The sequence below is a fragment of the Paenibacillus catalpae genome, assembly GCF_900112695.1.
GTDB lineage: Bacteria > Bacillota > Bacilli > Paenibacillales > Paenibacillaceae > Pristimantibacillus > Pristimantibacillus catalpae.
The window spans coordinates 1,004,208-1,061,878 of sequence record NZ_FOMT01000002.1; the positions used below are offsets into that span (position 1 = coordinate 1,004,208).

General features: G+C 52.4%; 42 protein-coding genes (2 of these 42 cut by a window edge). 39 read left to right on the top strand and 3 right to left on the bottom strand.

Going from position 1 to position 57,671, the window contains the following annotated elements; genetic code table 11:
* From BM200_RS12185 to BM200_RS12290, 22 genes are all read left to right on the top strand, one after another.
* A protein-coding gene (locus tag BM200_RS12185; protein WP_091185543.1) for a hypothetical protein crosses the window boundary here: on the top strand, positions 1 to 1,303 show its 3' portion. 728 nt of this gene lie to the left of the window's left edge; the window shows 1,303 of its 2,031 coding nt (coding positions 729-2,031); its start codon lies off the left edge, out of view; the stop codon is at positions 1,301 to 1,303.
* A gap of 78 nt (positions 1,304 to 1,381) precedes the next feature.
* The gene (locus BM200_RS12190; RefSeq protein WP_245773018.1) at positions 1,382 to 2,746 is read left to right on the top strand and encodes a sedoheptulokinase; all 1,365 of its coding nucleotides are present in this window, start codon (positions 1,382 to 1,384) and stop codon (positions 2,744 to 2,746) included.
* 7 nt (positions 2,747 to 2,753) lie between these two features.
* Positions 2,754 to 3,461: an aspartate/glutamate racemase family protein gene (locus BM200_RS12195; RefSeq protein ID WP_091185548.1), complete on the top strand. Its 708-nt coding sequence runs from the start codon at positions 2,754 to 2,756 to the stop codon at positions 3,459 to 3,461.
* Positions 3,462 to 3,539: 78 nt separating this feature from the next.
* Complete coding sequence (locus BM200_RS12200) at positions 3,540 to 4,460, top strand: class II fructose-bisphosphate aldolase (RefSeq protein ID WP_091185549.1); 921 nt, start codon at positions 3,540 to 3,542, stop codon at positions 4,458 to 4,460.
* A gap of 66 nt (positions 4,461 to 4,526) precedes the next feature.
* On the top strand, positions 4,527 to 6,959 hold the full coding sequence (locus tag BM200_RS12205; protein ID WP_091185552.1) for an alpha-mannosidase: 2,433 nt from the start codon (positions 4,527 to 4,529) through the stop codon (positions 6,957 to 6,959).
* A gap of 1 nt (position 6,960) precedes the next feature.
* Positions 6,961 to 7,638 carry a class II aldolase/adducin family protein gene (locus tag BM200_RS12210; protein WP_091185555.1) on the top strand — a complete coding sequence of 226 codons (678 nt, stop codon included), beginning with the start codon at positions 6,961 to 6,963 and terminating at the stop codon, positions 7,636 to 7,638.
* Between the two features lie 5 nt (positions 7,639 to 7,643).
* Positions 7,644 to 9,002 (top strand): four-carbon acid sugar kinase family protein, encoded by a 1,359-nt coding sequence (locus tag BM200_RS12215; RefSeq protein WP_245773019.1) that lies wholly within the window; start codon positions 7,644 to 7,646, stop codon positions 9,000 to 9,002.
* 27 nt (positions 9,003 to 9,029) lie between these two features.
* Entirely contained in the window at positions 9,030 to 9,659 is a 630-nt protein-coding gene (locus tag BM200_RS12220; protein ID WP_245772988.1) for a D-sedoheptulose-7-phosphate isomerase, read from the top strand.
* Entirely contained in the window at positions 9,656 to 10,639 is a 984-nt protein-coding gene (locus BM200_RS12225; protein ID WP_245772989.1) for an ROK family protein, read from the top strand. The genes BM200_RS12220 and BM200_RS12225 overlap by 4 nt, the downstream gene beginning before the upstream one ends.
* Positions 10,640 to 10,665: 26 nt before the next feature.
* On the top strand, positions 10,666 to 12,789 hold the full coding sequence (locus BM200_RS12230) for a Sip1-related alpha-galactosidase (RefSeq protein WP_175532841.1): 2,124 nt from the start codon (positions 10,666 to 10,668) through the stop codon (positions 12,787 to 12,789).
* Between the two features lie 56 nt (positions 12,790 to 12,845).
* The gene (locus tag BM200_RS12235; RefSeq protein WP_175532842.1) at positions 12,846 to 16,082 is read left to right on the top strand and encodes an FAD-dependent oxidoreductase; all 3,237 of its coding nucleotides are present in this window, start codon (positions 12,846 to 12,848) and stop codon (positions 16,080 to 16,082) included.
* A 188-nt stretch (positions 16,083 to 16,270) separates the two neighbouring features.
* Positions 16,271 to 17,767, top strand: a complete 1,497-nt coding sequence (locus BM200_RS12240) for an FGGY-family carbohydrate kinase (RefSeq protein ID WP_091185564.1) — start codon at positions 16,271 to 16,273, stop codon at positions 17,765 to 17,767.
* Between the two features lie 345 nt (positions 17,768 to 18,112).
* Positions 18,113 to 18,916, top strand: coding sequence for an ABC transporter ATP-binding protein (locus BM200_RS12245; protein ID WP_245772990.1), 804 nt, complete (start codon positions 18,113 to 18,115; stop codon positions 18,914 to 18,916).
* 164 nt (positions 18,917 to 19,080) lie between these two features.
* Entirely contained in the window at positions 19,081 to 19,902 is an 822-nt protein-coding gene (locus BM200_RS12250; RefSeq protein ID WP_342716330.1) for an ABC transporter permease, read from the top strand.
* Positions 19,899 to 20,795, top strand: a complete 897-nt coding sequence (locus tag BM200_RS12255; RefSeq protein ID WP_091185567.1) for an ABC transporter permease — start codon at positions 19,899 to 19,901, stop codon at positions 20,793 to 20,795. The genes BM200_RS12250 and BM200_RS12255 overlap by 4 nt, the downstream gene beginning before the upstream one ends.
* Before the next feature lie 71 nt (positions 20,796 to 20,866).
* The gene (locus BM200_RS12260; RefSeq protein ID WP_091185568.1) at positions 20,867 to 21,922 is read left to right on the top strand and encodes an ABC transporter substrate-binding protein; all 1,056 of its coding nucleotides are present in this window, start codon (positions 20,867 to 20,869) and stop codon (positions 21,920 to 21,922) included.
* A gap of 720 nt (positions 21,923 to 22,642) precedes the next feature.
* Positions 22,643 to 23,923, top strand: a complete 1,281-nt coding sequence (locus tag BM200_RS12265; protein WP_091185571.1) for a M20 family metallo-hydrolase — start codon at positions 22,643 to 22,645, stop codon at positions 23,921 to 23,923.
* A complete protein-coding gene (locus BM200_RS12270) occupies positions 23,916 to 24,797 on the top strand; it encodes a nitrilase-related carbon-nitrogen hydrolase (RefSeq protein WP_091185573.1) in 882 nt (293 codons plus the stop codon). Before BM200_RS12265 ends, BM200_RS12270 begins: the two co-directional genes overlap by 8 nt.
* 29 nt (positions 24,798 to 24,826) lie before the next feature.
* Positions 24,827 to 26,182, top strand: a complete 1,356-nt coding sequence (locus BM200_RS12275; RefSeq protein ID WP_091185575.1) for an NAD(P)-dependent oxidoreductase — start codon at positions 24,827 to 24,829, stop codon at positions 26,180 to 26,182.
* 148 nt (positions 26,183 to 26,330) lie between these two features.
* Positions 26,331 to 27,635, top strand: a complete 1,305-nt coding sequence (gene preA / locus BM200_RS12280) for an NAD-dependent dihydropyrimidine dehydrogenase subunit PreA (RefSeq protein WP_091185578.1) — start codon at positions 26,331 to 26,333, stop codon at positions 27,633 to 27,635.
* A 3-nt stretch (positions 27,636 to 27,638) separates the two neighbouring features.
* The gene (gene hydA, locus BM200_RS12285) at positions 27,639 to 29,069 is read left to right on the top strand and encodes a dihydropyrimidinase (protein WP_091185580.1); all 1,431 of its coding nucleotides are present in this window, start codon (positions 27,639 to 27,641) and stop codon (positions 29,067 to 29,069) included.
* Between the two features lie 52 nt (positions 29,070 to 29,121).
* Positions 29,122 to 29,352, top strand: coding sequence for a hypothetical protein (locus tag BM200_RS12290; protein WP_091185582.1), 231 nt, complete (start codon positions 29,122 to 29,124; stop codon positions 29,350 to 29,352).
* A 22-nt stretch (positions 29,353 to 29,374) separates the two neighbouring features.
* Here the strand turns inward: BM200_RS12290 and BM200_RS12295 are convergent, their stop codons facing one another.
* Positions 29,375 to 30,988, bottom strand: a complete 1,614-nt coding sequence (locus BM200_RS12295; RefSeq protein WP_091185584.1) for a PucR family transcriptional regulator — start codon at positions 30,986 to 30,988, stop codon at positions 29,375 to 29,377.
* A gap of 131 nt (positions 30,989 to 31,119) precedes the next feature.
* On the opposite strand from BM200_RS12295, the gene ald reads away from it, so the two are divergent.
* The 6 genes from ald to BM200_RS12325 all read left to right on the top strand — a co-directional run bounded on the left by ald (position 31,120) and on the right by BM200_RS12325 (position 42,867).
* Positions 31,120 to 32,250 (top strand): alanine dehydrogenase, encoded by a 1,131-nt coding sequence (ald, locus tag BM200_RS12300; RefSeq protein ID WP_091185586.1) that lies wholly within the window; start codon positions 31,120 to 31,122, stop codon positions 32,248 to 32,250.
* Between the two features lie 250 nt (positions 32,251 to 32,500).
* Positions 32,501 to 33,688 carry a HupE/UreJ family protein gene (locus BM200_RS12305; protein WP_091185588.1) on the top strand — a complete coding sequence of 396 codons (1,188 nt, stop codon included), beginning with the start codon at positions 32,501 to 32,503 and terminating at the stop codon, positions 33,686 to 33,688.
* Between the two features lie 46 nt (positions 33,689 to 33,734).
* Complete coding sequence (locus BM200_RS12310; RefSeq protein ID WP_091185591.1) at positions 33,735 to 40,523, top strand: S-layer homology domain-containing protein; 6,789 nt, start codon at positions 33,735 to 33,737, stop codon at positions 40,521 to 40,523.
* A gap of 74 nt (positions 40,524 to 40,597) precedes the next feature.
* Positions 40,598 to 41,242 (top strand): XAC2610-related protein, encoded by a 645-nt coding sequence (locus BM200_RS12315; protein WP_091185594.1) that lies wholly within the window; start codon positions 40,598 to 40,600, stop codon positions 41,240 to 41,242.
* Between the two features lie 67 nt (positions 41,243 to 41,309).
* Positions 41,310 to 41,846, top strand: a complete 537-nt coding sequence (locus BM200_RS12320) for a DUF402 domain-containing protein (protein ID WP_091186307.1) — start codon at positions 41,310 to 41,312, stop codon at positions 41,844 to 41,846.
* Positions 41,847 to 41,925: 79 nt separating this feature from the next.
* The gene (locus tag BM200_RS12325; protein ID WP_091185597.1) at positions 41,926 to 42,867 is read left to right on the top strand and encodes a methylenetetrahydrofolate reductase; all 942 of its coding nucleotides are present in this window, start codon (positions 41,926 to 41,928) and stop codon (positions 42,865 to 42,867) included.
* 64 nt (positions 42,868 to 42,931) lie between these two features.
* Here BM200_RS12325 and BM200_RS12330 read toward each other — a convergent pair whose 3' ends face one another.
* Together BM200_RS12330 and tlp are read right to left on the bottom strand one after the other, a co-directional pair.
* On the bottom strand, positions 42,932 to 44,509 hold the full coding sequence (locus BM200_RS12330) for an acetate--CoA ligase (protein WP_091186309.1): 1,578 nt from the start codon (positions 44,507 to 44,509) through the stop codon (positions 42,932 to 42,934).
* 114 nt (positions 44,510 to 44,623) lie between these two features.
* Entirely contained in the window at positions 44,624 to 44,836 is a 213-nt protein-coding gene (gene tlp / locus BM200_RS12335) for a small acid-soluble spore protein Tlp (protein WP_091185599.1), read from the bottom strand.
* Positions 44,837 to 45,060: 224 nt separating this feature from the next.
* On the opposite strand from tlp, the gene BM200_RS12340 reads away from it, so the two are divergent.
* From BM200_RS12340 to BM200_RS12395, 11 genes are all read left to right on the top strand, one after another.
* The gene (locus BM200_RS12340; RefSeq protein WP_091185602.1) at positions 45,061 to 45,600 is read left to right on the top strand and encodes a YkvA family protein; all 540 of its coding nucleotides are present in this window, start codon (positions 45,061 to 45,063) and stop codon (positions 45,598 to 45,600) included.
* Between the two features lie 32 nt (positions 45,601 to 45,632).
* A complete protein-coding gene (locus BM200_RS12345) occupies positions 45,633 to 46,139 on the top strand; it encodes a hypothetical protein (RefSeq protein WP_091185604.1) in 507 nt (168 codons plus the stop codon).
* Between the two features lie 83 nt (positions 46,140 to 46,222).
* Entirely contained in the window at positions 46,223 to 47,152 is a 930-nt protein-coding gene (locus BM200_RS12350; protein ID WP_175532843.1) for an AraC family transcriptional regulator, read from the top strand.
* 99 nt (positions 47,153 to 47,251) lie between these two features.
* Positions 47,252 to 48,760, top strand: a complete 1,509-nt coding sequence (gene melA / locus BM200_RS12355; protein WP_091185609.1) for an alpha-glucosidase/alpha-galactosidase — start codon at positions 47,252 to 47,254, stop codon at positions 48,758 to 48,760.
* Positions 48,761 to 50,425: 1,665 nt separating this feature from the next.
* Positions 50,426 to 51,007, top strand: a complete 582-nt coding sequence (locus tag BM200_RS12365) for a recombinase family protein (protein ID WP_091185613.1) — start codon at positions 50,426 to 50,428, stop codon at positions 51,005 to 51,007.
* A gap of 280 nt (positions 51,008 to 51,287) precedes the next feature.
* A complete protein-coding gene (locus BM200_RS12370; RefSeq protein ID WP_091185614.1) occupies positions 51,288 to 52,283 on the top strand; it encodes a XamI family restriction endonuclease in 996 nt (331 codons plus the stop codon).
* 2 nt (positions 52,284 to 52,285) lie between these two features.
* Entirely contained in the window at positions 52,286 to 53,842 is a 1,557-nt protein-coding gene (locus tag BM200_RS12375) for an Eco57I restriction-modification methylase domain-containing protein (RefSeq protein WP_091185617.1), read from the top strand.
* 468 nt (positions 53,843 to 54,310) lie between these two features.
* Positions 54,311 to 55,609, top strand: coding sequence for a kynureninase (kynU, locus tag BM200_RS12380; RefSeq protein WP_091185618.1), 1,299 nt, complete (start codon positions 54,311 to 54,313; stop codon positions 55,607 to 55,609).
* Positions 55,610 to 55,630: 21 nt separating this feature from the next.
* Positions 55,631 to 56,257: an arylformamidase gene (gene kynB, locus BM200_RS12385; RefSeq protein WP_091185619.1), complete on the top strand. Its 627-nt coding sequence runs from the start codon at positions 55,631 to 55,633 to the stop codon at positions 56,255 to 56,257.
* 17 nt (positions 56,258 to 56,274) lie between these two features.
* Positions 56,275 to 57,108, top strand: a complete 834-nt coding sequence (kynA, locus tag BM200_RS12390) for a tryptophan 2,3-dioxygenase (protein WP_245772992.1) — start codon at positions 56,275 to 56,277, stop codon at positions 57,106 to 57,108.
* A gap of 200 nt (positions 57,109 to 57,308) precedes the next feature.
* Positions 57,309 to 57,671, top strand: partial view of an RtcB family protein gene (locus tag BM200_RS12395; RefSeq protein WP_091185624.1) — the 5' end (the start) only. Its footprint extends 864 nt past the window's final position; 363 of the gene's 1,227 nt are visible here — the first part of the coding sequence; it begins with the start codon at positions 57,309 to 57,311; the stop codon falls past the right edge of the window.

Sequence of the window (57,671 nt, forward strand, 5' to 3'; positions counted from 1 at the left end):
TGCGGCGGGATCCGATCCGCATGCCTACGACCCCTTCGTGCGCCGAATGTACCGGCTGCATGGCGCCGAGCATGGATTAAACCCTTGGATGGGCCTTAAAGAGGCAGCGGAATTGACCGCTCACGGTCTATACACGTGGCATTACAATTCCGAAGAAGGCATTCTTAACGAGACGGCGGCGTTCGACCGCGAATTCAACAACAACGTGAAAGGAATGGGCGACCGTCCCCATATGCATGTGGGCTGGGTCAGCGGAGCGCCTTATGCCTACGCGCTGCTGGCTTACGGGAGGAAGCAAGGCATTGCGGCTTATACGGAAGCAGGTGCCGCGGTTCTTGATAAAATCGCGGGCGGCGTCTCGCCGAGCGGCATTTTCTGGGCTTCCTGGGTAGCCGGCAAAGGCTGGACCGCCGGATGGAACCCGAAGTCAGACTGGCTGCAGGCGCGAACGATTGCCGAGGCAACCCTGTTCATGACAAAGGCGCTCGCGTTCGAGCGGGAACAAGGCGCAACGCATCCCGATTGGGAAGAGGCGGTGTTGTCCAACCTGAACTTTGCGGCTTCCCATCAACGGGAGGACGGTAATTTCGGCTCCTATTACAACTGCCAGAGCGGCACGGTCGAGGAATGGGATGGTGCCGGAGGCATGCTCTGGATCTCCGCGCTGCTTGCCGGAGCAGCCTATTTCGGAGAAGACCGTTTCTCGGAATCGGCTGTACGGGCAGGCAGCTATTACGAGAAATTCATCAAAGACGAATATATTTACGGCGCGCCGGAGGACGTGCATCTCACGCCGACATCCGAGGATGCATACAACGCGGTTGCCTCGTACGTGCATTTATACGAATTCGACCGCAATCCCAAATGGCTGGGGCTCGCCTCCAGCGCGGCGGACTGGATGATGACCTTCCGTTGGACGTACAATTTGCAATTCCCGCGGCATTCGATGCTCGCGCAGTACGATTTTCGATCGCGCGGCGCGGATCAGGCGTCGACCTCCAACCAGCATCTGCATAATTACGGCTTGTTCTGCGTGCCGGAAATGCTGCGGTTGTGGACCTATACGAAGGATGACTACTATCTTAACCGCACCAGGGACCACATCGCCTGCTTCCTGCAGTTTATCGCAAGGGAAGATGGGGATTTCAATGCGTACAAGGGCATGGTTACCGAACGTTTCTATAACACGAACTGCTTCCAGCCGAAGGGCATGATGCTTACGTTGTCCCATTCTTGGTGCATCGGACTTATCTTGTATGCCTCGCAGGAAGCGGAAGCTTACGCTGGAGTCTTGCGGCTGTAGTCGATTCAGCCGTCTCCTGCTCCAGGCGCTCTGGCGAATACGATTTATCCATCGAAGGGGGCTTGCGAGAACGTGTACATGGCTGGTATTGATATTGGCACGACTTCTATCGGCGTGGTTATTGCTTCGGCATCCGGCGAGACGGTCAGCATCGTAACGAAAGCGAACGATTCCGATCTTCGGAGCAAGCGAAGCTGGGAACGGATTCAGGAGCCGGAGCGCATCGTGGCAATTGTTCGCGAGTTGATCGCAGGCTGCGAGCCCTATTGGAAAGACGTGTCCGCAATCGGCATTTCCTGCCAGATGCACGGCATGCTATACGTCAACCGGGCCGGTCGCAGCGTCAGTCCGCTTTACACGTGGCAGGATGGGCGCGGCGATTTGCCGTTGAAGCAGGGTGAGGAATCCTACGTTGAGCGCCTCGGCAAATTAACCGGTTATTCAATGAGCAGCGGATTTGGTCTCACGACGCATTATTACAACGCGCTGAACGGTGAAGTGCCGGAGGAAGCAGCATTCCTCTGCACAATCGGCGATTATGTCGCCATGAAGCTGACGGGGGCGGCGGTTCCCGTCATGGATCCTTCCAATGCAGCCAGCCTCGGCATGTTCTCGAACCGGCTTACGGCGTTCGATGCGGCTGCAGTCGCTCGGGCAGGGATAGACGCAGCCATTCTGCCTCCGATTTGCAAGGAGAACGGCATCGCGGGCACAACGCCGGACGGCAAAGTGGTTGCCTGCGCCATCGGCGACAATCAGGCAAGCTTCATCGGCGCCGTACCGAAGCTGCAAGGGACGCTGCTCGTCAACATCGGCACAGGATCGCAAATATCCTTGTTCTCGGAAAGCCACGAGGAAGTTGCCGGACTGGAGATGCGTCCGTTTCCGGGCGGCGGCTGCCTGCTCGTCGGGGCGCCGCTCAGCGGGGGCAAGTCGTACGCGCTGCTGGAGCAGTTCTTCAAAGCGGTCTGCCTCTCGTTTTGCGATGCCGAGATGGACGATGCTCTGATTTTCGAGCGGATGAACGAGATGGCCGGGCAGGCGCTTGACAACGGTCTTGGCCAGCTCCGTTTCGACACGCAGTTTTACGGTACGCGGAACGACCCGAATGGATTAGGACATGCCGCAGGGATTGGTCCGGACAATTTTACGCCAGGGCATTTTGCGGCAGCTGTTCTGACGGGGATCGTCGACGAGCTGATGGGTTTCGTACATGTTATACCGGAACGACTTTTGGCCACCGTTACCGGCGCCGCGGGCTCCGGCAACGGCATTCGCCGCAATCCCGTCATGCAAAGGCTGCTTCGCGAGCGTTTGAACCTGCCGTTGCATTTGGCGGAGGCGAAGGAGGAGGCGGCCTTCGGCGCCGCCGTGCACGCGGCGGCAGTGACGGGTGCATACCCGGATTTGAATGCGGCGATGGCCGCAATGAAGAAAGGATGATTGTTTTATGGGAGATAGCAGAACGGATTGGTCCGGCAGCAAACTAGCCATTATCCATACGACGCCGCTGACGGTGGAGCCGCTTAAAGCACTTGCATTGGCGCAGATGCCGGGCATTGAAATCGTCAATCTGGTCGACGACTCCATCTTGCCTCAGCTGGCGGCAAATGGCGGCTGCATCCAGGAGGTTTACGGGCGCTGGAGCGAATATGCCCGAATCGCCGAGCGCCTTGGCGCCGACTGCATCCTGAACGCTTGCTCGTCAATCGGCGAGCTTTGCGCCCAGGTGCAACCCGAGCTTGAGGTGCCGATCGTCCGCATTGACGAAGCAGTGGCGGAGTTTGCCGTAGGCGCGGCCTCCAGAATTGGCGTCGCCGCTACGCTTGCGACGACGCTTGCGCCAACGCAGCGACAGCTGCGCGCCAAAGCGGAGCAAGCCGGCAAGACGGTCGAGCTTGTCCCGGTCGTTGCTTCGACGGCCTATCGGATGCTGCTCGCCGGCGACAAGGACGGCCATGATAACGAGTTGGCCGAAACGCTGCGCCGCTTGGTTTCCGAAACGGACGTTGTTGTGCTGGCGCAGGCGTCGATGGCCCGGGTCGCGGAACGATTCTCTCCGCAAGAGCGGCAACGGTTCCTGACAAGCCCGGAGCTTGGCATGAAGCGCGTGATGGAAACGATCACCGCAGCTGCGGCAACAAAACAAACGAAATAAACGGAATAATTAAAATAATCGAAATAATCCAAATAAATGAACTAAACGGACAGAGATATAGATAAGGAGAGAAATAATATGAATAACCAAACCAAACCACGCAACGTCATTACGCTGAAAAAGGCGCTGGAATTCGCGGAGGCGGGGCGATTCGCAATCGGTTCGTTCTCGCCGCGCTACACACCTATGATCGCGGCTGTGCTTCAAGCCGGCCAGGAGGCGAATTCGCCTCTTATCGTGCAAATCTCGCATAAGGAGCTGGTTCGTTACGGCATTACACCGGCGGAATTCGGCGATGAATTTTACAGCCAGGTCGCCAAGCAGAACATAACGGTGCCAGTCGTCCTGCATCTTGACCATACAAAGGAGCTGGCTACAATCGCGGAAGCGATCGATGCCGGTTTCACGTCGGTCATGATCGACGCGTCCGAGAAGCCGTTCGACGGCAACGTCAAGGACAGCAAGGAAGTCGTCGAGTATGCTCACGCGAAAGGCGTATCGGTCGAAGCCGAGCTCGGCATGATCGGCACGACGGACTTCGTCGAGACAGACAAGGACGAGGAGCTTTATACCGATCCGCGGGAAGCGGAGGAATTCGTCCGTTTGACCGGCGTCGACGCGTTGGCCGTTTCCTGCGGTACGGCACATGGCGTCTATAACGTGAAGCAGCCGAAGATCGACTATGCGCGCCTGACGGAAATCCGCGCATTAACGCCGGTTCATCTCGTATTGCACGGCGGATCGGGCGTTCCGGCCGAAATGATGCAGCAAGCGTTCCGTCTGCCTGGCGGCGGCGTGAGCAAAGTCAATATCGCTACTGATCTGGAGTTGTCTTTGCTGGCGGCTCTGGGCCGCGAGGAGCGGATGTCGAACTTGGAATGCCTGTCGCTATCCCCGGAACGATTGGTAATTGGCCGCGAAGCGGTCAAACGCACCGTCATTGGCAAAATAGAAAGCTTCGTATGCAGCGCGGGCGAAGCGGGCAGGTTCGTCCTTTAACGGCGGCCGAATCTACTGGCGTTCTTTAATCCAATCCAACTTGTTTAATAGGAGATGAAATCATAGATGAAAAACAAGAAGCTTTATATGATCGGCAACGCGCATCTGGACCCGGTATGGTTGTGGCAATGGCAGGAAGGCTTCCAGGAAGCGAAGGCGACGTTCCGCTCCGCGCTCGACCGGATGAAGGAATCGGAAGATTTCATTTTCACGTCGAGCTCGGCCGCCATGTACGAATGGATCGAGAACAATGACCCTGACATGTTCAAGGAGATTCAGGCGCGCGTATCCGAAGGACGCTGGAACATCGTCGGCGGCTGGTGGATTCAGCCCGACTGCAACATTCCGAGCGGCGAATCCTTCGTCCGTCAAGGCTTGTACGGCCAGCGCTACTTCAAGGAGAAGTTTGGCGTAACGGCAAGGGTCGGTTATAACGTAGACAGCTTCGGGCATAACGGCATGCTGCCTCAGATTTTGAAGAAAAGCGGCATGGATTACTATGTCATGATGCGACCGATGCCTAACGAGAAAGGGCTTCCCGGCCGGACATTCTGGTGGCAGTCCGACGATGGCTCGAAGGTTTTGACTTTCCGCATTATGTACGAATATTTGTCGTGGGGCAAGGACTTGGAAAATCACGTGCGCCGCTGCCTCGGGGAATTCAAGGAACCGCTGAACGACCTGATGCTGTTCTATGGCGTCGGCAATCACGGCGGCGGACCGACGAAGGAGAATATCGCCAGCATTCGCAGAATGAACGGAGAGGCCGACCTGCCGAAGCTTGAGTTCGCTACTCCGGACCAATATTTCGACGATATGGTCAAGTCGGGACTGTCGTTCCCGGTCGTGCACGACGATCTGCAGCATCACGCGAGCGGCTGCTACGCGGCGCATTCAGGCATTAAGCAGTGGAACCGCCAGGCGGAGAACCGCCTAATCGCCGCGGAGAAGTTCTCCGCGCTCGCCTCTTGGGTCACGGGCCAGCCGTATCCGCTCGCCGATCTCAGCCGGGCATGGAAGAACGTGTTGTTCAACCAGTTCCATGATATTTTGGCCGGCACGAGCTTGGAAGCGGCATACGAAGACGCCCGTTACCTGTTTGGCGAAGCGATGGCAATCGCCGACCGCTCTCTGAACTATGCCGTCCAGTCGCTGTCGTGGAATATCGGCATCGAGCAGGACGAGTCCATGCATCCGATCGTCGTCTTCAATCCTCATGCGTGGCAGAGCCGGGTCGACGTGGAGCTGGAGGTCGGCGGCATGAAGGATTCCAGCGTGCTGCTCGATGATGCCGGCAACCCGGTGCCATTCCAAACGGTGAAGTCGCAGGCTGCGGCGCGCGGCCGATACCGGCTGAGCTTCATGGCGGATTTGCCGCCGCTTGGCTATCGCGTCTACAAGCTTGTGAAGGAATCGGCTTCTATCAAGCCGGTCGGAGAGCCGATCACGGCCAGCGACCTTGTGCTGGAGAACGATCTGATGCGTCTTGAATTTGACAAGAGCACGGGCTTCATCAAGAGCTTGAAGGACAAAGCGTTGAATTTCGAGGTGATGAAGGACGGCGCGAGACCGGTCGTCATCGAGGATACGTCTGATACGTGGAGCCATGACGTGCTTCATTTCAACGGGCCGTCCGAAACGTTCAAGGCAACGAAGGTGCTGCGCATCGAGCACGGACCTGTCAAATCCGTTATCCGCGTCGTCAGCGAATACGGCAGCTCGAAGCTGGTACAGGATTTCGCGATGTATCCAGGCAGCAAGCAGATTGACGTCAGCGTATCGGTAGACTGGCGAGAGAAGTTCAAGATGCTCAAGCTCGTTTTTCCGGTCAACGTCATTTTCAGCAAGCAAACCTATGAGATTCCTTACGGCACGATCGAACGGGAGCATAACGGCGAAGAAGAGCCGGGACAAAATTGGGTCGATTACACGGGCATCGTGCAAGCAACGAATGATGTTTACGGCCTCAGCCTGATGAATGACGCCAAATACAGCTACAGCATGCATGCCAAGGAAATGGCGCTGACGGTGCTGCGCAGTCCGATCTACGCGCATCATGACCCTTACGTGCCGGATGCGGACGGGGAATATTCGTTTATCGACCAAGGCATCCAGCATTTCAATTATTCGCTGCTTCCTCATGAAGGCACGTGGGAACAAGCAGGCACAGTGCGTCGCGCTTCGGAGCTGAATTGCAAGCCGGTCGCGGTCATCGAGACTTTCCACGAAGGCAAGCTGCCGCAAACCGATTCGTTCGTCTCGGTAGACAAGGACAATATTATCGTGAGCGCAATCAAGAAGGCGGAGGACAACGATGACTTGATCTTACGCTGCTACGAGACGGACAAACGGGCGACTTCGGCCGAGATCAAGCTGCCGAAGTGGAACCGTGTCATCCGCGCCGACTTTAATCCGTCGGACATCAAGACGTTCCGCGTCCCGATGAATGCCGACCTTCCGGTGACGGAAACGAGCATGCTCGAATGGGAGCTTGAATAGGATGACGCGTCGGGAGAAGACGGTTGCCGAGCTTCGTGCGGCAGGCAAGTACATGATGGACCAAGGGCTGGCTTGGGGAAATGCCGGCAATATCAGCGCGCGCCTTGATGACGGCAATTTCCTTATCACGGCGACGGGCACGTTTCTGGGAGAACTCGGCGAAGAGGATTTCGCCGAGTGTTCCTTGGCAATTGGCGGCAATTCTCCGGTTGCGTCCGAGGGTACGGGCAAGAAGCCTTCGAAGGAGGTGCCGATGCATGCGGCGATCTACGAGGAGCGGCCCGAGATCGGAGCCGTCCTGCACGCTTCCCCGTTCTACAGCACGATGCTGGCCTGCGCGGGCGAGACAATTCCGTCCGGCTTGTTCGTCGAGACGATGTACTACCTCGAGCGGATCGGCCGGGTCGGCTATCATCACCCCGGATCGGCGGCGCTCGGCGAGGCGGTTAGGGAGAAAGCGAAGTCGGCGAACGTGCTGCTGCTGGATAATCACGGCGTGCTCGTTTACGACGTCAACGTGAAGGAAGCGCGAATGGCTCTTCAGACTCTGGAAATGGCGTGCAGGATGGTTGTCGAAGCATCGGGAGCGGGTATCTCGCTGAACCGGCTGCCGAAGACGGCGGAGCTTGATTTCTTGGAGCGATCCGGCTATCGGCCTAGAAGGAAGTGGGAGCTGTGAAAGCGATGATCGGCATTGTTGCGGACGATATTACCGGCGCGAACGACATAGGCATCATGTATGCGAAAGCGGGCCTTCGTACGGATGTATATACGCTCGAATCCTGGAATCCGGCAGCGGCCGCGGCCGACAGACCGGACGTGCTCATCATTGACACGAACTCCCGGCTCGACAGCCCGGAGGAAGCCTACAACAAGGCGGCTGCGGCGACTCGCGCGCTCCGGGAGGCCGGCTGCGACCATTTCGTCAATAAAACCTGCTCGGTGTTCCGGGGCAATATCGGGCCGGAATTCGATGCCATGCTGGATGAGCTCTGCGCCTCGTTCGCCGTTGTTGTGCTTGGCTTTCCCAAGAACGGAAGAACGACGCTAGGCGGCGTGCACTACGTCCACGGCAAGCTGCTCGAGGAATCGGAATTCCGGCGGGATCCCGTTCATCCTATGACGGAATCGAGCCTCGTATCCATTCTGCAGAAGCAAACGGAGCGCCCCGTTGCTCTGGTTCCAATCGGGGTTATCGATCGGGGGCCTGACGCGTTGCGCGCGGAGATCGACAGGCAGCGTTCGGCATGCTCCTATTTGATCCTCGACGTGCGCGATCAACATTCGCTGCGGATTATCGCCGAAGCGACGCGGAATGAACCGATCCTGTGCGGGAGTTCCGCGTTGTCGGAGGAAGCCGCGGCACTTCTTACTGAGAAAATCTTGGACGGGGACGCCGAGACTGGCAGCGGCGCGGCAAGAAACGGTGCGCAGGGTGTAGGATTTGGAGAAATGAATCATAGCGGCGAAGCCTTGCAGCCGGCGGCAGAATGCGGCGTCTTGTGCGCGGCCGGCAGCCTGATGCCGCAGACGGCGTCGCAAATCGCCTATGCGAGAAGCAAAGGCATCGCTGCCTTCGAGCTTGATTCGCTCTTATTGCTGCAGCCTGGGGAGAAAGAACCGCACCTGGAGCGGCTGGCCGAGCTGTCGAGCGCGGAGCTGCGGGCGGGACGGGATGTTCTGCTGCATGCCTCCAACGAACCGGAGAAGGTCGCGGAAACGAAACGGATTGCGAAGGAGCATGGCAGCGGCAATACGGATATCTCGCGCGTCGTATCCGAGGCGCTGTCGTCCGTCGTGGCGGAAGTGGCCGAGCGGACCGGCACGCGAAAGCTGCTAATCGCCGGCGGCGAGACGTCGTCGGCGGTCTGCGCGGCGCTAAGCGTCTCAGGCTTGCGGCTGCTGCGGGAAATCGAACCGGGACTGCCTTCCTGCTTGGCGCTGGGCGGAGTGCCTTACCGGCTCGTGCTCAAATCGGGCAGCTTTGGCAGCGAGTCGTTTATCGTTAAAGCGATCGATCATTTGAAAGAAATGGCCGAATAAACTTGTTAATGGAAGGAAGGGATTGCAGTGAGCGGAACATTTAACGGACTTTTCGTGAAATATCCTGATCTTGAGCCTTGCAGGGAGCAGATACGGCAGGCGTTCGAGGCGATGGAAGACTCCTTTCGCAAAGGCGGCAAAATGCTGCTTGCCGGCAACGGCGGCAGCGCCGCGGACTGCGAGCACGTCGTTGGCGAGCTGATGAAGGGCTTTATGTCGCAGCGGCGGCTGCCGGCTTCCGAGCGAGATAAAATGCTCGTTCACGGAGAAGAAGGCGCATATATCGCCGATCGGCTGCAGGGCGCGCTGCCTGCGATTTCGCTGGTCAGCCAGAGCGCGCTCGCGACCGCGTATATTAATGACGTGGCCGCGGACATGGTATTCGCGCAGCAGGTGTACGGCTACGGAAGACCGGAAGATACGCTTGTCGTGTTCAGCACGTCGGGCAACTCGGCCAATGTCGTCCGCGCCGTTCAAGTGGCTCAATCGCTCGGCATGACGACAATCGGCCTGACGGGCAAAGGCGGCGGCCGGCTGAAGGAGCTGTGCGACGTGACGGTCTGCGTGCCTTATGAAGGCACGCCGGACATTCAAGAGCGGCATCTTCCCATCTATCATGCGCTCTGCATGATGCTCGAGGAGGCCTTCTTCTCATGAGCATGCTGCTTGGAGGGTTTGATATCGGCGGAACGAAATGCGCCGCGGTGCTCGGCATCGCCGAGGACGGCAAGATTGACGTCCTGGCGAAGCGCGCCTTCCCGACTCCGAATTCGCCGGCCGAGGCAATCCGGCAGTTCGGGGAGGCGATGGAGGAGCTGCTGGCCAAGACGTTGGAAACGGGGTCTCTTCAGGCGATTGGCATCAGCTGCGGAGGGCCGCTCGACAGCCGCCGCGGCCTCGTTCTGTCTCCGCCGAACCTGCCGGGCTGGGACGGCATCGACGTAGTGACGCCGCTGCGCCAGCGCTTTGGCGTGCCCGTCGCGCTGCAGAACGACGCCAACGCCTGCGCGCTGGCCGAATGGCGGTGGGGCGCGGGACAAGGCGTATCGAACATGGTCTTTCTGACGTTCGGGACGGGCATGGGCGCGGGTCTGATTTTGGACGGCAGGCTGTACGCGGGCATCTCAGACATGGCGGGGGAAGCGGGCCACATCAGGCTTGAGAACGACGGTCCCGTCGGGTATGGGAAAGCGGGATCCTTCGAGGGGTTCTGCAGCGGCGGCGGCATCGCGCGGCTCGGACACGCCATGGCCGAGAAGCGCATTCAGGAGGGCGGAACGACCGCGATTTGCCAGGACGTTGCCGAGCTGGACGGCATTACGGCCAAGGCGGTGTTTGACGCCGCAAACGATGGAGATGCGCTGGCGCTTGAGGTCGTCGGCATCGTAGGACGTAAGCTCGGCAGGGGCCTGGCGCTTCTAATCGATCTGCTCAATCCCGAGCGCATCGTCATCGGCAGCATTTACGCGAGACAGGAAGCCTTGCTGCGTCCAATTGTCATGGAGGAGCTTGCACGCGAGGCTTTACCCTTGTCGCTCGCGGCATGCGGGATCGTGCCTGCCGGGCTTGGCGAGCATGTCGGCGACGCGGCGAGTTTATCGGTGGCATTGTACGCGCTGGAACAGGCGAGAAGATAGAAACAAAGGCAGAGGAGCTGAAAACAATGTTTGAATTCAACGAGAAATTTCGTCTTTCCTCGAGATCGTCGCTGGCCGTGTTCGGACCGTTTGAAGTAGCGGTAAAGCTGGACGGTCAGGGGCAGCCGGAGGCGCTGACGCCGCGGAGTACCGAACAAGGACAGCAGGGAACGGTTGTACATCGCTTCGGCAACGATGCGGATACGGTCCGCGCGGAGCTTCGATTGTCCATAGCCGATAACGGCACCTTGCTGGCGAGCGTAAGCGCGGAGACGGTGAACGACAACGATTTCGGCAAGCAGCGCGCGTTCGCGGCGGAGCATGCCATTATCGTGAAGATCCGTCCGCAGGAAAGGATCGAAGGACTGATGGCCAACTATCAGCATAAAGACTGGTGGACGCGCCCTCATTTCGATACGGATCCGGCTCGTCTGCCGGAGCGCACGCAGTCCGTCGTTTGGCGAACGGCCGGCGGCTTCTATCATCTGCTTCCGGTCGTCGGCGCGGTCTGGCGCACGGATGCAGCCGGCACGGAGGACGGTTTTGCGCTTCGATTGTCGGCCTACGAGAGCGGCCGCCGAAAGTGCGAGACATTGGCGTTCGCAATCTCGGCTGGCGACGAACCTTATCGGCTCGTGCAGTCGAACGTCGACGCCGCGCTGAAGGCGCTCGATTATCCGACGCTCCCGCGCGAAAGCAAAACATACCCTGAATTGCTCGACCGTCTCGGCTGGTGCAGCTGGGATGCCTTCTACCATAAGGTAGACGAAGCCGGGCTGCTCGCGAAAGCGGAGGAACTGCAAAAGCTCGGACTTCCGGTCGGCTGGGTGATGATCGACGACGGATGGTCCGAAGTCAAGGACGGCAAGCTCGTTGCTTTCGAAGCCGACCCGGTCAAATTCCCGGGCGGCTTGAAGCGGACCGTCTCCGCCCTTAAGGAGCGCTACGGCATCCGCCACGTAGGGGTCTGGCATACGATTGCCGGCTACTGGGGCGGCATTCACGAGGACAGCACCATTGCCCGGGACAGCCGCGATTCCCTCTACCAGGTACCGCGCGGCAATCTTGTTCCGTATCCCGACGCGGGCAGGGGGTTCGGCTTCTGGCATGCTTGGCACGGCTTCCTGCGCCGCCAAGGCATTGATTTCGTCAAGGTGGACAGCCAAAGCGCCGTGCTGAATTACTTGAAGGAGCGCCGCTCCATCGGCGAAGCTGCCGCCGCCGCGCACGAAGCGTTGGAAGCGTCCGTCGCTTTGCATTTCAACGATACGATTATCAACTGCATGGGGATGGCGTCCGAAAACGTCTGGCACCGTCCGAAATCGGCCGTCTCGCGAAACAGCGACGACTTCGTGCCGCAGGAAAAGCGGGGCTTCCCGGAGCATGCGCTCCAGAACGGCTATAACTCTTACTATCACGGGGCTTTCTATTGGGGCGACTGGGATATGTACTGGTCGAGCAACCATGACGACAAGCAAAACGCCGTCCTGCGTTCGGTCAGCGGCGGACCGATCTATATCAGCGACGCGCCGGGGAATACGAACCCCGCCAACGTTTGGCCGCTGATCTACTCGGATGGCACGATCATCCGCTGCGACGGTACGGCAAACCCGACGCCGGACTGCCTGCTGACCGATCCGGATAAGCAGCCTGTGCCACTGAAGCTGTGGAATACGGCCGGCGGCGCGGGTGTCGTGGCAGCGTTCCACATTCATCCGGAAGCTGCGCCGGTTGACGGCTTCATCAGTCCGGATGACGTGCCGGGCTTGGAAGGCGAAGAGTTCGCGGTCTACGAGCATTTTACCCAAAGCTGCTCGTTCATGAAGGCCGGTCAGCGTGAAGCAATCCGATTGGACGAGAGCGGTTATGCGCTGTTCGCGGTTGTGCCGGTTGCAGGCGGCGTAACGCCGATCGGTCTCGCGGACAAATACCTCTCGCCGGCATCGGTTGCTGACTGCTTCGCGGAAGGCGATTCGACGGTCGTGACGCTGCGCGAAGGAGGAAGGTTCGTTTTTGCCTCCAAAGGGCATCCGATGCGCGCAATCGTAAACGGGGAAGCGGCTGCGGTTAAGCAGATCAACGATTATGTTTATGAGATTGACGGCGGTTCGTCGGACCGGCCTGCTCGCATCGAGATCGTTATGGCATAGAAAACGGGAGGAGAAGACCGATGGACAAGCTGAGGATTGACCGCGCGGCGGTGCCGGTGCTGGGCGAGGCGGACGCGGCCGTGATCGGCGGCTCGCTGGCGGGGATTGCCTGCGCGCTGGAGCTGGCGAACGCGGGGAAACGCGTCTGGCTTATCGAACCGCGAACCTACATGGGCCGCGAGCTGACGGCAACGCTGCGGCCATGGCTGGAGCTGCCGCCCGATTTGGGAACGCTTCCCGAATTGATCGGAACGCTTCTCGGCGCGCAGCAGCAGGAAGGCGATGAGAAGCATCCGCCTCTAACGGCGGATTTGGGTGGACCTGTTTATACCGCACTCTATCCGGACCGGCTCAAGCTAAGCTTGGAGGATGCGCTGGAAGGAGCGGGTGTGCGATTCTTGTATGCCTCGCTCCTCGTCGGCATCGAGCAACAGGAGGGTCGCGTGGCCGGCGTCGTAATTGCGAACAAATCAGGCAGGCAGCTGATTGCTTGCCCGCTCATTGTCGACGCCACCGAAACCGCGCTTGCCGCCACGCTTTGCGGCGAAGACGTTACCTCGTACCGCGGCGGCAGCGAAGCGCGGTATGTCCGAACGCTTGAATTCGTTGGCGTCGATGTCCGCGCTGGAGGTGATTATGACGCTGCACCTAGGGTCGGTGTCCCGCTTGCAATGGACGTTCCCGCCGATATCGGAGCGGACGGCGGCGAGATCCGGATACGTCGGGGCTGCCGCGGACGGGGCCATGTCTACGTCGAGTTCGCAATGACGCTGCCAAGCGAGAACACGCTTGAAGCCTCGCATGCGCGCGAGCTTGAAGCGCGCCGCCGGGGCATGCGGCTGGCTGTTCACCTCCTGCAGCGGGAGCCGGTTTTCGGCAAAGCCGTGCTGAGCGCGTCTTCACATGAGCTGTCCGGTCCGTTTCCGGCCGGGGAACCGGGTGGCGCAGCTGCAACGCCGGAACAAACGGCCGTGCCGGCTGTACCCGGCGTATGGTCCTTATTCCGCGCCGTCTATCTGCACGGCGATGCGGAGCTTCCGGATCCAATCGGGGCAGCCGCCGCGGGCGAACGGCTTGGCCGGGCGATCGCTGGCGCCGGGGCTTCCGCAGCGGATAGCTTTGCAAACGGCCGTAGTGCCATGCCAGGTCAGCCGGCCCTTTCGGCCTCCGGGACGGCCGTAAGCGGAAGCGCCGTGAGCGTGAACGAGCCGATCCCTCAGGCTGTCCAGACTGAAGGCAAGCCGATCGTCCGCATTCCGACCTTCGGCGGTAAAGACGCCGTTTTCCCGATGTTCGAGGTTGAAGCCTTGGAAATCCCGGTGCGTGACACCGTAGATGTGCTCGTCGCGGGAGGCGGCTCCAGCGGTGCCTGCGCCGCCTTCACCGCGGCGGGTGAAGGCGTCCGGACCGCGCTCGTCGAACTTAATCCGGGTCTTGGCGGAACGGGAACGTTTGGCGGGGTAGACAGCTATTGGTTCGGCAGGAAAGCAGGTTATGCCGCGCGCATTCAGGCGGCCTTCCTGGAGCAGCAGCGGCAGCTCCGCTACAAGGGCCACAAGTGGAACATCGAAGCCAAAATGCACACGCTGCTGGAACAAGCCACGGGCAGCGGCGTCGAGCTGTTTCTGAACGCCGTCACGTTTGGCGTTGTTATGCAAGGCAGCACGGTGTCCGGCGCCGTCGTCGCCACGCGCTGGGGGCCGGCGGCCATTACGGCCGGAGCGGTCATCGACGCAACCGGGGACGGCGATCTCGCGGCCTTCGCCGGGGCAAGCAGCGTATACGGCTCGGAGCGCGACCACACGGTTATGTGGTATTCGCTGGCGCAGTATACGTCTCCGGATAAGATCCAGAACAATTTCACAAGCATGGTCGACGTCTCGGACGTGCTCGACTATACAAGGGCCATTCTGGCCGGCCGCAGGCGCGGAACCAACGTTCACGATCACGGAACGTATGTCGCGACCCGCGAGAGCAGGCATGTCAAAGGCGACGTCGTTATGAAGCTGTCGGATCAGCTGCTCCACCGGCGCTGGCCTGATGTGATTAACGTCCATTTCAGCAATCACGACGTAAAAGGCGTCAGCGGCGCGGATTGGGTCAACGTTGGCCTCATCCCTCCGAATCTGGAAATCGAAATTCCGTTCCGCATGCTGCTGCCGGAAGGGCTCGACGGCATCCTTGTCGCGGGCAAGGCCGTTTCGGCAACGCACGACGCGCTGCCGGCAATACGCATGCAGGCGGACCTCGAGAACCTTGGAGCCGCTGCGGCGCTAGCCGCCGCGCAAGCGGTTCGCACCGGAATGAAGCTGCGCGCGATCGATCTCCAACCATTGCAGCGCCGGCTGGAGGACGAGGGATTGCTGCCTTCCGGCACCGCAGGCCGGACGCTGCGTCCGGTCATTTACAGCGATGAGGATTTGGAGCGTCTCGTCGCGACCATCGAATCCGAGCGGCCGCTCTATGAATATTCCAACATGCGGATGAACGAAATCCATTCCGATCCGATTCCGTTTGCCGAGGTTTGCTCCGTCGGCCCGCGGATCGTGCCGTTTCTGGAACGCGCGCTTGGCTGCGCGGACGGACTTCGGCGGATTCATTTGGCGCAGGCGCTGGCCATGGTCGGCTCGAATGCCGGCGTTCCGGTGCTGATCGAGTCGATCCTTCAAGAGTTGGCAGGAGATGTGCTTCCGCCGCGGACGGCGGACATTATGTACGTGCAGCTGCCCCCGGATCATGGAGCGATGCCCGATGCCGCCTATCTGATGTATTCGCTGGCGCAGGCGAAGGATATGCGGAGCATTGCCGTCTGGAACCGCGTAGCGGAGCTGCTGAAGCCGGATGAGGATGATTTCCGGGACTCGTTGAAAGGACTTTATTATTATATCGACGCCGTCTGTCAAGGAGCGGAACGGCTTGGCGATCCAGGTGCGATTCCGGCGCTTCAGGCGATTCGCCGCGTGCCGTTCCTGCGCGATCAACAATCCGGACAAGGCTATCAGCCGGATTATTTCCTTGAACGGCGATCGATGCTGGAGCTGGCGATCGCCCGGGGGCTCGCTGCCTGCGGAAGCTCGGAAGGCTACGAAGTATTGATCGGCTATTTGACCGATACTCGCATTCTTCTCGCCAGACAGGCGCTGCTCTTGCTGTGCAGGCTGAGCGGAATGGCCTACCCGGCTGCCGGGGACCCATGGAAGAAGTGGCTTGAGCGTTCACGGTCATCGCTGCGGCCTCGGCCGAGCGATATGCGTCTGGATATCGAAACGAACAGTGCCACGATATTGCGTTAACCAGCTAAGTTCATAGCAAAGCAGGCAAATCGGCTTTTGGTAGAGGCCGGTTTGCTTGTGCTTCGGAAATTTTCCGATACCCTGGATTATCGTTCGGCTGATATGTGCCAACGATCCCATCGTTATGCCCGGAGGTTGTCCGTTTAAGGACAGCGGGGCTCAGTATAGCTTACAGGAGGTTGCGCGTCATGCTGCTAGCCATCGATATCGGCACAACGAATATGAAAGCAGGGCTATTCCGTCAAGACGGCTTCGCCGTCGCTCAGGCGGAACGGCCGAATAAGAAGGTTTCCGGGCCAGCCGGGACAGCCGTGTACGATCCGTTACGGATGTGGGAAACGGCCGCCACGCTAATCCGCCACGTTGCCGAGGCTGCGGGTCATCCTTCCGTAAAGGCGATCGGCATTACCAGCATGGCGGAAAGCGGTCTGCTACTCGATCCTTCGGACGGGAGACCGCGATCCCCGGTCATGCCGTGGTTCGAGACCTGCTCGATCCCGCAAGCGGAGCTGGTAAAACGAGAAATCGACGCCAAGGAGCGTTTCTTCCAAACCGGGCTGCATGCCTCGCATAAATTCGGTCTTCCGAAGCTTCTGTGGCTAAAGGAAAAGTTCCCGGAAGCCTTCGGCGGGCAAAGCGTCTGGCTCTCGGCGTCGGCCTATATCGCTTATCGCCTTACGGGCAGGATGGCCGAGGATGAAACGCTGGCTGCCCGGACGTTCGTTTACCGGATCGACCGCCGCGAATGGGATGCACCGTTCATCCGTCATTTCGGCTTTAAGCCGGAACTGTTCCCCGGGGTTGTCGCAGCGGGCAGCGCCGTCGGGAAGATACATTCCGGTATTGCGGCGGAAATGGGACTCAGCGGAGAGCCCGTTGTATGCTTGGCGGGACACGATCACGTGGCGGCTTCGCTTGCCTGCTCCTCGGGCGGGGATGAAGTCTACAATTCAATGGGGACCGCGGAGACGCTGGTCGGCTCGTTCGCCGAACGCGGACTGGACGCTGCCGACTTCGAGTCCGGCATGTCGTTTGGCCGGCATGCGTTTCCAGATCGGATGTTCTGGATGGGCGGTCACGCTTCTTCCGGAGGTTCCGTCGAGTGGCTTCGGGATACGGTCGGGGATGGAAATCTCTCTTACGCCTCGATTATGAAGCTGCTGTCGTCCACGCATTCCGATCCCACAGGCATCCTTTATTTCCCCTATCTATCCGGAAGCGGCACGCCGAGGACGAACCAAGCGGCGAGAGCCGCGTTTATCGGTTTGACGGCAAAGCACGGCAAAGGAGACTTGATCAAAGCGGTTCTGGAAGGGAACGCCTATCAAGTCGAGATGATGCGAAGGAGTGCCCAGCGGATCTGCGGCTGTCCGATCGAACGGATGAAGGTTGTAGGCGGAGGTGCCAAGAACGGCATCTGGCTGCAAATCAAAGCCGACGTGTCGGGGATCGACCTGACCGTGCCCAATACGGGCGAAGCGACGCTTCTCGGCGCGGCGCTCTCCGCGGGCGTTGGTGCCGGCGTATACAAGTCGTTCCGGGAGGCGGCGAATGCGGTGAACAGTCCGGACGGGAAACGATACATCCCCGACCCGGACCGGCATTATCGCTATGGCCGATTGTACGAGCAAGGCTTCATGGCGCTTATGGAACCGCTGACGGGTTATTACGAAAGCTCTTTTTAATGTTCGCTCATCATAACGGCTTGACCACCAGGCATCGGCATATAGGTGCTTGAGATTCCGTGAATTACCAACCTCTTAACCTCTTAGCCTTGGCTGCCAAGAGGTTTTTTGCTGTATTTTTGGATCGGGAAGGTGACGCGCGGACAGGAATAGTTACGCAACCCTGACATATAAAAGCACTAGCCGCGACGCCTCTATACATATCGTCTAACGTTTTCGCTATTTTATAAAACACTTTGTATAATGTAATCCAAATTGTGTGTTATATAATATTACATATAAGCATCGAGCGGAACGCAAAAGCATGGCATATCAATCTTCAGCACGAATAAGGGGGTTGGGATATTGTCGCTTGATAGACAGAAGGAGATTGAGATCCAAATAGACGATGTGTCCATGGTGTTCGGGCGCAAAGGACGGGAAGTGACGGCACTCTCGAAGGTCAGCTTTGAGGTGTACCGCAGCGAATTTGTATCCCTTTTGGGGCCGTCGGGCTGCGGGAAGTCGACATTGCTCCGGTTAATGGCGGATCTGCTTGAGCCGACCGGCGGTCAGATCAGAATTGGCGAACAGGTCCCGCGTGAAGTAAGGCTGAAGAGGAAGTTCGGCATCGTCTTCCAAAGCCCTACCTTATTCGAATGGCGTACGGTGAAGGATAATATTGAGCTCCCAATGGAGGTACTTGGCCTTAAAAAGTCTGAATATTCAGCCATATCCGATCGACTAATCGATATGGTTGGCTTAACGAAGTTTAAGCATCATTATCCTTGGCAGCTAAGCGGAGGCATGCAGCAAAGAGTGGCCATTGCGAGAGCACTTTCGCTGGATCCTCCCATCCTCTTGATGGATGAACCCTTTTCCGCATTGGATGAATTTACGAAAGAGAGGCTTCAGCTAGAGCTGCTCGATATCCAGAGGCAGACGAAAAAGACAATCGTGTTTGTTACCCACAGCATTCCGGAAGCGGTCTTCCTGTCTGATCGGATTATCGTGATGTCGGCACATCCCGGGCGAGTCCACTCCATCCTGGACATGGAGCGTGAGGAGGGGAGCTACGAGCAAATCCGCAATTCCAGTCGGTTCCATGAGATGACAGCTCGGGTGAGGGATTGTTTTTTAGATAATGCTAACGCGCAATTCTTAGGCTAATGCTTACGAAGCAAGAATTGCATCCGCAATTCTTATGCTAATGCTTACGAAGCAAGAATTGCATCCGCAATTCTTAAGCTAATGCTTACGAAGTAAGAATTGCATTCGCAATTCTTAAGCTATTGCTTACGAAGTAAGAATTGCATTCGCAATTCTTTTAAGGAGTGATTCTCTTGAGCGAATGGCTTAGAAAAGGCAGCCCAGGCGGGATCATCGTTTTATGGGTGGTTGGCGTGCTGATGCTGTGGGAAGCGGCCGCCTGGTACATAGCCGATGTCGCCCATGTGCTGGCTCCTGCCTCAAAGCTTCCTTATTTGCATTTGGTAATCGAAGCTCTAATTAATCACTGGTCGACTCTAGCCGAGCAAGGCGCGATAACCTTCGGCAATTCGATAACCGGATTCCTGATTGGTACAGCGGTTGGCGTTGTCCTTGCGATTGTGATGAGCTTGTCCCGGGCCGTTGAGCTGACATTATCTCCTTATATAATCGCTTCGCAAATGGTACCCATCATCGGTCTTGCTCCCATTCTGTACGGCATTATTCATGATCCCGCGCTGTCGAGAGTACTGATGGCGGGATATGTAACCTTCTTCCCGGTTGCCATCAACATGCTTCGCGGGCTTCAAAGCATCAGACCGGAGCAGGAGGAGCTGATGCGCTCTTACGCGGCGACCGTATGGACGACATACACCAAGATGCGGCTGAAGGCATCGCTGCCGGGACTTTTTGCCGGACTAAAGCTGTCTGCTCCGCTCGCGATTACCGCCTCTATCATCGTCGAGCTGATGGGCGCACCAAACGGCATTGGCGTACTCATGCTCAGCTCTCTCTATTACGGCAGCTCGCAGGTGTATATGTTCTGGTCAACGATTCTGATCAGTGTGGTCATCGGGCTCATCTGGTTTCTTCTTGTCACGCTGGCCGAACGCCTGTTGACTCCGTGGCAGCCGGAATTCCGTCCGAAAGAGGGAGGGGGAAGATGAAGGAGATAACGGCCGTGAATACAGAGCAGCCCCCCGTCTCACCCCCGGTGCTCAGAGCAGCAGATAATGAAGCGTCAGGGTTAAGCACGAAAGTCAACCGTCCGAGGAACATTTCCATCAGAAAAGATTCCCGAAGCACGTTATGGCTGCCACTCGGATTTGGCCTTCTGTTTCTCGTTATCTGGCAGCTAAAAGGATTCCATAAGCTGTTTAACCTGGAGCTCTACCAATTGCCAATACCGTCAGCTATTGCAAAGGCAATACAAGCTAATGCCGATTTGTTATGGAACTACTCCCTGTATACCGGCCTGGAAATGATCGGAGGCTGCTTGATTGGCTCAGCGATTGGCCTCCTTGCTGCGGTTGCTGCTTCCTTTATCCCGCAAACGGGCAGAGGCGCTATCACCTTGCTTGCTGCGCTGAATGCTGTCCCGATTGTTGCGCTTGCTCCAGTCATGAATAACTGGTTTGGCGACGGTGTTGCCTCCAAAATTGCGATCGTCTCGATTATGACGATGGCAACGATGGCGGTCAGCGCTTATAAGGGGCTTCGTTCCGTCGAGCCTGCTTACCTGGAGTTGATGCATGCCTATGCGGCTGGCAAGTACACCATTTTCCTCAAGCTTCGGTTCAAGCTTGCTCTGCCTCATATGTTCACCGCACTCAAAATCAATATGGCGACGGGCATCATCGGGGCAATTGTTGGCGAGTTTTTTATCTCATCCAGAGGGCTTGGCTTTCTGTTATCCGATCAGATCAAGCTGGGCAATATGCCAATCGCGTGGTCCTGCATTGTGATCGCGGCCGTACTTGGCATCGTTCTCTATTATTGCATTCAGCTGATTGAGAGAGTGGCGATTCCATGGCATGTTGCCCGGCGCAAGCTTCATTAATAACTTACGCATCAGGGGATGTCAGCATCAGCATCTTACAAATAGATAGCGATAGGGAGTGGATGGGGTAGATGAGACAAAGAAACCGGGTGTTGAAGACAGTATCCACGCTGACGATGGTGATGGCGATGCTTATTGTTGCGGCTTGCGGCAATAACAGCTCATCGGAGTCAACGAACGAGGGCAAAGCAAGCGAACCGCTGAAGAAGGTCAAGATCCAGCTGAAATGGGTGCCTCAGGCGCAGTTCGCGGGTATTTTTGTCGCCAAGGAAAAAGGCTTCTACGAGCAGGAAGGATTGGATGTCGAGATTGTTCCGGGCGGACCTGATGTCGTTATCGAGCAGCAGGTGGTGAACGGCGCAGCGGATATCGGCGTAACCAGCTTTGACAGCCTATTGGTGAACCGGGACAACGGTCTGCCTCTTGTATCGGTCGCCCAAATCTTGCAGAAGAGCTCTTACCGATTCGTAGCAGATAAGTCTTCCGGCATCGACTCTCCTGAGAAGATGAAGGGCAAGAAGGTTGGCATGTGGACGGGAAGCCAGCAGTTCCAGGTGCTCGCTTTTATGGAGAGGAACGGGCTTGATCCTCAGAAGGATGTGGAGCTGGTGAAGCAGGGCTTTACGATGGATCAGTTTTTCAACAAGCAGCTGGATGTGGCGATCTCCACGATCTATAACGAGTATCATGTCGTGCTGGAGAGCGGCGTGAAGCCGGAGGATCTGTTCGTCTACGATTTTGAAGATGCCGGTGTAGGGATGCTTGAGGATACGCTCGTAGTGAAGGAGGACTGGCTGAAAAATAACCGCGATACCGCGGTGAAGGCCATCCGCGCGACAATGAAAGGCTGGAATTATGCGATTGCCAACCAGGATGAATCGGTTGATATCGTAATGAAGGCGGTAACCGAGGGCAGCACCACGAAGGAGCATCAGACCACGATGCTGATGGAAATGGCGAAGCTGGTGAAGCCGGATGGCTTCACGGATGCTCAAGTTGGCTCTTTTGTAGATGATGCGGTACAGCGGACGGTCGATATTTCAATGAAGTATGGACTTATCAAAGCCGCGCCTGACCTCAGTAAAGCTATTGATAAGACGATTCTGGCGGATGCGGAAAAGAGCTAATTTAGGTTCAGCCTGCATGTATCGGCTGCTGAAGAAGCTTAAGGTCCCTAAGGGACCTTAAGCCGCCTGCAGTAGGCGGAATCTGAAGACTTAAGGTCCCTGAGGGACCTTAAGTCAGGCGAAGGGGTGTTTTTGAGCCAAAAGTGGGCTAGCTGTAGAAGCTTAAGGTCCCTGAGGGACCTTAAACTGCCTGCAGTCGGCGAAATCTGGAGACTTAAGGTCCCTGAGGGACCTTAAGTGCAGGTGAATGGGTCAATGCGAGCCGAAAATAGGCTAGTTGGAGAAACTTAAGGTCCCTAAGGGACCTTAAACCACCTTCAGTAGGCGGAATCTGGAGACTTAAGGTCCCTGAGGGACCTTAAGTACAGGCGAAGGGATGATTTTGAGCCGGAAGTGGGCTAGCTGGAGAAGCTTAAGGTCCCTAGGGGGCCTTAAGCCCGCATGCTGCAGGCGGAATCTGGAGACTTAAGGGTCCTGAGGGACCTTATGTGCGGCAAAGGGGTCAATGCGAGCCGAAAATTGGCTAGTTGGAGAAGCTTAAGGTCCCTGAGGACCTTAACTCTCGGCAATAATACTGTGTTAGCGCATGACTCGCATAATCATAAGGCATGAGGTGAGGATACGGTGCCCTCACTTGAGGGCAGCTATCTGACTAACCGTATAAATTCAAATATTGTACATACTTATATGTCATCGGAGTCTGGACGGGAGGGAACGGACATGAGTGTGGAGCTGGGGGCAAGTATTCATGCAGAACGGTTGAATAGACGTATTGAGGAACTGGCGCAGATCGGAAGGATTGGGGAGACTGGCGTATGCCGGCTGGCTTTGTCGAAGGAAGACCGGGCAGGTGTGGAACGGGTCAAGAGCTGGATGGAAGAAGCGGGGATGCGTGCGAGAATTGATCCTTTTGGCAACCTGATTGGTGTTTTCAAAGGGAAAAACCCGGAGCTTCCCGTTCTTATGCTTGGCTCTCATGTCGACTCCCAGCCGTATGGCGGCCGTTATGACGGCGCTATTGGTGTGCTTGGCGCAATTGAAGTGGTGCAGACGATGGCGGAGAAAGGCTTTATCCCGGAGATGGACATTGAAGTGGTCGCCTTCTGTGATGAAGAGGGCTGCCGGTTCAACAAAGGCTTATTTGGCGTTCGCGGCATGACGGGCAAGCTCGAGGAAGGGGAGCTTGACCGGAAGGATAAGAATGGGGTAACTCGCCGGGAAGCCTTGCTTGAATTTGGCTGCGATCCGGCAGAGTTTGAGGGATATACGTTTGAGCCGGCAAGAATCGGCGCGTTCCTGGAGCTTCATATCGAACAGGGACCGGTACTCGAATCGCTGGACTCCCCTATCGGCATTGTGTCGGGGATATCAGGTCCGCTCTGGTGGACGGTGGAGCTGAACGGCTTTGCCGGACATGCGGGCTCGGTGCCGATGCCGATGAGGCGGGATGCGCTGGTTGGAGCAGCCAAGGTGATTGTAGCGCTTAATGACCTCGCCCGGCTGGAAGAAGGGGCATCGACGGTAGGTACGGTTGGCTCGCTCACCGTATTTCCAGACTCCCGCAACATCATTCCGGAGAAGGTAACCTTTACGGTCGACCTGCGGGATATCGTCCTGTCCCGGCGGAATGAACGGGAGCAGCAGCTGCTCGAGACGATTCAAGACATTTGCGATGAGCATGATCTGCAGTATTTGATCCGGGAGGATACAAACAGCGAGCCGCGTTATTGCGCGGAATGGATGAAGGAGATTTTGCGAAAGGAAGGGGCCGGTATGGGGATGCAGCTGCCGGAGCTGATGAGCGGGCCTTTCCACGATTCACTGACGATGTCTTATGTGTGTGATTACAGCATGATTTTTGTCCGGTGCAAGGAAGGCATCAGCCATAACCCTAAGGAGTATTCCTCGCCGGAGGATATTGCGCTGGGTGCCGAGCTGCTCTACCGGGCGGCCTCACGGATTGCAAGCGGAACCGATATGGGGAGGAGAAGCGATGAGTAAAGTTACAATCGGATTAATCCAGGCTTCCCATGATGTGCACGGCGATGAACCGGTGGAGGCGCACAAAAAGGCAGCAATAGAGAAGCATCTCCGTCTGGTCCGGGAGGCGGCTGCCAGAGGAGCGCAGATTATCTCGCTGCAGGAGGTTTTCTATGGGCCGTATTTCTGTGCCGAGCAGATAACCAAATGGTATGACGCTTCGGAGGAAGTTCCAAACGGGCCAACTACGAAGCTTTTTCAGGAACTGTCCCGCGAGCTGGGTGTCGTTATTATACTTCCGATTTATGAGCGCGACGGCATCGCTAATTACTACAACACAGCGGCGGTTATTGATGCGGACGGTACCTATCTTGGCAAATACCGCAAGCATCATATCCCGCATGTGGCGGCGGGCGACGGCGGATGCGGCTTCTGGGAAAAGTATTATTTTAAGCCGGGCAATCTCGGTTATCCGGTATTTGATACGGCCTTTGCGAAGGTTGGCGTATACATCTGCTATGACCGGCATTTTCCGGAAGGGGCACGCGCGCTTGGGCTGAACGGGGCTGAGATTGTGTTTAATCCGTCTGCGACGGTGGCTGGCACTTCGGAATACCTGTGGAAGCTGGAGCAGCCGGCTCATGCGGTAGCGAACGGTTATTATGTTGCGGCAATCAATCGGGTCGGGGTTGAAGCACCCTGGAATATGGGAGAGTTTTACGGACAGTCGTACCTGGCAGATCCCCGGGGTTCAATTGTCGCAATTGGCAGCCGGGATCAGGATGAGGTTGTTATAGGTGTAATGGACAAAGAGCTGATCCGCGAGGTGCGGAATATTTGGCAGTTTTATCGAGACCGCAGGCCGGAAACGTACAACAACATCATAAACCTATAATAAGCGCTATGAGAAAGGGGGATGAACGGATGGCTGCAACGTTTATATCTGCTGAATCTTTGAGGCGTAATTTTGCCGAGGTAAAAGCCGGGATGAGACCCAAGGAAGCGATCGAGGAGTCTAACCGCTGCCTTTATTGTTACGATGCACCGTGTATCCAGGCTTGTCCGACAGGCATCAACATTCCGTCTTTTATCAAAAAGATCGCCTCCGGCAACATGAAGGGCTCCGCCAGGACCATCATGGAGGCGAATCCGGTTGGTGCAAGCTGCTCTCGGGTATGCCCGACGGAGGAGCTGTGCGAAGGGGCTTGCGTTCTTAATCATTCGTCCAAGCCAATCATGATTGGCGATCTGCAGCGGTATGCGACCGATTGGGCGATCCGGAATGAACAGGTGCTGTTCACCGCTGGACGGAGTAATGGTCAAAAGGTTGCCGTCATCGGCGGCGGTCCGGCGGGCTTGTCGGCGGCTAGGGAGCTTGCGCGGTTTGGCTTTGCCGTTACCGTATTTGAAGCGAAGGAGCAGGCGGGCGGGCTCGATACGTACGGGATTGTCTCGTTCCGGCTGCCGCAGGAAATCTCGCTCTGGGAAGTCGAGCAGGTGAGGCAGCTTGGCGTGGAGATCCGCACGGGTGTAAAGGTTGGCGCGGATATTACAGTCGAGGAGATCAAGCAGGAATATGATGCGGTTGTGCTGGCAATCGGGATGTCCAAGGTGCCAAAGCTGGGTATTGAAGGCGAAGGCCTGCAAGGTGTCTATGACGCCATTGAATTCGTTGAATCAACCAAAACGTCCATTCGGACAGACATAGCGGGTAAAAAGGTTGCCGTTATCGGAGCGGGCAATACCGCTATTGATGCAGCGACTTGCTCGGTGCGGCTTGGCGCCGAGGATGTAACAATCGTCTACCGCCGGACCGCGGCGGAGATGACGGCTTATGAGTTCGAGTACGACTTCGCGAAGCAGGACGGCGTTGTGTTCAAATGGCTGACCGCGCCCAAGCGGATTATCGGCGACTCGGCTGGCAACGTTACGGCGTTGGAATGTATGGCCATGCGGCTGGAAGAGAGCGGCGGACAGATCAAGCCGGTACCGGTGGCTGGCTCGGAGTTTTTTATGGATATCGACGCGGTTGTTCTCGCCATTGGCCAGACCCGGCATGTCAGCCTGGTAGAGCAGTTTGGTCTAGCGCATAAACGCGGAATCGTAGCGATAGACTCGGTTACGTTCCAAACCTCGGATCCGAAAATATTCGCAGCGGGCGATGTGATCTTTGGGGACGGGCAAGGGGAAGCGATGGTCGTGTCGGCGGCGCAGCAGGGGAAAAAGGCTGCTTATGCGATCTATCAGCAGCTGGTGAAGCAGCAGGAGGAGACGGCATAAGAGGTGCTTACGAAGTAAGAATCACCACGAATGGCTAATTTCAGCCAATCGTGTGGCAATTCTTTAAGCTCAAGCTTACGAAGTAAGAATCAACACATATGGCAGAAATCAGCCATTTGTGTGTCAATTCTTTTTAGGAGGGATAGCGATGGCTGATTTGCGTATCAATCTGGCGGGCATATCCTCGCCGAATCCGTTCTGGCTGGCATCGGCGCCGCCGACCAATACGGGTTACCAGGTGCAGCGGGCATTCGAAGCGGGCTGGGGAGGAGCGGTCTGGAAGACGCTTGGGGATCCGATTATTAATACCTCTTCTAGATTTGCGGCGGTGCATTTTAACGGGCAGCGGGTTGCCGGCTTTAACAATATCGAGCTTATTACGGATCGGCCGCTTGAGGTGAATCTGAAGGAAATCTACGAGACGAAGAAACGTTTTCCGAATCATGCGGTTGTGGTGTCCCTTATGGTGGAGCCGAATCGGGAGAAGTGGCATGAGATTGTGAAAAAGGTAGAGGCCGTTGGCGTAGACGGGCTTGAGCTGAACTTCGGCTGCCCGCATGGCATGGCAGAGCGCGGGATGGGCTCGGCCTCGGGGCAACAGCCTGATCTGGTTGAGGCACAGACGATGTGGGCGAAGGAAGCGGCGCAGACTCCGGTCATTGTCAAACTGACGCCGAACATTACGGATATTACGGCTACGGCAAAAGCGGCCGTCCGCGGCGGTGCGGATGCGATCTCGCTGATCAATACAATCAACTCGCTTGCCGGAGTGGATCTGGACACGTGGAACACGATTCCCCATGTCGGCGGCAAAGGCGCCCATGGCGGCTATTGCGGTCCGGCGGTCAAGCCAATCGCGCTGAACATGGTGGCCGAATGCGCCCGCAACGCTCAGGTGAATGTTCCGATCTCGGGAATTGGAGGCGTCTCCAATTGGCGGGATGCGGTGGAGTTCATGCTGATGGGAGCAACAGGCGTGCAGGTATGCACGGCCGCGATGCATCACGGCTTCAGCATTGTCGAGGATATGATCGACGGGCTGAACAACTACCTGGACGAGAAAGGCTTGCAGTCCGTTACCGAGCTGATTGGCCGCTCCGTTCCCCGTTATTCGGATTGGGGAGATCTCGATCTGAACTATCATGTAGTTGCCCGGATTCATGAAGAGAATTGCATCGTCTGCAACAAATGCCATATCGCTTGCGAAGATACGTCGCATCAATGCATTGAGCGCCTGACAACGGACGACGGGCGGGCTTACCTGAAGGTGCGGGAAGAGGATTGTGTCGGCTGCAACCTCTGCTCCATTGTATGTCCAGTGGAAGACGCTATCTCGATGGTAGAGATTCCTTCGGGCGAGCTGCCGATGTCCTGGAATCAGCGTCAGAAGGCGATTGCGTCCGTTGGCGATTCTAATGAAGCGCCGGGCGGCGCCAATAAGGAGGCGGTGTAAGCGATGGCTGCAAAAATCATACGTAACGGCACAATAGTAACCGCGGCTGACACTTATCAGGCGGATGTGCTGATCGAGGACGGGATCATCAAGCAGATCGGCCTCGGCCTCGCGGCTGACGGAGCGGAAATTGTGGACGCTTCGGGAAAATACGTGTTCCCTGGCGGGGTTGATCCGCATACTCATCTGGATATGCCATTTGGCGGCACGGTGACGGCCGATGATTTTGAGACTGGCACGAGAGCAGCGGCGTTTGGCGGAACGACAACGATTATTGATTTTTGCCTGACGGACAAAGGGAAGCCGCTGAGTGAGTCGCTTCAGAAGTGGCATGCCAAGGCAGACGGCAAAGCGGTCATCGACTACAGCTTCCATCTGATGATCAGCGAGATTAATGATGCGGTGCTGGCGGAGCTGCCTGCCATTGTAAAGGATCAAGGGATCACTTCGTTTAAGGTGTTTATGGCTTATAAAAATGTTTTCCAAGCCGATGACGGCACGTTATACCGGACGATGCTCTCGGCCAAGGAGCTTGGCGCGATGGTGATGGTGCATGCGGAGAACGGCGATGTGATCGAGTTTCTCGTAGAGAAGGCTCTCGCCGAAGGCAACACCGATCCGATCTACCATGCGCTCACCCGGCCTTCCGCTATAGAGGGCGAAGCAACGGCACGCGCTGCGGCTCTTGCCGAACTGACCGGAGCAAGGCTGTACGTCGTGCATGTCACCTGCGCGGAAGCGGTAAAAGCGATCAGCGAAGCGAGGACCCGCGGCGTGGATGTATGGGGCGAGACTTGCCCGCAGTATCTGGTGCTTGATCAATCGTATCTGGCGCTGCCGGATTTCGAAGGAGCCAAGTATGTCTGGTCGCCGCCGCTGCGCGAGAAGAACCATCAGGAGGTGCTCTGGAATGCCCTCATCACTGGCCAACTGCAGACGCTCGGCTCCGACCAGTGTTCCTTTAACTTCAAAGGTCAGAAAGACCTGGGGCTTGGCGATTTCAGTAAAATACCAAACGGAGGACCAGTCATTGAGGATCGTTTCTCCATCCTTTATTCGGAGGGAGTTGCCAAGGGGAGGCTGACGCTTAATCAGTTCGTTGATATCGTTGCGACGCGCAACGCCAAGCTGTTTGGCTTATTCCCCCGTAAAGGGACGATTGCCGTTGGCAGCGACGCGGACGTGGTTATTTTTGATCCAACGGTAGAAAGAACGATCTCCGCGGAATCTCATCATATGAACGTGGACTACAATCCGTTTGAGGGGATCCGAATTAGCGGCGTGCCGGAAAGCGTCCTGTCGCGAGGTGAGTTTGTGATCAGGAATCAGGCTTATGTGGGCATAGCGGGCTCGGGGCAGTTCCTGAAGCGGGCTACGTATAAGCAGGCGGATGCAAGCGATTCCGGGAGGAAAGAAAAGGTTCGGCAGCAGTAGGAACGGGATAAGGATGCAAGCAAGAAAGACCATTCAACGGAGGTGCTCCCTTATGTCCGCTTACCAGGAGTTTATGGAAGAGAAAGAAAAGCTGGATGCTTATATAAGCAGGCAGTTCAGAATTCATAGCGTAGTGGAAAATTTGAGCGGCACAACGATTGAGCTTGTTCATCCCGGCGGGGAGAGCGCCGTTCTGCAGCTGCTCTCCGCCGATGCCCGGAAATATATGTCCAACCTGGTAGTGAAGCAGCTGGCTTCATCCGGCTGGAATGATGCAGGTTAACGGCTCCTGCTTGCACACGGAATTACTTGATCGCCCCGTACGTATACTCATACGCGTTTAACGCAAGCTCGATCGCCAGCCGTTTGTCGGCTACAAGGTAGTCGTCTCCCAGCAGAGCGGCTATCTTGTCGAGCCGGTGATAGAGCGTCTGCCGGACGATAAACAGCTCCCGGGCCGTATCCTGCTTGGAGCCGGACAGGGACAGGAACACTTTGAGCGTCTTGAGCAGCTGCCCGTTTTTCTCCTGGTCGTACCGCGTCAGCGGCCCGATGTATTCCTCAATCATGGCGGGCAGCATCCCGGTCTTCTTAAGCCCCGAGATAATCCGGTACGTATGCAGATCGTTGAAAAAAGGCGAGCTCAGCGGCCCGATATCCGTCTGGATCGCAACCGTTTCCTGGGCGGATTCGTAGCCTTCCTGCGCGCGGGACAGATCGGTCATATATTTGCCGATGCCAAGAGTGCCGGAGAACAGGGCCGTATCCGGGTTATGCTCGGTTCTTCGCAGGCGCTCAATGGCGCGGAGAAGCCGTTCCTTCCACTTGAGCTGCTTCATCTGGTCAATGAGCACAAAGACGATATGGTCATGCAAAATGGCGGGGAGGAGAAAATAGCCTTCGCCTTCGAAGATGGCGCGGGCGACCATATTCTTCTGCATGAGCAGTTCCTCGCCTTCCTTCCATTCCGCCAGCTTGACTTGAAGACGGAACACGCAGACCGTAAGACCGTACAGCTTGGCGGCCGGCTTGATCGAGCTGATATACGCCCGGACCTCCTTGTCGGCATGCTTGCCGCTCAGCCAATCGGTTACCCACATTTCATCCTTGTAGCGGCGTCTCTCTTCCATATATTTCGTTCTCATCATCTCTTGAGCGAGTGCCGTAGCGCAGCGGTCGAGGGCTAGGATTTGAAACTCGCTAAGTTCCTGCTCGGACTGCAGCAGCAGATCGGCGAATAGATGGTCAAGCGCCAGAATCGGACGGTGAGCGAGACCGCGCTTTAGGACAGGTGTGGCGAACATTTCGCCGTAAATCCACTGCTCGTAGAAGATATCGGCTTTGGCACGAGGCATATGCGGCATAAACTGGGCTTCGGCGTTAAGAGGGAAGAAGGCGACTTGGGCGCCGGTCGTGTGGTGGAGAAGCTTGAGCAGCGGCATAATGCCTTTGCCGGAGAGCAGGAGCTGGTTCAGCTTGGTTGAGAGAGCTTCGAGTTCATAGACCATGCGGTGATGCTGGTGGATGAAATAGGCATGCAGGTCTTGGGTAATGTCGATATAACGAACCTCCTCGTGGAAAAAAAGAAGAGGAAAGTTCTCGCGTTTCGCCAGCTCGATCATGGCATCGGATGGCTTTTTGGTGTAGGTGCCAAGCTCGATGCAAAGGCCGGAGGCGCCGGAATCGATGAGCTGCCGGAGGAAGGATAAGCTGAGCTCCTCATCATCATGCCAGCCTATGCCGGTGGACAGGATCAGCTCATTGCCGCTTAGAAGCTTGCCAACCTGGGTAACTTCCATTATATGGACCCAGCGTACGGTGCGGTTCAGTGCTTCATCGCTTGCGATCGTTTCAGCCTTCTGAAACAGCGGGCGCTGCAGGATGTCTCTAACGGTTAGCTGCATCAACGTTTCAACCATGGACATTCACCGCCCTAAAGTGGAATAGTGGGGGAATCTAGTTTTTTCCTCATTATACAAGAGGATAGATTTCATAGGCAACGCGTAGTGCTGTTGCGGTGAGCGGGATAGGAGAAAGGGAGGTAGCGTATATGGAGATTGGCGTTCCGAAAGAGAGAAAAAGCGCGGAGCATCGCGTGGCGTTAACGCCTGGTGGTGTGTATGAACTCGTAAAGCATGGACATCGCGTGTTTGTTGAGACCGGAGCGGGAGCTGCCTCCGGTTTACCGGATGAGGACTATCAGGCGGCGGGAGCTGCCATTGTCCAGGGTGCAGACGAAGCCTGGTCGAGGGATATGGTTGTGAAGGTGAAGGAGCCGCTGAAGGAGGAGTACCGGTATTTCCGTGAAGGACTGTTGCTGTTTACTTATTTGCATCTGGCCGCGGAGCGGGAGCTGACGGAAGCGCTGGTGCAGCATAAAGTGACGGCAATTGCATACGAGACCGTACAACTGGCAAACGGTCAGCTGCCGCTCCTCACACCGATGAGCGATATTGCCGGAAGGATGGCGGCGCAGGTTGGGGCGCAGTTTCTGGAGAAGGCACACGGGGGCAGAGGAATTCTGTTAGGAGGTGTGCCCGGTGTGAAAAAAGGCCGAGTGACGATTATCGGGGGCGGCGTTGTTGGCACGGGCGCTGCCCAAATTGCGCTTGGTCTTGGCGCCGAGGTATCTATCATTGACCGTGATGCCGACAGGCTGCGTGCGCTGGAGGACCGGTTTGGCGGGCGGGTGCAGACACTTGCCTCCCATTCTCGGCAGATCGCGGAGGCGGTGGCCGAATCGGATCTTGTCATTGGAGCTGTGCTGATTCCGGGGGCAAAAGCTCCCAAGCTTGTAACCGAAAGCATGGTTCGATCCATGTCCACCGGTTCGGTCATTGTAGATGTCGCCATTGATCAAGGCGGCAGCGTGGAGACCATTGACCGGATCACGACTCACGCCGAGCCGGTATTCGAAAAGTTTGGCGTTCTGCATTACGCCGTTGCCAACATGCCGGGCGCCGTGCCGTATACGGCAACGGCTGCGCTCACCAACGCCACGCTGCCCTATACGCTCGCGCTCGCCGACCGCGGCGTCCGGGACACGCTCGCGGGCAGCGAACCAATTCGCCGGGGCGTTAACGCCATGGCCGGCTTCATCACCCACGAAGCCGTGGCCGCCGCGCATCAAATGGACTACAAGAATGTACGCGATCTGCTGAACTCTTCTTCGATCGCCTAAGTGAAGCCCCTGAAGGCTGCCTATCAGCCTTCAGGGGCTTTTTTTATATGCCATCAGCTGCTGTTTAGAAACTCTGTTACTCGAATAAGTAGTAGATTAACTCATTTTCTCTAAAAAAATGGCACTATTTTAGGCAATAAGGCGGATTTTAACATTTTCTTAATCTATCATTGACGTTCGATTGACAATAGAGCCCTATACTCACAAAGTGTCTTGTTTATCATGAACAACTAGAGAAAGGGGGAGTCTTGTGAGAGTACGTACAAAAGCTGGAGTTGTGTTAGCTGCATTATGGCTGTTATTTAGCGTATTTGGCGGCACGGCAGAGGCGCATTTCGCATCGACGGGATTTTCGGATATTACGATAAAAGACAAGAATCTGGAATACAACGTGTTCTTGCTGGAGAAGGAGCTTCTTGAAGCTATGCCTCAGCTTGACGGGAACGGAGACGGCAAGGTTTCTGAGGACGAGCTGTCCAGCGGAAATGGCACGCTTACCGCATTGGTTCATGACCGCTTGATCGTCACGGGCAACAGCAAGGTTGGCACCGGAATTGTACTTGCAGCGAAGAAGACGGAAAAAGCCAAAATGCCGATGATCGAGATCGACATTAACTATGATTTTGGAGAGCCCGTCGATCGGTACATGGTTCAATATAACTTTTATGATGGTACAAACCCCGATCACCGCAGCTATGCAACCATCCGAATGGGGCAGCAGTCCATCGTTCAAGTCATCAACAGCTCGAACAATATTCTTCAAATGGAAGGCTATCATGGTGCGGACGCCGGTACATCGGATACACCAGCAACTGGCGATTCGGAGCAGAAGCCTGTTACTACTTCATCCTCTTGGACAAGCGTGCTGAAAGAATACGTCACCATGGGAATGGAGCATATCTGGTCGGGTGCCGATCACATGTTATTCCTTTGCGGACTAATCCTTGCCTCAGGCACTAGCGGCTGGACGATGCTGAAGCTGGTCTCGGCATTTACGGTCGGACACAGCATTACGCTGGTATTATCCGCAATGGATCTGGCGTCATTGTCGCCGCTTATTGTAGAGCCTCTTATTGCGCTTAGTATCGTATTTGTAGCTTTTGAGACGATGTTCCGCAAAAAATTCCCTCAGCTGAAGGGCAAGCAGATTGCCGTCACCGTGATGTTTGGCATGGTGCATGGCTTCGGCTTTGCAGAAATTCTGCACGGAACGATGTCAGGCAGCATTGCCCTGCCGCTCTTCTCCTTTAACCTTGGCGTAGAGATTGGCCAGCTTGTTGTTCTGGCGGTCGTCATTCCGATTCTATGGGTAATCCGCAAGCTGATTACAAGCACAAGCAACCGTCAAATCTGGTGGACGTATGTGACCTCCTCCATCGTAGGTTTAATGGGACTCTACTGGCTTGTTGAACGTCTGATTTCTGAATTTAAGATGTAATCCGTTTCACCATCAACAATTAACCTCGAAGGAAGTGTTTCCTATTATGGTAAGCAAGAGATACAAGAAATGGATCTCTAGCATTCTATTAGCCAGCTTGCTGATGAGCATGCTGTCATCGATTGGTATCGCTGCCGCGGCAGACGAGAATACCGTACCGGAGCTGTTCGTCTCCGAGATTCATCCTAACGTGCTTAGCACGGATGATTACGAGTTTTTTGAAGTGTACAATAACTCGAATAAAACGATTCGTTTGAATGACTATACGTTCCTGTACCGTTACCCAACCACAACACCAGACGCAACCTTCACGTTTGGCGAGAAGTCGCTGGACCCAGAGCAGGTCATGGTGTTCTGGTACAATCCATCCAATAAAACATTGGCTGATTTTAACGCAAAATATGGTGTTAGTCTGACTGACAGCCAAATTGTTCAAGTTGCAGGCTTCTCTGGCTTCCACAATACAAACGACCGCACGGTTGTTATTGAGAACAGCCAAGGCGTTGAAATTTCAAAATCAGGCTATATAGCCTCAACAGAAATTGGTGATGGCCTCGGCGACCACTACATGCTGCCAGCAGCAGGCGGTGTGCAAACCGACAAATTTGCGGTGAAGTCCGTTCCAACTCCAGGTGCGCTTGATGCCGGTCAAATTCCTTCCGTTCATTATGAATTCCCGGAAGGACCGGTTAATCAGGCTCCAGTAATCACGCATACACCGGTTACAGAAGGAAGCAGTGAAGCAGATCTGACGATCACTGCTCAAATTACGGATGCGGACGATACGGCAACGGCGGCTGTATATTTCAAAAATCCGTCGGATGCTGCATTTACATCTGTACCGATGACCAACACGGAGGGAGCAACCTTTTCCGCGGCTATTCCGAAAGCATCCCTTACGGCTACTGAGCTGCAATACTATATTGAAGCTGCAGATGCCGTCAATCATGTGAAGTCTTCTACATATACGGTTGCGATCGAGCAGCATAACTTCGATTACACCAAAGTACCTGTCATGCTCATTACTGAGCTTGTACCAGACAGCACGAATGTGACAGGAGTAAGCTCCGATGCGTATGAATTCGTAGAGTTGTATAACAATACGACTCGTCCAATCTCGCTTAAAGATTATGAGCTGATCTATCGTTATACGAACTCCACGACACCAGACGCGAAATGGGAGCTGCCTAGCACGGCGGTTATTCCTCCGCTTAGCAATGTTGTGTTCTGGATTATGAACGGTGCGACTACGGATTTGAAGACTGAGGATTTTAACGCGAACTACAAAACATCCCTGGTCGAAAATACGAATCTGTTCCGCATCGAGGGCGGCGGCGGTATGGCTAACGGCGGAAGCCGTAAAATCGTTATCGCTTCGAAAACGGGGAAAGAAATTGCCGAAGCGTTCTATGAGAACGATGCCCAAACGATACCAGACAAGGGTATTTTCTATCAGTATCCTACTGACGGCACGAACCAGATGAAGCTGTTTAATGCAGGCGTTAATGCAGCGACTCCAGGCGCTGTAGAAGCAGCATTGCTTCCGGAGCAGCCGGCTCCAGCTGTTAATGAGCTGCCTGTTATCCAGCATACGCCGCCTGCTTCGGGAAGCATCGATAACGATCTGACCGTACAAGCAACAATTGCGGATCCAGACAGCGATACGGTTACCGCATCCGTCTTTTACAAAGTTGGCGAGGCAGCAGACTATACTTCCGTTCCGATGACGGCGGGAGAGAACAATGTGTTCTCGGCTAACATTCCGAAGGAAGCATTCACCGATTCGGAGCTGCAATATTACATTCAAGCAAATGATGGAATCGACACGGTAAAATCAAACAATTTCACCGTAACGATTGAGCTTGGAGATGTTGACTTCAATAAGCTTCCGCCGCTGATGGTAACGGAGATTGTTCCAGACTCCACAAACGTAGGCTCAGCGGACGGCTATGAGTTTGTCGAGATCTACAACAATACGGATAAGACCGTGAACTTCAAAAACTACAAAATGCAATATCGTTATACCGCTTCCGGACCGGATGCCGATGTGATCTGGCCGACGAATTCGGAGGACTTGCTTATTCCTTCGAAAAAAACGTTGGTGTTCTGGGTTATTAACAGCCAGAATACGCAAAAAACGGTTGCAGACTTTAACGCTCTCTACGGTACTAATCTGGTAGAAGGCACCGATATCGTTAAAATCTACAGCGACGGCATGGCTAACGGCGGTGGACGCGGGATTGTTATCGCAACCAATACAAAGACAGAAGTCTCGGCCGGTTATTACGACACGGACGCAGAGACCATTGCGAACAAAGGTATTTTCTACAAATATTCGCAAGCTGGCAGCACAACGATGATTAAATACAGCGCCGGCACTGAAGCAGCAACTCCGGGTTCGGTAGCTCCGGTGCAAGTGCCGTTAATAACGGTTAAAACTCCAGCAGATACAACAGATCCTACCTATCAGGATTTGACGAATAAGCCGGAAATCGATAAAGCTCAAAACCTCTCGCTCAAAGCGGAAGCGCATGACGAGAATAGTGTCAAATCCGTAGCTCTGTATTATAAGAGCAACCTTGATGCGCAATATACGAAACGCTACTTGGCAGAAAGCTTTGACGATACGCTGTATCACTACACGATCTACTCGCCTGAACTGATCGGCCGTGATTACATCGAGTACTATTACGTCATCTCCGACGGGCAGAACGAAGTAACGTCAGAGAAGTACCGCACACAGGTTACGGGCAATACGGATCATTCACCGCTTCGCTTGAATGTGAAGGACGGAGACTTCCTTGCGGGAATTAAAGTACTGAAAGCCACTGCGGAGAATGCACCCGCTTCAGAGCTTCATGTGAGCATTGATCAAACAGAAGCGACAGATGGAACGTATACTGCTGTTGAGCAGGATGCATATTTCGCATATGAAGCGAACGGCGTCAACTATTACTTCAAGAACGGCGTTACAATGGGCGACGAAATTTTGTCGATCTTCTTGGAGCCAATTAACACCTATACCACTTTAACGGTACCAATCGCAGCGGAACGCCTGAAGGGCGGAAGCAACATTATCTCCATCCGAGCGGGTACAAAGGCATCGCCGTTTGATGACCGTCCGGAAGAGAACAAAGACGATTTTACTGTACGTAATGTAAGGCTTGTATTTGCAGACGGTACGGAAATCTTCGACGAGCGTTACAAAAACCGGGATACCGTAATTCCTATGGGTGACAGCGCCGGTAAAAATCCGGTCGTAGACTTTAACTTCAATATTTCGGATGAACTGCTCGCATCCAAAGCTTATGCTCTTGATACGACTAAGCTGTCTGATGGTGAACACACCATTAAAGTCAGCCACTCGGAGTTCGGCGAGAAAGCAGCCGTTATCAAAGTAGATAATACGGCACCGGTTATTACAACTTCCCTTCAGGAAGGTAAAGAATACCGCGGTCCATTTACAATTACAGCTTTGGCACAGGATGCTTTGTCTGGTGTAGATAAAGTCCAGGTGTGGCTGGATGAAACGCCAATTACACTCCCTTATGCAACTTCCTCCAAGGATTTGACTGGCGGAGAGCATGTTTTCAAAATTCAGGCAACCGACAAAGTCGGCAATACGGTGGAAAAGGAAGTGAAATTTACCGTACCGGACGAGAATCCGCTGAAGCCGGAGCTCGTGTCTCCTGCCGACGCAGGAACTGGAGTAGACCGGAACCCGGTATTGTCTGTAAAAGTAAAAGATCCTACGAATGACAAAATGGATGTTTCCTTCTTCCGTGGTTTCAAGTATGACGGGGCGAATAAGGAAGGCCTTCTGGGCTTCCGTAACGCTGCGGATGTTGAGCCTCCGAAGGAAGTAGCTCCTGCCGGAGAGAAAGCAATGACGGCAGAAGACTACGGCAAGATCAGCGCAGTTGACGGTGAGTATCTGACCGATGATTCCACCGAGCAATTCCCTTATCAGCGGTTCCAGGTACAGCTTGATCCATCTGTGAAAACGACAGACCAGATCGAGCTCAGCTGGAAAGGTAACTCGTTGGAAGGGCGCAAAGTGAGCATGTATGTTTGGAGCCCATCCGAGAAGAAATGGATTAGCGTTGACAGTACGGTTGCAGGCACGGAAGATTTTACACTTGGTGCTTGGGTAACTGCAGGGGAATATGCGGACAATCAAACACTGCAAGTGATGGTACAGGATGAACTGCCGGTATCGCAGGAGGATTATGATTTCTCCTTTGCATGGATGTCCGATACGCAATACTATTCGGAAAGCTACCCGAACATCTATGAAAACATCGTAGACTGGATTGCCGACAACAAAGAGAAGAACAAGATCAAATATGTTATCCATACCGGCGATATCGTCGATGAAGCGGATAAAGAAATTCAATGGCAGCGCGCCGATAAAGACATGAAGGTGCTGGAAGACGCAAACATTCCTTATGGCGTACTTGCCGGGAACCATGACGTTGACCATCAGCTTGGCGCTTATGATTACTATTGGAACTATTTCGGGGCAGACCGTTTCGAGGATCAGCCGACTTATGGCGGTACTCTGGATAACAACCGCGGTCACTATGATCTTATTTCCTCGAATGGCAATGACTTCATTATGGTCTACATGGGGTGGGGAATCCGCGACTCGGATATCGACTGGATGAATGAAGTGCTCGCGAAATATCCGAACCGCAAAGCGATTTTGAACTTCCATGAATTCCTGCTTGTATCCGGCAACCGGGCTCCGATTGCGGATAAGATTTTTGAAGAAGTTGTGCAAAAGAACAAAAACGTATTCGCGGTACTGTCCGGACATTATCATGATTCGAAGCTGCTTGTCAGTGAGATTGATGACAACGGTGACGGCACTCCGGATCGTAAAGTCTATCAAATGCTGTCTGACTATCAAGGTGGTCCGGAAGGCGGCCAAGGTTATATCAAGCTTCTTCAGTTTGATATTGCCAACGACAAGATGTATGTAAAAACATACTCGCCTTATATGGACGATTATAATTTCTACGATCCAAACGATCCGACAAAACAGGAAGAATTCGCAATTGATATTGACCTTTCGCCACAGGTGAAGCGCGTAGCGACCGACTATATGGGCGTAAACGTCTATTCCGATCAGCCGATCGGGAAGGTAGAGCAGGTAGCAAGCGGCGAACAGGCATCCGTAACCTGGAGTGCTCTGAGCGCGAACACCAAGTACCAATGGTATGCAGCGGCTGAAGATGTGTACACAGGCAAAGCCTTGTCTGATATCTGGTCCTTTACGACTGGTACAGCAGCTGCCGATTTGACGGCTCCAACTTGGAACAGCGGCAGCCTGTCTGTATCAGATGTAAGCAAAACATCGCTTAAGCTGACCTGGACGGGAGCTTCCGATGATGTAGGTGTAACGCAATACAAGGTTTATAAGGACGACGTAGAGCTCGCTACCGTATCTGGTACGACCTATGAAGTAACCGGCTTGACGGCGGATACTTCTTACACGTTCAAAGTAGAAGCGGGAGACACATCCGGCAAATGGAGTACGGATGGTCCATCGGCAACCGGTAAAACAACTGCCAATACCGGTACGACGAACCCACCGGTAGAGACTCCAGGCGGAGGCTCCGGCAACAACGGACAAACTCCGGTGAAAACAGCCAATGGAGTCAGCGTTAAAGGAACAACATCCGGTTCAACGTTGACCGTATCTGCTCAGACCCTGAATCAAGCGATTGATATGATCGCGGGACAAAGCGGACAAACGATTGAGATTACGGCTGATTCCACGCAAGCTGTAAGTGCAGAGCTGCCGGCACGTGTGCTGCTTGATGCGCTGAAGGAAGCTCCAAATCTGACGATTTTGGTGAAGATTGGTGACGCAAGCTATGCTCTGCCGATCAGTGCGCTTAACCTTCCGGCAACAATCGGTACAGATGCCTCGCTGGTGATTACGATTGATCCAGTGGACAGCACTCTGTCGACTACGATGAAGGATAAAGCGACTAAAGCCGGAGTGAAATTGATTGGCACTCCAGTTGAGTTCAGCGTATTCCTTCAATCAAACGGCAATAAGCAGGAGATCCATGATTTCGGCAAAACGTATGTATCCCGTACAATCGACATCAGCCAGTCCATGGATGCAACGCATTCCACAGCTGTGATGTACAACGAGGCGACCGGAGAATTTACATTCGTTCCGGCAACCTTCAAGACGGAAAACGGACATACGGTTGTGACGATCAAGCGTACTGGCAACAGTGTTTATGCGGTCGTTCAGCTTGATAAGACATTTAGTGATCTGAATAACCATTGGGCGAAAACAGACGTAGAACGAATGGCGTCCAAGTTGATCGTCAAAGGTACAAGCAATGATAAATTTGCTCCTAATGCTGTGGTAACCCGCGCAGAATTTGCTGCTATGGTTGTGCGAGCGCTTGGTATCTCGGAAGATCAAGCAGCAGCTTCCTTCAAGGATGTAAGCAGCAAGGATTGGTTCGCAGGCGCGGTAGGCGCAGCAGTGAAGGCAGGCATTGTAAAAGGTTATGAAGAAAACAGCTTCAGGCCAAATGCTTCCATCACCCGTGAAGAGATGGCCGTTATGATCTCTCGTGCACTTGCCTTTACGGGCAAACAGCCAACAGGCAGCACGGATCTGCTGAACGCCTTCAAGGATAAATCGGCGATCGAAGCTTGGGCAGCTGCTGCTGTAGCGCAAGCAGTCGAAGCGAAGATCATCGAAGGCACTACGGGCGGTAAATTTGCACCGGACAGCAAAGCAACTCGCGCCGAAGCGACAGTTATGCTGAAGCGACTGCTGGAGTATGTGAATTTTATTTAAAGTAACTTTATAGGGAAGCCCCTCGTCTATGACGAGGGGCTTTTTGTATTATTTTACTAAGGGGTTAAAATGGCATGAGAACAACAATAGGGATCTATTTGGTATTCATGATTTTGCTGACAGGATGCACAGCAGCAGAGAGCGGTAACATCGTCCGCTATAAATACTTCCAGCCTGAATCCGACGAGAAGAAGTACATGATGAAGATATTTGGGCACCCAGATGTCGAAGAAGAATCCAGCAGCTACCAGACAAACAAAATCAAGGTTTATTCTCCAGAGAAGAAGCTTCTTCAATCAATCTCTATTGAGGATGCAGGGTCATGGGATGGCGAAAGCTTAGGTGTAACGATAGAAGACATGAATTTCGATGGTAATCCCGATCTTGCGATTCAGCATTTTATTCCTGCCGGACCTAATATCCCTTATTTATGCTGGCTTTGGGACCCTATGAGCAAACAATTTATATCCAATAAAGAGCTTGAGGAAATCCCGTCGCCCGAGTTTGACCCCATTAATCAAACCATACGTTCATCCGTTCGGGAGAACGCAGCTATACATGTTGATAATCTTTATAAGTATATCGATGGCAAACCTGTTCTTGTAAAGAGCGTAAAAAACGAATATGACCCGGATAAAGAAGGGTACCAAGTTACCATCAGTGAGCTGGTGAGCGGGCAGATGCAGGTAACAGGGCAATATGAGGAAGCGGCCAAGTAAGGACGTACCCGCGCAAAGTATGATATACTTTCCTAACCTAATGATTTCCGAAGGGAAGGCATTTTTCGTGGATAATACGATTCAAATAAAAGCGTTAAAGCACGGCGGTCTATTGCATTATGAATGGAATACGGATCTGCTGGAGGAAGGCGACGGCTATATGTTTGTACTTGGACGTTACGGCAGAAAGCTTCAGCATCATACGAAGAAATCCGTGTTTACGGTGAATAACTGGTCGATCGAATTTTTCTCGAGCAAGCATTGGTTTACGGTCAGCGCGGCTGTTGTAGACGGACAAATCAATGAATATTATTGCAACATCAATCAGCCGGCGGTGATTAACGGCAGCGAAGTTTCCTTTGTTGATTATGATCTGGACCTCGTACAGCGAGGCGGCGTGTGGATGGTTATAGATGAAGATGAATTTGCCGAAAATGCTGTTAAGTTCGGATATCCGGAGCCATTAATGCAGCAGGTAAGGGAAGAGCTGGCCGGACTTCAGGCACGTGTAGCAAAGCGGCAGTTTCCTTTTGACGGAACAATTGAACGTTTAATGGCGAGAATCCCAAAGCAAGAAGCTGAAGTTATAAATCCGACTGCTTAAGAAGGAATTTGACGCGGCATGTAGAATTAAACTAGAAATTATTCCACTACTATTATGGACGTTAGGGATGAAGAACGAGATGCTTAAGGATAAAATTTTAAACAGGCAGGCGGGAATTATCACTTACGGCATGACACCGCCCAAGTCCAGCCATACACCTGAGAAGCTGGCAGAAATATCGGAAAAGCAATATGACCGTCTGAAGGATCTGGACATTGACGGCCTGATCTTGTATGACGTACAGGATGAAGCGGACCGGACGGACGAGGAAAGACCATTCCCGTATCTGGAGGCGCTGGATCCAACGGTATACAGCAAGAACTATTTGAACTATTGGAAGGTACCAAAGATTATTTACCGTGTTGTTGGCAATAACTCGGAAGATAACTTTACGAATTGGCTGAAGCAGAATGCGGAAGAGGACCGGTTCTCGGTGTTTGTCGGCACTTCCTCCAGCAATCAGCAGACGACGATGAAGCTTCCGGAAGCATATGAGCTTAGCAGAAAGCTGAACGACCGCCTGATGCTGGGCGGGGTTGTTATTCCTGAACGGCATATGAAGAAGAACGACGAGCATCTGCGGATCAGGGATAAGGTGGACGGAGGCTGCAAGTTCTTCATTTCGCAGGCTACTTTTAATGTAGAAGCCTCCAAAAACATGCTCTCCGACTACTATTATTACTGCCAGGAGCAAGGCATTGAGACCGTTCCAATTCTGTTCAACCTGGCGCCATGCGGCTCGCAAAAAACGCTCGAGTTCATGAAATGGCTGGGCATCAGCATTCCGAAATGGCTCGAGAATGACCTGCTCAAGTCCACCGATATTTTGGACAAGTCCACGACTCTGGCACTCAAGATCTTCGAAGAGCTGTTTGAGTTCGGCATTGAAAAAGGCATTCCGATCGGCTGCAGTATCGAAAGCGTATCGACGCGCAAAGTGGAGATCGAAGCATCCGTGCAGCTGGTGAAGGACATTAAGAAAGTGATTGACCGTAAGCTAGGTGTTCATGCCATAGTGTAAAATATAAAAGCCGCTGTTTGAGCCGGAGCTTGTTAGAAGCCCGGCTGGAACAGCGGCTTTTTCATCAGGAATTCATATGCGCTTCGCGCTGGCGAAGCTCGATCCGGCGGATTTTGCCGGAGTTGGTTTTGGGCAGCTCGTTGATGAATTCGATTTTACGCGGGTATTTGTATGGAGCCGTTACCGATTTCACATGGTCCTGCAGCTCTTTGGCGAGCTCAGGGGTGCCGGTGATGCCATCCTTCAGCACAATAAACGCCTTAACGACATGACCGCGGATTTCATCCGGACTCGCAACAGCCGCACATTCCTTGACGGAGGGATGGCGAAGCAGCGCTTCTTCCACCTCAAACGGTCCAATCGTATAGCCGGAGCTGATAATAATATCATCTCCGCGGCCTTCGAACCACAGATACCCTTCCTCGTCCTGGCTAGCCCGATCACCGGTAATGAAGTAGGAACCAACGATGTTGGCGCCTTTGCGTTCCGGATCTCGGTAATAGGACTTGAACAGGGCGGGCATTCCGGTATGTACAGCGATGCTGCCTATTTCTCCCATCGGCTGAGGACGACCTTCCTCATCAATAATTTCCACAAGACCCGGAACGATCGACTTGCCCATTGAACCAATCTTGATTGGAGAATCCTTCAGATTGCCGATAAGCAGCGTGCTTTCCGTTTGGCCGTAGCCGTCACGGATGGTGAAAGAGAATGTTTCCTGGAACTGCTTGATCACCGTCTGGTTCAATGGCTCACCGGCCGAAACTGCGCTGCGAATTGAAGACAGATCATATTGATCAAGCGTATCTAATTTTGCCAAGATCCGGTATTCCGTTGGCGTGCAGCACAGCACCTGAATCTGGTTCTCTTGAATAAGCTCCAGATACCGCTCTGCGCTGAAGGATCCGTTATAAATAAAGCCGGTTGCTCCGCTGCCGAGAACGGATAAGAACGGAGTCCAAATCCATTTTTGCCAGCCCGGCGCCGCAGTTGCCCAGACCAGATCCGAGCTTTGGATGCCAAGCCATGCGGAGGTGATACGCAGATGCGCATAACCCCAGCCGTGGCTGTGAACGACACCTTTCGGATTGCCGGTTGTACCCGATGTATAAGCCAGGATCGCCATATCATCACGTGTGGTTGGTTCGGCCGCGCGTTCCTCCGGTTGACCTTCCGTTAAGGAGCGGAGGGAGAGCCAGCCGTCAGCTTGTCCGCCGCTAGCGTCAATCCGGAACTGCAACGAAGGCAGCTCTTCCGTAATGTTATCAACCTCTGCAGCTCCTTCCGCCCATGCCATAACCGCACGCGCTTCGGAATGATTCAAGCGGTAGGACAGATCCTTGGTCCGGAGCATTTCGGAGGATGGAATAATAACAAGTCCAAGCTTTAAGCAGGCAACATAGATGATATATGCCTCGATGGTTCTCGGCACCATGACGAGGACGCGGTCCCCTTTTGCAAGACCAAGTTCGTTCAGTCCGCCAGCCAGCCGGTTCACTTGCTTCAGCAGCTCGTTATATGTCATTTGTTTCGTTTGTCCCTGATCATCCAGCAAGCGGAGCGCGATTTTATCCGACTTGTGGCGCTCAATCTCAGAGCTTATGTTATATTGTTCGGGCGCAATCCATTGTTCGAAATTCATCCAACCTGCTCCTTTGTTGATGCCATATTCTTCGCTAATTAGCGACAGTATAGCACAGGTCATGAACATGAAAAAAGATGACTCCTGACATAAGCAGAAGTCATCTTTGTTTCTTTAAGCTTCTTCGTCGCTGAGTTCTTCTTCGAATTCTGCAACACTTTCTCTGCGGCGCTCGTTCTTCTCTTGAAGCTCGTTTTGCTCAGTACCGTTAATCTCCGAGCTGAACTCATTCAAATATTGTTCAGTCTCATTGATGTTCTGCTGCGTATTCGCAATGTGCTCCTGCAGATGTTCCGCGTTATCAGCCCGATTGTCCGGCTTTGCCATACGGATATTCCCCCTTATTCGTGTTGGTAGTCGGGCACCGGCTTTAGCACCCAACAGCTATTGTGACCCAAGAGCCAGTGGTTTTATGCAAAAAATTAACAAAAGTTAATTGTCTAGAGAAACGTTTTTTTGTTTAATTACAGTATAGAGGGTATTTGTTGTTGTCGAATCATATTCTAACGTTAACGAATAGATGTACAATTGAAACTTTTGGAGGGATTACGATGTCTGTTATTATCGAATGTCCAAACTGCAGGCAGAAGAATGAGGTAGAAGCACAGAAGCTGAGGCTGGCGAAATGCGGGGCATGTCATGAGAGTCTTGCTCAGGATGATGTGATTCCGGCGACCTTTTCGGATGAGGAAATAGCCACGGCTGTAGAGTCGGCTCCATCAGATGCGCAAGAGGAGGAAGTGGATACGGACTCCTGGACCTCCAAGATTGGTGATCATGACGAGCAAGTGCAGTACGTAAACAACGGCTTCTGGTCTAAGGTTAGAAAATATGCGTCAAAGGTGCCTTTCTCCAAAGAAGCGGTTGCCATGTACTACTGCGCCATGGACCCAAACACGCCGACCAAAGTAAAAGTAACGGCCATTGGCGCGCTTGCGTACTGGATTCTGCCCATCGATCTTGTTCCGGACATTTTCCCTCTTGTCGGCTACGGGGATGATGCGACTGCCATATTTGTGGCTTACAAGGCCATAAGCTCGCATATTACGGATGAGCATCGGGACAAGGCAGAGGAGTTTTTTGCGAAATAAGGCTTTAGAGGGCTAGGAGGAGAACCCATAGCATGAACTTAACGGAAGAGGAATGCGAGATCGCAAAGCAGCTGCTGCGCGAAAGAATAGAGGACGTGCCGATTGAAGGGGATACGGAGGTTGAACTGGATGAAGTCCTGATGTACATATCTTCAGACATTAACGTTTGGAAAAAAGCCAAGACGAATAAGCAGCTCACCCAAGTATATAATCTGCATCGTCCGGTGAAATATGATATTTATTTGGACTTGAGCAAAGGGGAATGGCTTGCGAGGGGCGAGGCCATGAATCTGTCTGCCGATGATATTCGCGTGTTATTTCGGATGATTAAAGAAGGGCTGTCCTGTACGTCTCAGATGATCTTTCAGGCCAGATATAATCAGGAGCTGGAGCCGGGGAACAAGAAAGATAGAGGCAGATTAGACAGTTACTATAGGAAGCTGAAAGAACGCCTGAAGCTATACGGTATTACAACCGAACGTTATACCGTGAAGCTTGGGACAAGGTGTTTTGTTATTTATCCGGAAGCAAAGGACTGATGAAATGGGGAAGCGTTGACCTTCCTTACCCGCGGGTATATGCTGACCATAGAGATTATGCCGGTTGCAAAGGTGGGAAAATCATGAGCTCGAACAGCTTTTATGATGCGAAGTGGAGAGAGTCCGGAGAGTTCCGTCCGAAGATTGTCGCGTACTATTACAAGCAGTGGGAAGACTTCCATATGGGCTTCCATCAGCATGACTGGGCGGAGTTCATGTATGTGATCTCGGGGAACTGCACGGTGGAGACCAATAAAGAGGTTATCGCCATGCGCAAAGGCGATCTTATCATGCTGGATGCCGAGGTGCCGCATAGGCTGATCGTCGAGAGCGGGAGTCCCTGCCGGATGCTGAATGTGGAGTTTGGATTCCAGCCCTGCGAGGGTATTTATCCGTCGATGAATCAGCTGTCTAGCCATAATCCGATGTTTGCGAGGCTGCTCGAGCAGCGTCTGGACACGATTGTGCTGAGGGACTATGAAGATATTCAGGTGAATCTGAGAAATCTGGTCTTTGAGCTGGATCTGGGCGGAGAGGGCGCTGAACGAGGCCGCGAGATGATGACGAATCTGCTCATGTCCCAGCTGCTCGTCCGTGTGGCCCGTTTGGTTGCCGTGGAATCGAAAAATAGCGCCGAGCGCCAAATCCATCATTACGTGCGGCACGCGGCTGAATATATCCACCAATATTACGATACCGCTATTCAAGCCAAAGATATTGCGGCTGCGGTTAATCTGCATCCCGTCTATCTCCAGCGTATCTTCAAAGCGAATATGAACAAGACCATCAATGAGTATTTGGTGGACCTGCGAATAGATAAGGCGAAAATGCTGCTTGCCCGCACGGACGTACCCATCATCGAGGTGGCGGATCATATCGGGCTGAACAGCAGGCAGTATTTCAGCATGCTGTTCAAGAAAATGACGGGAATCTCCCCGGCGGAATTCCGTAATTCCAAGAAAACCATCACAAGCTGGACCGACTATGAAGTTGAAATAGTTGACAAGATCTAACGCAAACCGTTGCGAATGTGGAAACGCCTTCTTTTTCAGCCTGCTAGAATAAGGGTATTAAACGACAATACCCTGACAGGCGAAGAGGAGGCTTTATTTATGAGTTTTAAGGTAGCATTTGTAGGTGCAGGCAGTATCGGATTCACGCGCGGCTTGATGAGGGACTTGCTTGCCGTGCCGGAGTTTAAGGATATCCAGGTTGCTTTTACAGACATTAACGAACATAATCTCGACATGGTCACCCAGCTCGTGCAGAGAGACATTCGGGAAAATGGCTTGTCCATCGAGATTCAAGCGACAACGGACCGCAGAGAGGCGCTTAAGGATGCTCGTTACATCTTCTGCGTGGTGCGGATCGGCGGTCTTGAAGCGTTCCAATACGACATCGATATTCCGCTCAAATACGGCATCGACCAATGCGTCGGCGATACCCTTTGTGCAGGCGGCATTATGTACGGTCAACGCGGCATCGCCGAGATGCTGAATATCTGTAAGGACATTCGCGAGGTGGCCGAGCCCAATGCGCTGCTCCTTAACTATGCGAATCCGATGGCGATGCTGACCTGGGCATGCAACAAGTACGGCGGTGTCCGCACCATTGGCCTCTGCCATGGCGTACAAGGCGGACATCACCAAATCGCTCGTGCGCTGGGCCGGGAGAAGAAGGACGTAGATATCATCTGCGCGGGTATTAACCATCAGACTTGGTATATCTCGGTGAAGACCGACGGTGTTGATCGTACGGGGGATCTCTTGGAGGCATTCGAATCGGTGCCGGAATTCGCTAAGACCGAGAAGGTCCGCATCGACATGCTGCGCCGCTTCGGCTACTACTCCACTGAATCCAATGGTCACTTAAGCGAATACGTGCCTTGGTACCGCAAACGTGCCGATGAGATTAAGGACTGGATCGACCTTGGTTCATGGATTAACGGCGAGACCGGCGGTTACCTGCGCGTCTGCACCGAAGGCCGCAACTGGTTCGAGACCGACTTCCCGAACTGGATGAAGGCAGAGCCGTTCAAGTATACGGCTGAGAACCGCGGCGAAGAGCATGGTTCCTACATTATTGAAGGCCTCGAGACAGGCCGAGTCTATCGCGGTCACTTCAATGTCGTGAATAACGGCGTTATCACTAACTTGCCGGACGATGCGATTATCGAAGCTCCGGGTTATGTCGATCGCAACGGCATCAACATGCCGATTGTCGGCGACCTGCCGCTCGGCCCCGCAGCCGTCTGCAACGTCAGCATCTCCGTCCAGCGCATGGCCGTAGAGGCCGCCGTCCATGGCGACGACAAGCTGCTCCGCCAAGCGATGATGATGGACCCGCTTGTTGGCGCGGTATGCAACCCTAAAGAAATTTGGCAGATGGCCGACGAGATGCTCGTAGCGCAAGCGAAGTGGCTTCCGCAGTACACGGAAGCTATCGCGGCAGCGGAGGTGCGGTTGGCTAGCGGCAACCTGTTGCCTACGCGTGAGAACTACCAAGGCGCTGCGCGCTTAAAGACGAAGTCGATCGAGGAGCTCAGCCAGGATCGGGAAGCGGCGACTCGCAACGCGATTGAGTCGGATAAGGCGAAGGAGCGGCCTGCGGCCGAGGTTTAATAGGAAATCTCGGCTAGTCTTTATAATTCAAATAACTTAACAACATGTCTATCCCAATATATCGATAATAGGTGCTGCGCAGCACCAATATTGTTATACTTACTCATACAGAAACAAGCGATTCCTCATAAAAGAGGATCGCTTGTTTTTATGATTGCTGATATAATTTAAATCTTCAAGAAACTGCTCATAGTTCTCTACTTTATCAAAAGTTTTTTCAATCAGTTCGATTGGAGTAGTTTGGTTTGGATGTGAAGCTGGTCAGTGAAAACGTTATGTATGTTGTTTAGTTGATCCCGTACAATGATGTAATTCTTGTCCTGATAAACTCGAATGCCTTCAACTTTTTTTATTTGACCATTTAGATTGTATTCCACTGAAATGTAATCCGTATCAAACTGTGATAAATTCTTGCCGAAACTGCCTAATTGATATGCAGTGTGAGAGACAAATACGATTAAAACAGCGACAATAAAGATATAAACAAATAATACTTGCCATAAAGTTAAGAATATATTTTTTATTTTGAGATGGAGAATTAGAATATTGATTTTTAGAATACTCCAGTTAAGATTTAAATAATAATACAAATGAGATTCGAGTTTGGATGACACTAGCGTATTTCTAAGGAGCTTTTCTCTTGTTCTTGCATAGTCTCTAAATAATGAAAAAATGAAAATTAGCAGTAGCACAACTATGTTACCTGATTGCAAAGAAATAAAAACTTCCTGCTGAAAAGTGTTAAAGTCCAATGAAGAATCTAGAAAAGGTAATTCTTTAGAAAAAGCAAAGTAATTGATGAGCACTTCCCACAAAGAGGAATTTTTTGAAGCGTAAAACAAATAATATGGTAACAATGGGATGAAAAACTGTAACAATCCCCAAAAGATTATGAGTCCAAAGATGATACCAACTATAGAACCGATTATAATGAATTTTCTATTTCTACTTCTGTGAAGAAGTTTTCTACCATAAAACAAGTAAATTCCTAATGGTAATATGGTTAATATAGTTATGAATAGATATACAAATGCATAATAAAAATACAATCTATTGCTGAAATCAATGGGGTTTTGAAATGCAGATATTAAAGAAAGAATTTCGTTTCTCGCCTTACTCTGTAAAATAATAAACCCTATGATATAAGCTAAACCATGAGAAAATACAAAAAATAAAGCTGTAATAAAAATTCTTATTAAGATTGGAATTCTCAGGTATATTAAAATAAAGCTGCTCAGAGGAATTCTTTCTCGGTTTCGTTCTATAAATGATATTAGACTTGAATATTTGTTCTGGATCCACAGTATTGATTCCATCTATAAGTATTTCCCTTCAATAATTTGTTTTCTCTTACTTCATACAGGACATCCTAGTATCAGTTATCGGTTTTCTAACATAAGAAATGAACTTGTTCATTTGGAAAGTAGGTAAAAGGGAGAGTGTAGGATTGCTACGCTCTCTTTATTTGTATGGAATTATTGTGTGGGAATAATTTTATACATGTAAGGCACAAAACCATTGTTTATGAAACGGTCTTGAAGGATTTGGCTTAATCGTGGTTAAAACTCTTGAAACTAGTACGGAACTCATTCCAAAAACAAATTCACGAAAAGGTACGTTTATGATACTATTTAATTAATGGTAAATACGAGAGGAACGATACAAATGAAAATAGCTTACGCTAGAGTTTCGACAGCAGATCAATCCCTAGATTTGCAAATGGATTCACTGAAGAAGTTTGGATATGACCGAATCTATACGGAAAAGGCGAGTGGCGGCAAAGATGACCGCCCCGAACTAGCGAAGGCATTGGAGATGTTACGCGATGGGGACACCTTGATAGTATACAAACTTGACCGTTTGGCACGTTCGACATTGAAGCTAATTGAAACACTTGACCTACTTACCAAGAAGGGCGTGGAGTTCATAAGCCTATCTGATAACATCGACACGTCTACATCGGCAGGAAAAGCAATGTTTGGGATGATGGCGGTATTCGCGGAGTTTGAGAGGTCAATTATTCGAGAACGTACTGTCGCAGGACTTGAAGCCGCTAGAGCCCGTGGACGGAAGGGCGGTCGCCCAATGACGGATAAGAAGAAGCTAGACAAAGCAATCAAACTACATGAGAGCGAAGAGTTTACGGTAACACAAATTGAGGAAATGACAGGAGTAAGCAAGGGTTCACTTTACCGCGAACTTAATCGGAGGAAGCAGGGAAAAATAAAAGCGTATGAGACAGTCTGAGAGCCTTTGAGGGGCAGTATAAGGACTAACATTCGGTAGAGCCATCCCTTAGAGGGCGGCTCTTTCTTTTGCTCTACTTAGCTTGCAGGGGCTTATAACCCCACCCCAGTGCCTAGCGAAATGGTTTTTGCTGTCGCGGCAGAGTTTACCGTCGTATGCTCCGTACAAAATTTTTCTGACTTGCCTTTGTACGCACACAGGGGGAAACGTGAATTTTCATGGTTATTCGAGCGATTTTGCATTAGAATTAGGAGTAATACACTTTAGTCGGAGGTAAGATATGATTAATGCTAATAAGCCGAATTTATGGAAAGAAGATGTAGCACGTTCAGTTGATTTATATAATACATGGTTCATGCAGTTTGCTCCCGAAGCATACAGAAGTACACGTGTACAAACTACCGCTGATGTAAAAGCGGCGCTTAAGGTACTTGATAATTTGAAGAGTATCAACCCTGAAATTATCATGAACAACCCAACAATTGTACCTACTCTTAGAATGTGTACTGCGCCGCCCTTAGCACGTGATAGGTTAACTGGATTAGGTTACTTGAATAAATCCATTCTTTCCTCGATGGAGGACAAGGGAGCAGTTCCTCCAAAAATGAAGGAACTAGAGTTGGTTCGTAATTTTACGGCAATAAGTGGAGTAATAACAAAACTTCTTGATAAAGATATTTTTACGTGGCTTGAAGACGGACATGTCCCAACAGATGAGGAAGTGTACAGGGCTTCAACAATTATTGCCGATAGACTTTGTGGGGCAGTCGCAAACCCGATAATTAAAAATGCTCAGGAACAACGCCAATTGGCTTTAATTGCAAGTTACTTAGAAGAACGGGGATACGACCGAATCAAACACCCATCGGATAAGCCGATAACGGAAATGAAAAAGGGAACGTACAGTTTTATTATGAACGTACCTATTTACCAGTCTGAAGTGACTAGTGAAGATGGCGAAAGTGGAGACAATGAAGGTGCATCAAAAGTGAATCTAGCTATCGACGTTGTTATACAAAAGAAAACGGCACAAGATGGAGAGTACCCTATTCTGATCGAATGTAAGTCAGCAGGTGACTTTACCAATACAAACAAACGTCGAAAAGAAGAGGCTATTAAGAGCATTCAATTAAGGAACACTTATGGAAGCGAATTAAAATTGTATTTGTTCTTGTGTGGTTATTTTGACACCCCATACTTGGGTTATGAAGCCGCTGAAGGTTTGGATTGGATATGGGAACATAGGATTTCCGATTTTGATCAATTGGGGATATAATTATGACGAAAATAAAAGAACTTGAAGAACTACGAAGTAAAACGCAAATAGCCATTGATGCTCAAAAAAATTTAGTTGAACGTAATCAAATGGGTCAATATTCCACTCCATTTGAATTAGCAAAAGAAGTTGCAGAATTTGTTCTTAACCAGTGGAAGACACATAATCCGAACACCCCAATCCGATTCCTTGAACCTGCGATTGGGACAGGGGCATTCTACTCAGCATTTCGGTCTCAAGCGCTTGATAATGATATATCTAACGCAACGGGTATAGAGTTGGATAAGTCCTTTTTCGAGGCTTCAAGGGACTTATGGAAAGATGAACGAATCAAGATTATTAACGAAGATTCAACAAAAGTTCAATTGAATGATTTTTATAATCTTCTTATTACGAATCCTCCTTATGTTCGACATCATCATATTGATAAAGAAGAAAAAGATAGATTGAAAAAGAAAGTCAAAGAACTGCTAGGATATGATGTAAGCGGACTTTCAGGGCTTTATTGTTACTTTATTTGGCTGTCTCATCAATGGTTATTAGAGGGTGCATGGGCAACTTGGCTAATTCCTTCAGAGTATTTAGATGTAAATTATGGGCGGTTGGTAAAAAAGTATTTGAAAGAGAAAGTTAGATTGAAATTCATTCATAAGTACGACCCTAATAATTGTCAATTTACTGACGCACTCGTTTCATCGTGTGTTCTTATATATGAAAAGTCTGTACCTGATGAGTCAGATGTCGTTCGCTTTTCATTCGGAGGTTCTATTGAAAAGCCTGATTTTGTTAAATATGTCCGAATAAATGAACTTAACCCTGACGATAAATGGTCATGGAACTTGATGGATAGACCTGAAAAAACGAAGACCGTACAGTTTTCTGATTTTTTTGATGTGAAGCGTGGAATTGCAACGGGCAATAACGACTTTTTTGTTTTAGAAAGAAAACAGATTGAAGAAATGGGATTACCAATTCAATGCTTCACACCTTTACTTCCACCTCCTCGGGGGCTTAATTCGGATGTGATTGAGTGTGACATTGATGGTTTTCCTGATGTATGTCCACAACCCTTTGTGATTGACACATCACTTACAGAAGAAGAGCTAGCGGACAAGTATCCTCAATTAAGTAGTTACTTGGATAAGGGTAAGCAAGAAGGGATTTTAGAAGGTTATATTGTGCGTAATCGAAAAGTTTGGTATAAACAGGAAAATCGCAAGCCTGCACCTTTTCTCTGTACTTACATGGGAAGAGAATCAAGCGGTGGTAATCCGTTTAGATTCATTTGGAATAAATCAAATGCAATTGTTACCAATGGTTATCTAATGCTTTACCCTAAAGGAGAGCTTAAAGCGCTCCTGAAATCCAATCCCAATCTTTATTCGAGTGTTTATGATGCACTTTGTCTTATTGCAGATGAAAACTTCTCAGATGAAGGTCGAGAGTATGGCGGTGGCTTGAAAAAGATTGAACCTAAAGAACTTGGAAAAGTTTCTGCGGATGCTCTGCTATCAATTCTACCTAGCTACGAGGTCGTTGAACAACAACTGATATTTTAATCTTAAAGACGCCATTTGTATTTTATAATGGCGTCTTACGTTTTAGAGTTGAGCAAACACCATTTTACGGACACATACAATTGTTTGTTGTCACTGTCTACTCGTCACATGTGGTGTGCGTAGACTTCTAATTAGAGAAGAATAAAATGTCGCCGCGCGTACTGTACCATTTTAAATTGAAACCCTTCATGGGAGATTAGGGCTCAAGCACATACTTGAGTCCTTTTACTTTGATTAGGGGGATGATTTTAAAGATGAATAGGCAATATTAAAGGTCATCTAAACCCGCCACTCTGGCAACAGAGTAGAAGAAGTATACTGCTGGACCGTTAATTTGGTTACGTCAGAAGCAAGGGAATATAAGTCGTCTCTTCCCTCCTGTTGGACGTTTGACGCTCCCGGAAGCTCTACGTTAAGATAATCAAGCAATGATTAAATCAACATTCAATAGGAGTAAGGAGGCACATGATGGTTCAGGACCAACAAGACTTAGATCTATATTCCAAAGAATATGCCCGGCAGCTCGATGAACATGATGAGCTGGCTTCATACCGTGATGAATTTTACATCAATCCGAACTCCATTTACATGGATGGCAACTCGCTAGGCCTGCTCTCCAAACGCGCGGAGCAATCCTTATTAGACGTTTTGGGCGCTTGGAAACACCAAGGCATCGACGGCTGGACGCAGGGGCAGTATCCGTGGTTTTATCTCGCAGAAAAGCTGGCAGCCATGAGTGCGCCGCTTGTTGGAGCCTCTGCTGATGAAGTGATTGTAACGGGCTCCACAACTGTGAACCTGCATCAACTGGTGGCGACCTTCTACAAGCCTCAAGGTATTCGTACAAAGATTTTGGCGGATGAGCTGAATTTTCCTTCAGATATTTATGCGCTGCAAAGTCAGCTAAAGCTTCATGGCTACGATCCGGATGAGCATCTCATTCGGGTAGCCAGCCGCGATGGACGCTTTCTTCAAGAGGAAGATATCATCGCTGCGATGACGGAAGAGGTTGCACTTATTGTGCTCCCTGCGGTGCTGTACCGGAGCGGGCAGCTGCTGGATATGAAGCGTCTATCAGCTGAGGCTCATGCGCGCGGTATTCTGATTGGCTTTGACGGCTGCCATTCGGTCGGGTCCATTCCGCATTCGTTTAGCGAGTGGGATGTCGATTTTGCCTTTTGGTGCAATTATAAATATTTGAACAGCGGGCCGGGAGGGACAGCCAGCCTGTATGTCAATCGCAAGCATCATGGCATAACACCAGGCCTAACGGGATGGTTCGGTTCCCATAAAGATAAGCAGTTCGATATGGAGCATCAGTTCCATCAAGCGGATACAGCGGGAGCGTTCCAGATTGGAACGCCAAACATACTCAGCATGGCGCCGCTCATTGGATCACTCGAGCTATTTGCAGAAGCGACAATGGAGAAGCTGCGTCAGAAGTCGCTGCACATCACGCGTTATATGATGGAACTAATTAAGCATGAGCTGAGTGATATGGGCTTCACGCTTGGCAATCCTACGGAGGACGAGCGCAGAGGCGGACATGTGAGTCTCGAGCATCAGGAAGCGGCGAGAATCTGCAAAGCGCTCAAGGAGCTGCAGCACATCGTGCCTGATTTCCGTGCTCCGAACATCATTCGTCTCGCGCCTGTTCCACTGTATACAAGCTACAGCGACGTATGGGAAACCGTGCAGCGGCTGAAAGCCGTCATGGTGGATAAGCAATACGAGAAATTCGCCAATATGCGGGATGTCGTTGCATAAGATGGAGGAAGGAGTATCTGGATGACCTTGATCGATATTTCTCGCCCTCTTGCTAACGGGACGCCTACTTGGCCGGGTGACACGCCTTTCTTCTATGAAGTGAGCTGGTCTAAGGAGCAGAGCGGATCGGTGAACGTTGGCAAGCTGACGATGAGCATTCATACAGGAACGCATATCGATTCCCCGTTTCACTTCGACAATGATGGGCGTAAGGTAAAGGATTTGGACCTTCAGCTATATGTAGGACCGGCACGCTTGATAGATGTATCTGGCCGCTCGAGCATAGGTGCGGAGGATCTGGCATCGTATGAGCTCGAAGGGGTGACCCGTCTGCTGCTGCGCACGAGTTCTTGGACCAATCCAGACGAATTCCCGTCTGAAATTACGTATTTGAGAGCGGATCTTGGCCCGTTCCTGCAAGCTCGAGGCATTCGGCTTATCGGTGTTGATGTTCCTTCGGTTGATCCGCTGGACAGCAAAGAGCTTGCGGCCCATCACGGCCTGCATGCTCATGACATTCATATTTTGGAAGGACTCAACCTCGATCATGTCTCCCCTGGAGATTACGAATTAATGGCGCTGCCACTCCCGCTTGCAGAAGCGGACGGCAGCCCTGTACGAGCAGTGCTTCGACCATTCACACCATAGAAAAGGAGCATATGAACATGGCCGATACGCCGCAAAACAAAGAAAATCTCGTTTCCGACTTCTCGAAATCCATGTCATACGGTGACTATCTTCACTTAGATCAGATTTTGTCCAGCCAGCACAGACTATCTGACCACCACGATGAAATGCTGTTTATCATCATCCACCAAGCAAGCGAGCTGTGGATGAAGCTGATCCTGCATGAGCTGAGCGCGGCTCGCGCTAGTATCCAGCAAAATAATCTGGAGCCTGCGTTCAAGATGCTCGCACGCGTCTCCAGAATTCAGCAGCAGCTGATCCAATCCTGGGACGTATTATCTACGCTGACGCCTGCGGAATATATGCAGTTCCGTCATAAGCTGGGCAGCTCCTCCGGCTTCCAGTCCTATCAGAACCGTCTGATCGAATTCATGCTGGGTCTTAAGAAGCCAAGCGTTCTTGCTGTCTATGAGCATCAACCGGAGCTGCACAAGCAGATGAGCGATGCCATGAACGAGCCGAGCATCTACGATGCGGCGATTGGCGCGCTTGCAGCTCGCGGCCTCACCGTCGATCCAGACTACCTGCAGCGTGACTGGTCGCAGCCTTATGCGGAGAACGAAAGCGTCAAGGAAGCTTGGCTAACCGTGTACCGCGACGTCGAGCGATACTGGGATCTGTACGAGCTCGCCGAGAAGCTTGTCGATATCGACAGCCGCCAGCAGCAGTGGCGCTTCAACCATATGGGAACGGTAGAGCGGGTCATCGGCTTCAAGCATGGAACCGGCGGTTCTTCAGGCGTTGATTACTTGAAGCATGTCGTCAGCCAGCGGTATTTCCCGGAGCTGTGGAGCCTAAGGACAGTATTATAGGAATTAGAAAACACCTTCAAGAGGAAGCTTCTGTGTCGTAGGATACGGGAGGGGACTTTTGGAGGTGTTTTTGCGTTGGGATTTGATCGTATTAATTGAACTAATTCCGACTTCGTCATACTTTCACCCTGTTTGATTGTATTTAGTTAAGCGATAATAAGACTACAAGCAAATTGAATGAGATCGGAGCTGAAAAGAATATGACTTATCAAACGATTGACGGCGTGCGTGTCTGGGGTACTCCAGAAAGTGGAGCATTAGCACAAGCGAAAACATGTGCAGAATACGGGAATGTCGTACAAACCCTTCTTATGGCGGATCATCATAAAGGGTACAGCCAGCCGATTGGTGGGGTTGTTGTATATGATGGGCAAATCTCTCCTTCGGGCGTTGGTTACGATATAGCATGCGGCAATAAAGCAGTGCGAACCAATTTATTAGCTGCGGATATTAAATCTGGAATGCCGAAAATAATGGATTCAATAGCCCGTAAAATTTCCTTCGGTGTAGGACGATTCAATAATGAAAAGGTAGATCATGGGCTTTTTGATGATCCGGACTGG

Coding starts and splice junctions, on each gene's coding strand:
- BM200_RS12190 (WP_245773018.1), top strand. CDS start 1,382: ATGGCTGGTATTGATATTGGCACGACTTCTATCGGCGTGGTTATTGCT.
- BM200_RS12195 (WP_091185548.1), top strand. CDS start 2,754: ATGGGAGATAGCAGAACGGATTGGTCCGGCAGCAAACTAGCCATTATC.
- BM200_RS12200 (WP_091185549.1), top strand. CDS start 3,540: ATGAATAACCAAACCAAACCACGCAACGTCATTACGCTGAAAAAGGCG.
- BM200_RS12205 (WP_091185552.1), top strand. CDS start 4,527: ATGAAAAACAAGAAGCTTTATATGATCGGCAACGCGCATCTGGACCCG.
- BM200_RS12210 (WP_091185555.1), top strand. CDS start 6,961: ATGACGCGTCGGGAGAAGACGGTTGCCGAGCTTCGTGCGGCAGGCAAG.
- BM200_RS12215 (WP_245773019.1), top strand. CDS start 7,644: ATGATCGGCATTGTTGCGGACGATATTACCGGCGCGAACGACATAGGC.
- BM200_RS12225 (WP_245772989.1), top strand. CDS start 9,656: ATGAGCATGCTGCTTGGAGGGTTTGATATCGGCGGAACGAAATGCGCC.
- BM200_RS12230 (WP_175532841.1), top strand. CDS start 10,666: ATGTTTGAATTCAACGAGAAATTTCGTCTTTCCTCGAGATCGTCGCTG.
- BM200_RS12240 (WP_091185564.1), top strand. CDS start 16,271: ATGCTGCTAGCCATCGATATCGGCACAACGAATATGAAAGCAGGGCTA.
- BM200_RS12255 (WP_091185567.1), top strand. CDS start 19,899: ATGAAGGAGATAACGGCCGTGAATACAGAGCAGCCCCCCGTCTCACCC.
- BM200_RS12260 (WP_091185568.1), top strand. CDS start 20,867: ATGAGACAAAGAAACCGGGTGTTGAAGACAGTATCCACGCTGACGATG.
- BM200_RS12265 (WP_091185571.1), top strand. CDS start 22,643: ATGAGTGTGGAGCTGGGGGCAAGTATTCATGCAGAACGGTTGAATAGA.
- BM200_RS12270 (WP_091185573.1), top strand. CDS start 23,916: ATGAGTAAAGTTACAATCGGATTAATCCAGGCTTCCCATGATGTGCAC.
- BM200_RS12275 (WP_091185575.1), top strand. CDS start 24,827: ATGGCTGCAACGTTTATATCTGCTGAATCTTTGAGGCGTAATTTTGCC.
- preA (WP_091185578.1), top strand. CDS start 26,331: ATGGCTGATTTGCGTATCAATCTGGCGGGCATATCCTCGCCGAATCCG.
- hydA (WP_091185580.1), top strand. CDS start 27,639: ATGGCTGCAAAAATCATACGTAACGGCACAATAGTAACCGCGGCTGAC.
- BM200_RS12290 (WP_091185582.1), top strand. CDS start 29,122: ATGTCCGCTTACCAGGAGTTTATGGAAGAGAAAGAAAAGCTGGATGCT.
- BM200_RS12295 (WP_091185584.1), bottom strand. CDS start 30,988: ATGGTTGAAACGTTGATGCAGCTAACCGTTAGAGACATCCTGCAGCGC.
- ald (WP_091185586.1), top strand. CDS start 31,120: ATGGAGATTGGCGTTCCGAAAGAGAGAAAAAGCGCGGAGCATCGCGTG.
- BM200_RS12310 (WP_091185591.1), top strand. CDS start 33,735: ATGGTAAGCAAGAGATACAAGAAATGGATCTCTAGCATTCTATTAGCC.
- BM200_RS12315 (WP_091185594.1), top strand. CDS start 40,598: ATGAGAACAACAATAGGGATCTATTTGGTATTCATGATTTTGCTGACA.
- BM200_RS12325 (WP_091185597.1), top strand. CDS start 41,926: ATGCTTAAGGATAAAATTTTAAACAGGCAGGCGGGAATTATCACTTAC.
- BM200_RS12330 (WP_091186309.1), bottom strand. CDS start 44,509: ATGAATTTCGAACAATGGATTGCGCCCGAACAATATAACATAAGCTCT.
- tlp (WP_091185599.1), bottom strand. CDS start 44,836: ATGGCAAAGCCGGACAATCGGGCTGATAACGCGGAACATCTGCAGGAG.
- BM200_RS12340 (WP_091185602.1), top strand. CDS start 45,061: ATGTCTGTTATTATCGAATGTCCAAACTGCAGGCAGAAGAATGAGGTA.
- BM200_RS12345 (WP_091185604.1), top strand. CDS start 45,633: ATGAACTTAACGGAAGAGGAATGCGAGATCGCAAAGCAGCTGCTGCGC.
- BM200_RS12350 (WP_175532843.1), top strand. CDS start 46,223: ATGAGCTCGAACAGCTTTTATGATGCGAAGTGGAGAGAGTCCGGAGAG.
- melA (WP_091185609.1), top strand. CDS start 47,252: ATGAGTTTTAAGGTAGCATTTGTAGGTGCAGGCAGTATCGGATTCACG.
- BM200_RS12365 (WP_091185613.1), top strand. CDS start 50,426: ATGAAAATAGCTTACGCTAGAGTTTCGACAGCAGATCAATCCCTAGAT.
- BM200_RS12370 (WP_091185614.1), top strand. CDS start 51,288: ATGATTAATGCTAATAAGCCGAATTTATGGAAAGAAGATGTAGCACGT.
- BM200_RS12375 (WP_091185617.1), top strand. CDS start 52,286: ATGACGAAAATAAAAGAACTTGAAGAACTACGAAGTAAAACGCAAATA.
- kynU (WP_091185618.1), top strand. CDS start 54,311: ATGGTTCAGGACCAACAAGACTTAGATCTATATTCCAAAGAATATGCC.
- kynB (WP_091185619.1), top strand. CDS start 55,631: ATGACCTTGATCGATATTTCTCGCCCTCTTGCTAACGGGACGCCTACT.
- kynA (WP_245772992.1), top strand. CDS start 56,275: ATGGCCGATACGCCGCAAAACAAAGAAAATCTCGTTTCCGACTTCTCG.